The sequence below is a fragment of the Achromobacter sp. EB05 genome (assembly GCF_044232075.1).
GTDB classification, from domain to species: Bacteria; Pseudomonadota; Gammaproteobacteria; order Burkholderiales; family Burkholderiaceae_B; genus Achromobacter; species Achromobacter dolens.
The window spans coordinates 4,479,595-4,533,904 of the sequence record NZ_CP155917.1 but is presented as its reverse complement, the minus strand read 5'-3'; the positions used below and the strand labels follow the sequence as shown (position 1 = coordinate 4,533,904).

Here is a 54,310-nt window from a genome sequence, read left to right as displayed (position 1 = left end):
AACGCCGTCATGCCCGGCGACTGGCTCGAAGCCCACGTCACCATCGACAAGCGCGGCAAGCGCCTGATCTACGCCACTTGCCACCTGAAAGTGGACGAACGCCTGGTGCTCAAGGCCAGCGCCGTCTTCGCCGTGCGCCAGGCTGCGGTGCCCACCTCGGACGGCTGAACGGTCGGCTTGCCCTTGGGCCGATGGGGCCGCCGTGGCTTCGCCCCACGCCGCGGAATCGGCGGCGGCAAGCCGCCGGCGCTGTCACCGGCCTACAGATACGGCGTCGCCAGCCAGATCACCTTGTTGCGCAGCCTCTTGGCGAACGGCGCCTGCTGCAGCTCCTCCAACGTCTGGCGGCGCCCCGCGGCCACCTGCGCGTCGATCCGGGCGCTCACCCAGCGCGCCACGTCCACGTCGTAGATCTCGGTATCCAGCTCGAAATTGAGCCGCAGGCTGCGCGGATCCAGATTCGACGATCCCACGTAGGCCCAGCCGTCGTCCACCGTCATCAGCTTCGAGTGGTCGAACGCTCCTCGCGAGCGCCATACCCGGCACCCCGTGCGCACCACCTGGTCCAGTTGCGCCGTCATGGCGTAATCGACCAGCCGCAGATTGTTCTTGCCCGGAATCACGATATCCACCACCACCCCCCGCCGCGCCGCCGTCGCCAGCGCGCCGATCAGTGGCTGATCGGGCAGGAAATAGGGAGACTGGATCCGCACATGCCGCTGCGCCACCGCCAGCGCACCCAGCAGGATGCTGTGCGCGCTGCCCATGGCGCGGTCCGGCCCCGACGGCACGCAGCGCATCGGCACCGCGCCATGCGGCGGCTGCGCCTGCGGATCGAACCATGGCTGCGCCGGCAGCGACTCATGCGTCGTGAAATTCCAATCGTGCGCGAACACCGACATCAGTTGCGTCACGATCGGCCCTTCCACCCGGAAATGCGTATCGACGTTGGTCGCCGCGCCCGACAGCGCCGTCACGAACGCCGCCCGCACATTCATGCCGCCGGTGAAACCGATGCGCCCATCGACCACCAGCACCTTGCGGTGGCTGCGCAGGTTGGCGTACGGCATGCGCAGCACGCCCAGCGGATTGGTCATGAACCGCGCCACCGGCACCCCGCCACGCGCCAGCATCCGCACGATCGGCGGCCGCGAATACTTGGCGCCGATCGCGTCGATCAGCACCCGCACCTGCACCCCGCGCTCCCGCGCCTCGATCAGCGCCTGCGCCATCTCGCGTCCGATCGCGTCGTTGTCGAAGATGTAGCTTTGCATCGCCACCGCGTGCCGCGCCTCGCGGATCGCCCGCAGCATCGCCGGATAGGCTTCATCGCCGCCGGCCAGCGGCTGCACCGCATTGCCGCCCAGCAACCGGAACCGGCTGACGCGGTCCCCCAGCACCTTCAGCGACGCAAACTGCGGCCCGGAGATCGGCGCCACATCCACGCTCGGGGTCTCCACCAGCGCCGCGTCCACCAGCATCGCCTCGTCGCGCTGCTGCGACAGCCGCGTCTTGCGGATCCGATTGATCCCCGCCACGAAATAGACGGCCGCTCCGAACAACGGCGAAAACAGCGCCAGCCCCACCCAGCCGATGGCCGATCGCACATCCTGCTTGGTCATGGCCGCATGCACCGCCGCGCCCGCGCCCGCCACCACGCTGAGGGTGAACACCATGTGGGGCCAGTAATCGATCAGTAGTTGGTGTATGCGATCCATAGCAACGGCGAAGCGCGGGCCTCCAGGGAATGATCCGAGCGCCAAGGATAGCAAGGCCCGCGCACGAGCGCGGCGGGCCGCGCGCGGATTTGTCACGCGGCGAGGGGAGGAAGGCTCCCGTTGGCCCGCCGAGGTGTCATCCGTTTTACACGCCTCAAAAAAACGTGCTAGAATTCGGCCTCTTTGCAGTTGAGCACGAAACTTGTCGTGTCAACGGCGAAGCAGATCAAGTGGTGGCTGTAGCTCAGTTGGTAGAGTCCCGGATTGTGATTCCGGTTGTCGTGGGTTCGAGTCCCATCAGCCACCCCAAAGAATTCAAATGAAATCAGGCACTCGCGCGAAAAGCGGAGTGCCTTTTTTCTTTTCCGGATGGTGGCAAGATCCGGCCATGGTGGCATGCGTCAGGCGCTGCCCTTGATCTTGACGACGCGCCGGCGGTCGTACACCTGCCTGGTGGTGGCGGGGTTGGCGTGGGTTTCCGGGTTCTCATCCCGGCCCACCAGGACGGTCGCATAGTAGGCGCGCATAGTAGGCGCGCAGAGTAGGCGTGCAGGTCGTGAAAGGCGAACCGCTCGCGCCCCGGCGCCTTGATCCTGTCGGCCATGATCTTCGACCAGAGCGCCTTAAAGCCCTGCTCGGTGTACGGCTGCCCCTCCCGGTTGGTGAACACGAACATCGATTCCGGGATGGCCGACTTGCCGTCCCGCGCTTTCCGGTCCAGGTTCGCAAGCTCGGCGAACAGGTGGCGCAGCGCCGGCGTCCATTCGATCAGCCCGCGGCGGAGGGCGTCGCCCGCCTTGGCCTTGGCGAACCCCACCACAATACCGTCCTGGCCGAGGTCAGTCCTGCGCAGATTCAGGAACTCTGCGCGGCGCCGGCCGGTGAGCGCGACGAACTTGGCCATCAGCCGGCGGTCGGATGGACGAGGTGGCCCGCCGCCTTGCCGGCCTTGGCGTAAGCGGTGACGGCATCGATCAATTCGCTGAATTTGCCGCCCGCCGAGTCCATGATGGGCAGCAGTTCGCCGTCTTCAGTGATCTCGTCGGGCGAGATCAGGCTGTTGGGCGTCAGCCCTGCGCTGACGGATTGAGTAACCACCCTGGTGGCTTCCTAAAAATTACCTGTAGGTAAGTTTTATAGAAATACCTGTAGGTAACCTTGGTGGGAGGCGAAAGTAGGACTCTTCCCCGCGCTAGGCGATAGGACCAGATTTAAGAATCAATCTATTACGATTAATTCATGGCACATCACATCGCCAATGCCAAAGGGGCATGCGGAGCATGCTGGTTCCTATGGGGAGTGGTGCTCGGCCCGTTGGCGCTGTTGGCCACGATTGGGACGCCTAGGCGCTCTTCTTGGTGTTTTCCACGCCAGGTGCGTGCGTGTCGCCGAATGCTTCCACTTGCCTGGCAACCCATTGTTCGATGCCACGGCGTTGTTCGGGAGTAAGCGACTCATACGCCGCTCGGCTGACGCTAGGGAAGGGCCACGCGGTAGTATCGGCGAGCCCGTCAAACCAATACGCGGGAAGGTCCAGGGATGTCTCGAATTCTCGGACGATTTCTTCGCCCAGCTTTTTATTCCCGCTGATGATGCGGGAGACATAGTTGGCTGGCTTGCCTACCGCAGTAGCGATCGCGGCTTGTTTGCCGCCGAACCGGTCTTCCATCAGGGTCCGAAAGCGCTGCAGGCGGACTGCGTGGATATCGTCAATTTTCATGGTGTGAAGTGTTGCCTGAGAGCTACCCGCAGGTAAACAACCTGCGGGTAATTTTTCTTGTCTAAATAATTACCTTTAGGTAATATTCTGGGGTGAGTCAACAATCCCTATCCCGAACAAGAGTGCCTGTGGAGCCTCTGCTTCAGTGTTTGCGGAAGACCCCAAAACTGGAAGCGCAGGTGCGCTGTCGCCCCTTCGCGTATGGGAGGGCGGCATGACGGCACCCCTGACACCACCCGATTGCGATCTGCGGGACTTCCCGTTCATGCCGCTGTATGTCCAGCAACTGCGTGACAGCAAGCTCACTACTGCGGTGAAGCCCGACCGTGCATTTCTCGCCGTGATCCTCTGGTGCGCGTCATGGCACCAGGTGCCCGCCGCGTCATTGCCTGACGATGACACGGAGCTGGCGAAACTGGCCGGCTTTGGTTTCGTCGTGAAGGAATGGAAAAAGTACCGAGAGGGTGCCTTGTACGGCTGGATCAAATGCGACGACGGCCGTCTGTACCACCCCGTGGTTGCTGAAAAGGCGCGCGACGCCTGGGCCGCGAAGAATGCGCAGCGCTACAAGACGGAGTGCGCGCGCATCAAGAAGCACAACCAGCGGCACGGGACAGGCATTCAATTTCCGGCGCTGGAAGAGTTCTTGTCCCCCGAATATGCCGATCCAGTCCCCAAGGACATGAAGCAATCGTCCCGAGGGACAAAAAACGAGTGTCCCCAGGGACGAGATGGTGGTGTCCCTCGGGAAACAGCATCCAAGGGACAGGGAGAGGGATATATAAAAGATAGTGTGGGGAACGCGCGCGCGAGCGGCGACGACTACCTGCCCAACCCAACCCCCCCACGGGACCGTCGCCAAGGCGCTGCGCGCTGCCGGCGTTCAGGTTCTCCCCAGCCAGCTCGACTTCCGCGCCTGGGTGGACAAGGGCCTGACGGCCGACGAAGCCCTGGCGGGCCTCGCCGTGGCGCGCCAGTCCAAGCCCCCGCCAGAAGCCATCCCCTGGGCCTACCTTGCCAAGGTGCTGACGGCTCAGCGCCAAGCCGCGCAGCAAATCCCGGAGAAGGGCGCCCCTCCGCAACGCCCTCCCAGCGCCAACGAACGGCGCGCCGCCTGGAACGCCAAATTGCAAAACGTCATTGCCAACGCTGGCGCACAGCCGTGGCACGAAATCGACATGGGAGTTATCGATGCAACTGGTACACGCGACTGAAGTGCCGCCTCCGGTTCCCGTGGCCTGGGCCGCTCGCGTGATCGAACGCATGCAGGCCTTGTACGGCGCGAAGTTCGCCCAGCAGTGGGAGGGTATCGAGCCTGCCCGCCTTGCCGAGGCCTGGGCGCAGGAAATCGCCGACTACACCGCCGAGGAAATCCAGCGCGGCCTGGCGTCCTGCCGAGGGCGAACCTTCCCGCCCACGCTGCCCGAGTTCCTGGGCCTGTGCCGTCCGACCTTGAACCCCGAGACGGCCTACCACGAAGCCGTGGCAGGCATGTCCGCCCGCTCGCGCGGCGTCATCGGGCAATGGTCACACCCTGGCGTGTTCTGGGCTGCCCGGCGCGTTGGCGCGTACGACCTGCTCAACATGGGCTGGCAGGCCATTCGCGGCCGCTGGGAGTATGCCCTGCGCGACGTGATGGCCCAGGGCAAGTGGGAACCTGTTCCCCACCCGCGCCAGCGCCTGGCCGCGCCTGGCGGCACTGTTTCCACCCGCGAGGAATCCCTGGCATTCCTGCGCGAGATCAAGGAGCGCACCGGCGGCGGTTTGCCGCCGGCCGTCGCGGATCACCGCTCCTGGGCCCATCGCCTCGTTGCCCGGGCCCGGAAGGACGATTCCGTTTCCCTCACCGTGCTGCGCATGGCCCAGCGGGCTATCGCCGCACCCATTGGCGCGAGCAGCGAATGAAGACACCACAAACCCTCACCCAATCCCCGGCGTTGCCTCTCTCCACGCTGTTGCCGCCGGAAGCAGTGCGCGTGTTGCAGCAGGCGGCACGGACGCCCATCACGCGGGCCGATCCGCTGGCGCGGGTCAAGGCCATCGAGAAGGCCTGCGAGCGGGTCAGGCTGGGCAACCCCGATTTTTTCCGGTGAACCCGTGCGCAAGACCGTGGCGGTCAATGAGGCGGGGTTGCGCGTTGGCGAAGACCACCCGCGCGCCAAGTACACCGACGGCGAGATCGCCATGGTGCATGCCTTGCGGGATGCGGGGTGGGGCTATCGGGCCATCGCCAAGAAGCTGGAGATGCCCCGGTCCACGGTGCGCAACATCTGCCGCGGGACGCAGCGCTGCCAGACCGCCGTGCGCGTCAAGGTCATCGCCAGTAAGCAATGCGGGTAGCGCCCATGCCAGGGGGGCCTATACCGGACCGCCTGGGGGCTAGTCTTGCGATGGTTTCTCAGAGGTTCGTACCATGCCTATCCAAAATACCCGCAGGGTCTGCGGGCCATATGCCTGCGATGGCCAGATCACGCAGTTTCCATTCGACTTCAAAGTGTTCGAGGGCGAGCAAGTCGCGGTTCAGGTGGGCGACGCGCTCGACAGGGCCAGGTCGCTGACCTTCGGCGCGGACTATAGCGTCGCACTCAACGATGACCAGGACGCCCATCCCGGCGGAACGGTGACGCTGCACACCGCCTACGCTCAGGAATACCGGGTCGCGATCATCAGCGACGTTCCCAATACCCAGCCCGACACGTTGATCAACCTGGGCGGGTTCGATCCGAAGGTGATCGAACGCGCGCTTGACCGGTTGGAGGCGCAGGTTCAGCAGGTCGATTCGATCGCGCAGCGCTCGGTGCGCGTACCGATTTTCAGCAACACCAAGCCCGATGATCTCTGGCAGGAACTGAAGAACGACACGCGTGAGGCAAAGCTGGCGCGTGAAGAGGCGCAGGGGTGGGCCGATAGCGCCCTTGGGCACGCCCGGTCAGCCGCCTCCAGCCAGCAAGCGGCCGAGGCGAGCTGGAGCAGCGCGGCCTGGCACTCCGCCAGGGCCTGGAAAAGCCAGGAGCAAGCGACGGCATCGGCAGCCGCTGCGCAAGGATCGGCGGACAGAGCTGCTGCGAGCGAGAGCGCTGCCGAACTACATGAACTGGCGGCCAGCAACCACGAAATCAAAGTCAGCGAAGACGCCGCCAACGCGCTCGGCTACGCCAACGAAGCCCGTGTCAGCGCGGCCGCCGCCAAAGAAAGCGAGACAGCGGCCGGGGCCTTCTCGACAGCGGCCAAGAATCACGCCCAAGGATCCCTGGACAGCCAGGTGATGGCGGCCAGCGCCCGCGATGCCGCGCAAACGTCCGCTGCGGCGGCTGCGAAAAGCGAGACAGCCGCGCAAGGATGGGCGAACCAAGCCAAGGCGAGCGCAGCCCTGGCGGATGACTGCATCCCACTCAGTCAAAAGGGGGCCGCCAATGGCGTGGCAGGCCTGGACGACAGCCGGCGAGTCCCCGAACTGAACAGCCGATATCCCGGCGTGCAGACGCTGCTGAACGGGACTGACTTCGACACCTGCCTGACCAGCGACGACTATTACATCAGGACCGCAGGCCCGAACGCCCCGGACGGCTTCCCCGGATTTGGCCTGCTGCGAGTTCGCACGTACGGCGAACTGACGTTGCAGGAACTGGTGCGGTGGAGCAATACCACCCACCGGTGGTGGCGGACGCGGATCAGCCATGACGGAACGTGGGGGCCTTGGCGCAAGGTGGTGGCCGAGGGCGAAGCGATGCGCCGCGTACGCCTGTTCGCCGCAACCGACGCCAACACGCTGATCGAAGACAACGTGAATTATGCCTGGTCCAACTCAGTCGTCATGGGCGTCAATTTCCCTAACATCAGGGGCGCGGGCTATCTGCTGTCCTATCACATGGCAGGCGACCTTTTCGCCCAGGAACTGACGATCCTCAGCACGGGCCGTAAGCCGTATTGCTTCCACCGGTTAGGCAATCCTCAGACCAATATCTGGCAACCCTGGCGGGTGACGGGTGCCTTCAGTAGCCCCAATTCCATGCCCAATTGGGACGCGGGCGACATCTACGTGGACGGCATTGGCTGGCACCGCTGGAATGGAACGAGGTATATGGCCGCTGTGGCCGCTGGCGCCTTGGGGCCGGGGCAAATGCTGACCGATGTGACACATTCCCGTTCGTTAAGTGTCGTCTACACCAATAGCACAGAACAGCCCATTATGGTCTATGTGCGGGTCGTGGCTAGAGGGGCCGGAATCCAGTCATTTCTGGCACTGCAAGTAGGCACCCCAATGGATACGGTTGCTGTCTGCCGCACCACACCGTCCATGGCAACTGGCGAATATATAACAGTCTCGACACTCGTCCCGCCGGGTGAGCAATATATGGCCGCCTTCAGTGACGGAGTGACCCTCGATATGTGGAAGGAGTACCGATAATGCAGACCTTCAAAGACACCGCAACCGGTCAATTCTGGCAATTCGAGGACGACGTGATTGCCGACAATTCGTCCGGCGCGTACCTGTTTTACCAAGCGGTCGCACCGCAGATGCCCGAAGACGGCGCTGACAGTGACAGCAGTGACGCCAGCAGCCCGTCCGCCCCGGCGCGCGGCACGCAGTTGAGCGTGCCGCCAACGCTCGAACCGGCCAATATCGAAGACATGCCCGCGCCCGATCCTGCCGCAAATCCACCGCAGGCTGTCACCCGCTACCAATTGCGCGAAGCGATGCGGCTGACGCCGTGGCCGCGGGACGACCGGCCGGATTGGACGCTGTTCGATGCTTTCGAGGCGATGATGAATGATCCGGCCACGCCAGCGTATTACCGCCGCGCTTGGGACGAGCTGCAAACCGTCGAGCATGGCAGCGCCATGTTCAACGCGGCGGCGGACGTACTGGGAATTGATCAGGACAAGCGGGACGACTTGTTCCGCTTCGCGGCCACGCTGAAAGCATAAAAGCAACTATGAACGAACAACGTGAAACGCAGGTCTGCCAGCAAGCGGCCGACCTTGCCGTGAAGAAGTTCTTCGCCATTCTGGGCGTGGATGTGGACGTGCCGGAACAGGTCGAAGAATTCCGCGCTGATCTGCGCTTTGGCAGAAAACTGCGCAAGGTCGCCGATCAGGGAACCGTTGCATTTATCGGCGTGGCCGCGGCCGCGCTGGCCGCTGCATTGTGGGCCGGCATCGTGTCCAACATCACAGGCGGCAAATGATGAATTTTGATACTGCATTCGATCGTCTGATCGGCCATGAAGGGGGTTACGCGAGCCACCCCGACGATCCGGGCGGCGAAACCAATTGGGGCATCACGCTGCGCACCGCGCGTGAGGCTGGCTACACCGGCTCCATGCGTACCCTGACGCGCGAGCAGGCCAGGGAAATCCACCGGGCTGCCTATTGGCGCCGCGCCAAGGCCGAGCAATACGACGGCGCGATCGCGTTCCAGGTGTTCGACGCTGCCGTCAATCACGGAATCGGCCAGGCCATCCGCTTTTTGCAGCGGGCGGTGGGCGTGGCTGACGATGGGATCGTCGGCCCGGCGACACTGGCGGCGGTGCGCGCTGTGCCCGTCGCGAATGTGCTGGCGCGCTTCAATGCGGAGCGTCTGGATTTCTACACGAAGCTCTCGACCTGGCCGGCCTTCGGCAAGGGCTGGGCGCGGCGTGTGGCGGGCAACCTGAAGTATGCGGCGGAGGATGCGTGATGGACTGGAAGGATTTGGCGGGTGTCGTCAGCAAGGCCGCGCCCGTGCTCGGCGGCATCCTGGGCGGGCCGGCCGGCGTTGCCGTGGGCGGCCTGGTGGCTACGGCGCTGGGCACCGATGCGTCGCCGGATTCCGTGTCGGCGGCCATCCTGCGAGACCCCCAGGCCGCTATAAAACTCAAGGAGCTGGAAACTAATTCTCGGGTGCAGCTTCAGCAGTTGGCGGTGACGGCCGAACAGAACCGGCTCCAGGCGGCGGCAGCGCAGCACGCCTCCCAGGCGGCCGACCGCGGCAGCGCCCGTCGCTTGGCCGCGCAGCAACCCAGGGATTGGGTGCGCCCGGCCGTCACCGTCCTGTTGCTGCTGGGCGCGGCGGGCATCGTCTTCTTCGTGTTCTCCGGCATGGCCGAGGGGCTGCTGCGCGATGCCACCGCCAGCCTGACCATTGGGACCGTGATCGGGTATTGGTTCAATGAACTTAAGCAGGTGCTGGCGTTCTGGTTCGGGACGACCGGGGAGACGCAACGGGCCAACGCCGAAGTGCGCCAGTTCGCCGTGTCGCCGGGCAGTGTCACGTTCCCGGATGACGCCGGGGCCCGCTGAGCGGCATTTGACGAGCATAGCCGCATTTATACGAGGCGCCTCGTTGCGATACCCGAGCCGACGGGTAATGGCATGCTTAGATCTGTGACAAGCCCTGTAGGAAGGAAGAATCACGAATGGAAGGTAGCACCGACTCAAAATTCACTCAAGCGTCCCAGGCGCCGGAGGTTGCCTATCTGCCTACCGCCGACCTGCAGCCAGTGAAGAATGCCGCGCGGCGAGGACGGCTGCCCCGCGGGGTAGCTTCGATCCGTAAACCTGCTGCTGCTGCTGCTGCTGCTGCTGCTGCACCAGCGGAGCGGGTTGCGCAATCAATGACTGATCCTATTGAAGCCGTACGGCAGATGTTGGCCTCGATGCAGGCATCGCTGAATTTCGCGATGGCCGTGATCGCGGAATACGAGAAGGCTCCGCGGCGAGCGGGGTAGGGGTGGTCATCGGAGGCCGGCGCGAGAGTATCAACTCTCCGACGGATGCGCTTGGAAAATGTGCCTGTTTAGATCTAGGCCGCAGACGCATGCAGGCGCAATCCGAGCGCGCGCGCCACCTTCAGGATGGTGGAAAAGTCCGGGGCACGTTCACCAGATAATGCCTTGTATAGGCTCTCGCGCGACAGACCGGCGTCTTTCGCTACCTGGGTCATGCCTTTAGCCCGAGCAATATCGCCAAGCGCCTTTGCAATGAATGCTGCATCACCGTCACTTTCTTCGATGCAGGCGTCCAGGTAGAGCGCCATTTCTTCCGGCGTCCGCAAACGCTCCGCAATGTCGTATTCGCGTGTCTTCAGTTTGATCATGAATTGCTCCGGTCGTTGTTGGAGCGGCCTCGCTTAATGGCTCGATGTCGTCTTGCCGTCAAGCGGCGCATGCTTACAGTTGATCCGCTAATTCATAGGCAACGGCAATATCTCGCTGCTGGGTGGATTTGTCGCCGCCAACAAGCAGGACTACGATTGTTCCGTCCCTTCGTTCCGTGTAATAGACACGGTAGCCAGGTCCTACGTCGATACGCAGCTCGGAGACCCCATGCCTCAAGTTGCGATGATCGCCGGGGTTTCCATGGGCCAGTCGCTGTATGCGTGCTTGAATGCGCGCGCGGCCCGCAAGATCCTTAAGTTTTGCTTCAAAGGCATCGTAGACTTCGGTCGTCAGAATTGTCTTCATGCGATGTGATCATGGTATCTGTCCGCGAAAGCCTAGATACGAGTTTTATTGTAGCCTACCGGCTACAGAATGTTCAAGCTACTTGTGCCGTTTGCCATGCAATCGGTCACTCGTACACCCACAGCCTGGATCAGGCCGGCGATGCCCAGGGGCGGGCCGTCGGCCCGGGTGAACCGGGTAGCGACCGAGGTCTTGCTCCGGTACGCCATGCCACCAGTTTCCAGCGGAGACCCGCATAAAACCTAGAAATTGCGCCGGATTGTGATTCCGGTTGTCGTGGGTTCGAGTCCCATCAGCCACCCCAAAGAATTCAAATGAAATCAGGCACTCGCGCGAAAAGCGGAGTGCCTTTTTTCATTTCCGGATGGTGGCAAGGCTGGCATGGGCTGCGAGGTTCTCGTGCCGCCAGGCCGGTCCCTACGAATGTCGCGGTGTGGCGCAATGGCTGGAGGGCTTCGTCGCTGAGGGCAGTTGACAGAGCCGAGGGGCAACACGGTGCGGGAGATGTTGGGCGCAGGTCGGGTCGACGTGCGCGAACGGGCCCGCCGCCCGGGCCGGGATGTGAAGCGCGTTCACCAGGATGCGCGCGCGCTCGTCGAGCTATCCGCCCGTCGCAGGATCACCCCACATTCCGATCCAGGAACTCCCGGATCACCCCGCCAATCTCCGCCCCATGCGTCTCCAGCGCCAGGTGCCCCGTGTCGTAGAACCGCACGTCCGCGCCCGGGATGTCCCGCTTCCACGCCTCGGCGCCGGCGGGCAGGAAGAACGGATCGTTCCTGCCCCAGACGGCCAGCAGCGGTGGTTGGTACTCGCGAAAATACGCCTGGAACGCCGGGTACTTTGCCACGTTCGACGCGTAGTCCAGCAGCAGGTCCAACTGCACCTCGGCGTTGCCCGGGCGGGACACCAGATAGCTTTCCAGCGCGATCGCATCGGGCGCGACCAGGGTCTTGTCGGGCACGCCTTCGAGATACTGCCATTCGATGGAAGCCGGCGTCGGGAAGTCGCGCAGCGCCTCGCGATTGGCCTGCGACGGCTCCTTCCAGTACCGCTGGATCGGCGCCCAGCCCTGGCCCAATCCTTCCTCGTAGGCGTTGCCGTTCTGCGAAATGATGGCGGTGATGCGGTCGGGATGCGCCGCCGCGAGGCGCCAGCCCACCGGCGCGCCGTAGTCGAACACCTGGATGGCGTAGCGGTCCAACCCGAGCTGCTGGGTGAACTGGTCGATGGTCCGGGCCAGTTGGTCGAACGTGTAGGCGTACTCGCCGCGGGCGGGCGCTTCGGTGAAGCCGAAACCCGGCAGGTCCGGCGCGATGACGTGGTACTTGTCCGCCAGCATCGGAATCAGATTGCGGTACATGAACGAGGACGCGGCATAGCCGTGCAGCAGCAGCACCGTCGGCGCGTCGGGCGCGCCCGCCTCGCGGTAGAACACCTTCACGTCGCCCACCTGCTCGAAGCGGTGGCGGACCTGGAGGCGGGCTGCCTGCGTGTCGCCAGCCTGCGCCAGCGCCGCCAGTCCGGCCGCGCCCATCGATGTCTTCGTGGTCATGACTAATCTCCTTGTAACCGATAAATTTGATTTAAAAGGTTACTCATGATTTTGGTAACTGGTCAATTTATTTTTTATGGGTTACATTGGACGCATGCTGGAAACCGCCAAAAACCCGAAGGCCCCGCTGTTCGTCGGAGACGACCTCGCGCTCGATTTCATCAATAGTGAATTCGGGGTGGGGGCGGCGCATCACGATTGCTTCGTCGACGACGAGGCCGTGCTGGCCTGGCTGAAGCTCGCCGGGGTGCTGCCCGAGGACGTCGGCGCCGCGCCCAAGGGGTTGAAGACGCTGGCCCTGCGGCTGCGCGACAACGCCAGGTCGCTGGTGCATGCCGCCAAGCAGGAAGGGGCCTCGGATGCCAGCGTCGTCAACCAGGTGCTCCAGGCGGGGCGCGCGTCCAAGGAACTGCGGTGGGATGACGCCAGCGCGTCGTTCAAGGTGGTGCGTCAGCGCCGTCGCGACGATGCTGCCAGCTTTCTCGAACCCGTCGCGCAGGCCGTCGTCAGGCTGCTGACCGACACGCAGCTCGAACTGGTGCGGCAATGCGAGGCGCACGACTGCACGCTGATGTTCCACGACAAGACCAAGTCGCACCGGCGCCGCTGGTGCAGCATGGCCCTGTGCGGCAACCGCATGAAAGTGGCGGCGTTCCGCTCGCGCAGGAAAGGGGAATGATCCCCGCGGAGATCTCGCGCCGGGCGCGGGCGCTTCGCCGGACGAGCGCTGCCGCCTCGCGCGTGGGCCCGAAAATCGGTCGGCCCGAACGCCTGTGACGGTATGCGCCGATGGCGACGACAACGGAGAAAAACATGTTTGATCATATCGGTTTTGGTGTCAGCGACATGGTTCGGAGCCGCGAGTTTTTTCTCAAGGCGTTTGCGCCGCTCGGCGTAGGGCTGGCCATGGAGGGGCCGGCAAGCATCGGCCTGGGCAGGCAGGGCAAGCCATCGCTGTGGTTGTATGCGCAATCCCGCGTCAGCGCGCCCTTGCATATCGCCATTGCCGCCGATTCCCGGGAACAGGTGGACTTGTTCTACGCCGCGGCGCTGGCGGCCGGCGGAAAAGACAACGGTCCGCCGGGCCTGCGTCCTCACTATCATTCCAATTACTATGCGGCTTTCGTGATCGGGCCGGATGGGCACAACGTCGAAGCCGTCTGCCATCGGCCCGTGGATTGAATCCGCCGTTGGGGCGGCGATTCGGCGTCCTGCTCAGCCAGCCACGCCGCCTATAGCGGCGTCAACAACGCTTGCCCCGCATACAGCCGCCGCGCATTCTCCAGGAACTTGTCCACCATCCGTTGCATCGCCTCGGGCGACCAGCCAGCGACGTGCGGCGTCACGACCAGGTTGGTGAGGTCGGCAAGCCCGGCGGGCAGCAGCGGCTCGCCTTCATAGACGTCCAGTGCCGCGCCGGCGATGGTCTGGCGGCGCAGCGCGCGTTCCAGGGCGTCGGTGTCGACGACGCTGCCGCGCGCGATGTTGATCAGGTATCCCTTCGGGCCGAGCTGCGCGAGCATGGCGTCGTTGATGAGGTGGCGGGTCGAGTCGCCGCCGGGAACGGCCACGAGCAGCACGTCGGCCCACTGCGCCAGCTCCATCACGGACGCAAAATAGCGATGCGGCGAGCCCGCGCGCGGGCCGCGGTTGTGGTAGCCGACCTGCATCTCGAAGGCCTGCGCCCGCAACGCCACCTTCTCGCCGATCCCCCCCAGGCCGATGATGCCCAGCTTCTTGCCCGACACATTGGGTGGAAGCGGCAGTTGCGTGCGCCAGGCGCCTTGTCGCGTCAGTTGGTCCAGGCGCGGAATGCCGCGGATGATGGCGATCATCATGCCCATGGCGTGGTCGGCGACACAACTGTCGTTGGTGCCCGCGCCGTTGGCGACGGGGATGCCGCGCCGCCGCGCGTGTGCCAGGTCGATTCTCTCGTGGCCGGCGCCCATGGAGTACACCAGCTTCAGGTTGGGCAAGGCGTCCATCTGGTCGGCGGTCAGGCCGATGGCGCCGATGGTCATCACCACCTCGACCCGCGGCGCATGGTCGGCGACGGCTTGGGCGTACTGCTCCGGCGTCGGGGCGAAGACGACCTCGAAATGGCGGGCGATCTGGTCCCGGTCGCCTTGCGTGACCGGATTCATGATGATGAGCAGGGGCTTGGGGCAGGGCATATCGGTGGAGCAATCCATGTCAGATCTCGGTGTGCCGCGCGACCAGGCCGATGCGCACGTTGCAGAGATGCGCCTGCATCGCGGCGCGCGCGGCGTCCGGGTTGCGGTCCAGGATCGCCTGCAGGATGGTCATGTGTTCTTCGCAGCCTGGAATCAGCCGCTCGGGTGCGCCGTTGCGGTCGAAGCACCGCGCCTTGATGCGCAGGTCGTGGATTGCCTGCGCCATCAGCCTGTTGCCGCTGGCCTGGGCGATGCTGTCGTGCAGCAGGTTGTCGATGCGATGGTTCTCTTCGTGGGTGGTCTGCCGCCGCCGCCGGATCTCGCTGACCTGCTCCAGCAGGGCAGCGGCTAGCTCCGGCGGCATGCGGGTGGCCGCCGCCGCCGCGGCGTCGCCTTCCAGCAGCACGCGCATCTGGAATATCTCGAGGTATTGGCGCAGCGTCGGCTCGGGCACGATCAACTGGCCGCGGGCGGTGCGCACGGCGAAGCCGGCGCCGATCAGGCGGCTCATCGCTTCGCGCAGCGGCGTGCGCGATACGCCCAGGGCGCTGGCCAGGTTGCGCTCCTGCAGGGGCTGGTTGATCGGCACCTTGCCGAGCTGGATCATGTCCAGCAGGGTCGAATAGGCCTCGTCGACCAGGTCGCGCGCGTCCTCGGCGGGCGTCGCGGCGGTCGCCAGGGACGGGCTCGATGGGCTTTCCGTGGCGGGAAGGATGGACATGGGGATCATGGATACAGTAAGGGGAAAATGGGAAAGTTCGGATCGGCCCGCAATGCGGTCTCGCGGGCGCTGATCCAATCCGAATAGTCGCGCCAACGCCGCACGGCCTGCGCGGGTTCCAGCGCCTCGAAGCGCAGCGGCTGGCCCGGCCGCATCTGCGCCAGTCGCGGCAGGTCGGCCGAAATGACGGTCGCTATCTTGGGGTAGCCGCCGGTCGTCTGGCGGTCGTTCATGGCGATCAGGGGCTGCCCCGCGCCCGGGATCTGAATGCTGCCTGCCGCAATGGGATCGGTGATGATGTCGGCCCCCCGGGCATGCGCGATGGCGGGACCCGTCAGGCGCAGGCCCATGCGGTCCGACTGCGGGGCCAGGTGATACGTGGCGCCCAGAAACCGCGCGATTTCGCCGGGCGCGAAATGATCCTGCTGCGGACCGAGGACGACGCCGATCGGCCCGTCCCGGTAGAACCACTGGGCCTCTAGGGCCGTCAGCCAGCGCCGCGGCGACCGGCGCCGGCCCGCGCCGGTCGCCAGCAGATCGCCGCGGGCCAGCGCGCGTCCGTCCAGGCCCCCGAGCCGGGCGCGCGTCAGGGTGGAGGCGCTGCCCAGGACCGGCGTGACGGCGATGCCTCCGCCGACAGCCAGATAGCCGCGCACGCCGCGTTCCAGCGGGCCGATGGTCAAGCTGGCGCCCGCGGGCACGCGGTGCGATTGCCAAGGGGCCAGCGCGCGCGCGGGCGAAGTGCCGATCGCGCCCACGTGCAGTGCGGCGCCGCCGGCGAAGGCGATGACGCAGTCCGCGCCCAGCACCCGCAGCCGGCCGCCCAGCAGTGTGAACTCCAGCGCGGCGGCGTCGGGCGCGTTGCCGATGAGCGCGTTGGCAACGCGCAGTGCGCCCGGATCCATGGCGCCGGAAGGGGGCACGCCCATGTGCTCATGGCCGGGGCGGCCGAGGTCCTGCACCGTGGTCAGCATGCCGGGCGCTTCGACGAGCAGTCGCGCGCTCATGGGTCGACTCCGGGACCCGGTTGCGGACGATGGGCGGGATCGTCCTGCCAGGCGGCAAGGCGTTCGAACGTCGCCTCGTCGATGGGCCGGAACACGATCTCGTCGCCAGCCTCGAACAGAAAGGGGTTGGCGTGGCGCAGATCGAAGCTGCGCCACGGCGTGCGGCCGATCAGGTGCCAGCCGCTGGGGCCAGGCACCGAGGCGATGGCGGTCTGCTGGCCGCCGATGTTGATGCTGCCGGCTGGCGTATGCGCGCGCGGCATGGCCCGGCGCGGGGTGTGCAGGACGGGATCCAGGCCGCCCAGATAGGCAAAGCCAGGCAGGAATCCCACCATGTAGACGCGGTAGACCGGCGCCGTGTGGCGCGCGATGAGCTGCGCGGGGTCGAGCTGATGTTGCCGCGCGATGGCCAGCAGATCCTCGCCGTGTTCGCCGCCGTAGCAGACGGGCACCTCCCAGCGGCGCGGGACGGGCGCCGGCGCCAGCGCGCTGGCGTCCAGGCTGCGCGCGATCAGGTCGCGCACCGCGTCATGTTCGATTGCCAGCGGATCGAAGCCCACCGCCAGCGAGCGGTACGCCGGCACCACGCTCGACAGGCCGGCGGTCTTGCGCAGGCGCTGCCGCAGGACGTGCGCCAGCGCCAGCACGCGCGCGTTGGTCTCGGCGTCGATGTGGTCGGCGAATTCGACCAGCAGCGTGCTGTCGCCCGCGGCCACGATGCGTGGCGCGCCCGCGCCGCCGGAAGAAGGCGTGGCGGGCGTCATGCTGCGCTGGCGAATGCCATGGCGTCGGTCGGATGGAAGCCCCAGGTCACCGCCTGGCCAGGCGTGCGCTGGACCGTGTCCAGGTCCAGCGGCGCATAGGCCAGGATCACCTTGTCATAGGCTTCGATGAAGACTTTCCAGTGCGCGCCGCAGAAGGTCGAGGCCACCACCTTGCCGGCATGGCGCTGGTCGCCGCCCGCCAGGCGGTTGCCCAGCCGCAGGTGTTCGGGCCGCACGCCTAGCACGCCGTCGTTGGCCGGCAGAAAATTGCACTCGCCCAGGAAGCCGGCGACGAACGCGCTGGCGGGCTTGCGGTACAGGCTTTCCGGCGAGCCGGCCTCGACGATGCGGCCCTGCTCCAGGATGACGATGCGGTCCGACAGGTTCATCGCCTCTTCCTGGTCATGCGTGACGAAGACCACGGTCAGGCCCAATTCCTGGTGCAACCGGCGCAATTGGAGCTGGATCGACTGGCGCAGGTTCTTGTCCAGCGCGCCGAGCGGTTCGTCCATCAGCAGGATGTCCGGCGTGAACACCAGCGCGCGCGCCAGCGCCACGCGCTGTTGCTGCCCGCCGGAAAGCGCGCCGGGCTTGCGGTCCGCCAGGGGCGCCAGGCTCACCAGGTCCAGCGCCTCTCCCACGCGGCGGCGGATGTCGTCGTCGTTCAGGCGCCGCATGCGCAACGCAAAGGCGACGTTCTCGAATACGCTCATGTGCGGAAACAGGGCGTAGTTCTGGAACACCATGCCGATGTTGCGGTCCGCGATCGGGGTGTGCGTGACGTCGCGTCGCCCGATCGTCACTGTGCCGGCGTCCGGATGCTCGAAGCCGGCGATGATCTTGAGCAGCGTGGTCTTGCCGGAGCCGGACGCGCCCAGCAGCGTGCAGAACTCCCCGCGCGCCACGGTCAGGTCTACCTCGGGCAGGGCGACCGAGTCGCCATAGCGCTTGTGGATGCCCGCGAGCGTCAGTTCCTTGCCCTGGCTTTCCGGCGGGCGTTGCGGGAGGATGTCGTTGGCGATATGCATGTCAGTGTTCCTTCTTCCTGCCGATCAGCAGGTTGGCGAGCAGGATCAGCGCCGTTGCCCCGACCAGCAGGCAGGAGGCGGAGATCACGGTGGGATCGAAGTCGTTGGCCAGTCCTTCGAACATCAGCTTGGGGAGGGTGCGGTTGCGTATGGTGGTCAGGAAGAGCGCCATGACCACGTCGTCGAACGAACTGACGAAGGCAAAGACGGCGCCGCCGATCAGGCTCGGGATCAGCGCCGGAAGCATGACCAGCCGGAACATCGTCGGCCAGGACGCGCCCATGCCCAGCGCGGCCAGCTCCAGACTGGGGTCCAGGCTGCGCAGCGCCGCGCGCATGGTGATGTAGACATAGGGGGCGGCCAGCACCGTGTGGCCCAGGATGACGGCCATGGAATTGGCGACCCAGCCCATGGGCGCGAACAGGTAGTACAGCGCCACCGCCGTGACGATGGCCGGCACCGACATCGGCACGATGAAGAAGGCATCCAGCCAACCCTGGCGACGCTTGGCCAACCGGCTGACCCCCAGCGCGGCGGCGGTGCCCAGCGCCGTGGCAAGCAGCGTCACGACCACGGCGATCCGCGTGCTGGAGGCCAGGGCCGACAGCCATTTGCCGTCGGTGAAGAAGTTCTCGTACCAGCGCAGGCCATAGCTGGGCGGCGGGAAAATCGGGAAATCCGTGGTGCCAAAGCTCATCGGGATGACCACGATGATGGGCAGCAGCAGGAACATGGCGCACGCCACGCCCAGAAGAGCCGACACCCGTCCGCCCGGCGTGCGGCGATATCCCGTGTGGTTGCTGCCCTTGCCGGAACTGGCGCTGATCAGGTTGTTCAGGCCGAACAGCCGGTTGAACAACCACAGCGACAGCAGCACCGTGGCGAGCAGCACGCCCGCCAGGGCCGAGGCCAGCCCCCAGTTGAGTTCTTCGGTGATGTTGTGCGAAATCAGTTCCGCCGCCATGCGCTGGGCCGGCCCGCCCATCAGCGACGGCGTGATGTAGTAGCCCACCGCGTTCATGAAGACGATGATGCCGCCGGCGACCGCGCCGGGGCTGGTCAGCGGCAGGATGACCTTGCTGAAGATACCCGCGGAGCCGGCGCCCAGGCCTTGCGCGGCCTGCACCAGGCTGCCGTCCAGGGACCGGAACGAGGCATACAGCGGCAGCACCACGAAGGGCATCAGCACGTGCGTCATGCCCACCATCACGCCGGTGAAGTTGTAGAGGAACGCCATGGGCTGGTCGAGGATGCCCACCGTCGTCAACAGGGTGTTCAACGGGCCGTTCTTGCCCAGCAGCGCGATCCATGCCGAAGTGCGCACCAGCGCGCTGGACCAGAAGGGCAGCAGCACCGCGAAGAACAGTACGCGCGCCACCGTGGGCGATACGGTCGCCATCAGGTAGGCCAGCGGGTAGCTCAGCACCACGCATGCCAGCGTGACCGCGGCGGCGATCGTGAATGTGTTGACCAGCACGATGCGGTAGATCGGCGTGTCCAGCAGGTGGCGGTAGTGCGCCAGCGTCAGGCCGCCATCTTCGCCCTTGAAGCCGTTGCCGAGCAGCCCCGCGATCGGGCCGGCGAAGAACAGCAGCAGGAACAGCAACAGCGGCAGCGCGGCGAGGGCCGCGACGCGGCCGCGCCGCGATGCCGCGCCAGGGCGGCGTCTGGCGACAGGCAGGGGGAGGGCTTCGGTGCTCGTAGTCATGGCTTCGGGACGCCGGCGCGCGCGCCGGCGTCGGGGTAGGTAAGCAGGAAGATCAGCGGGCGCGGACCTGGTTGTAGCGCTCCGTGATGGCGGGGCCGTTCGCGTCCCAGAACTCCGAATTCAGGAAGGTGCTGTGCTTGAGGCGTTCGGACGTCGACGGCAGGCGCTCCAGGCGCTTGGCGTCGATCAGGGGCAGGGCCTTCTCGGTGGTCGGGCCGTAGGCGATGTATTTGCTGAATTCGGCCTGGTGTTCGGGCTGGATCATGTAGTTCAGCAGTTTGATTGCCGCATCGCGATTGGGCGAACCCTTGACGATGGCGAAGTAGCCGACCTGGGCGATACTGTCGCCCCAGCCCATGGCGATGGGCAGGCCCGAGTCGATGCCGGCCTGGAAGCGGCCGTTCCAGCCCAGCGCCATCACCACTTCGCCGCTCGCCAGCGCGTTCACCGGTTCCGCGCCGTTCTTCCACCAGCGGGCGACATGGGGCTTGATCTCGTCGATCTTCTGGAAGGCGCGGTCCAGGCCCTCGGGCGTCGCCAGCACCTTGTACACGTCGGCAGGCGCGACGCCGTCGGCGATGAGCGCCGCCTCGATCACCGTCGCGGGGTCGTCCTGCAGGGTGCGCTTGCCCGGGAATTTCTTCACGTCCCAGAAGTCGGCGAACGTGCTGGGCTGCGGCTTCCCCGCCGGGAAGGCCTGGGTCGAGAAGCCGACGTTGGTGGCGAAGATCTCCGACGGCACCCCGTAGTCGTTGCGAGCGTTGGGGATCACGTGGTCCTGCTTGACCATGTCCGGCGTGATCTTCTCGAAGACGCCGAGCTTGATGCCGCGAGTCAGGCGGGCGCTGTTCTCGGTCACCACGTCCCACGTGATCGACTTGGTGTCGATCATGGCGCGGATCTTCGCGACCTGCGGATCCGTGTCCTCATGCACCGTGATGCCGGTCTCCTTGGAGAAGGGCTTGAGCCAGGCGTCGCGGATGGCGCCCTGGTAGTTGCCTCCCCAGCTCGCGAAATTGAGTTCGTTCGCCTGGGCCGCGCCCGTTGCCATCACCAGCGCGGCGGCAACGGCGCACGTGGCGTTCTTCCATGTGAAATTCATTGTTGGGACTCCATTCCATAAGAAAAGCGCGTTGGGTCGATCCGCCCGATCCCGGGCATTTCGCCTCGGCAATTCCTTGGCATGCAAATTGCATGCCAACGGTATGCCAAACATTCAAATCCGCTTTTTTCGGGAGTGCTTCAGATGCTCGACGTAGATCTCAATTCCGACCTGGGAGAGAGCTTCGGCCCCTACAGGATCGGCGCCGACGAGGCCATGCTGGACCTCATCACGTCGGCCAACGTGGCCTGCGGTTTTCACGGCGGCGATGCGTCGGTGATGCACCAAACCGCGGCATCCGCCCTGAAACGGGGCATCGACGTGGGCGCCCATCCGGGCTTCAACGACTTGTGGGGATTCGGCCGGCGCAAGATCATCGGCGACAGTCCGCAGACCCTCGGCGACATGCTCGCGTACCAGATCGCCGCGATGCAGGGCATGGCCCGCGTGGCCGGCCATCGGGTGACGCATGTGAAGGTGCACGGCGCCCTTGCCACGCAGGCTTTCGAGGATCGCGCGCTGTCCGAGGCGCTGGCCTGCGCCATGCGCGCGCTGGACCCGGATCTGGTGCTGGTCTGCACGCCCCATAACGAAACCGAGCGCGCCGCGCGCCGCGCGGGCATCCGCGTGGCCTGCGAGGTATTCGCCGATCGCCTTTATGGCGACAACGGCCTGACGCTGCCGCGCAGCGAGCCGGGCGCCGTGATCCACGACCCGGCCGCGGCGGCCGCGCAGGCGCTGCGCATGGTGCGCGAACAGGCAATCCGCACGGTGGGCGGAAAAGTCATCGCGATGCCGGTGCACACGATCTGCGTGCATGGAGACAACCCGCAGGGCGTGGAGATTGCGCGCGCCGTGCGTCTGGCGCTATTGGAAGAGGGCGTGCGGCTGCGGCCCATCTCGCAACTGGATTTTCAGTAGGCGGCGCCTTGCTGCGCCTGCCTGATCAGGGCCTTGATCACCGTGGCAAAGCGCTTGGTGGTGCTGGACAGCGGGCTGCTGGCCGGATGCAGCAGGTGGATGGCGTGGCCCAGCGCCGGTTCGGTGGGCAGCAGGATGAAATCCTTGCGGAAGTTCGGGTGATAGCCGAACGACTCGATCAGCGCCACCCCCACGCCCTGTCGCACCAGCGCCAGCGCTTCGGGCGTGGAGCGGATTTCGATCTGGGGCTGCACGGGCACGGGGCCGGAATGCAGAAAGCGGCTGGCCAGGCGCCCGAATGGCGTGTCCGCGCCATAGCCGATCAGCAGATGGCCTTGCAGGTCTTCGGCGCGCACATGGCTGCGCTTGGTCAGCGGATGGCCGCGCGGCACGGCGCAGCCCAGCCAACCCTGGCCGATTTCCTCGCTGACGATATTGGCGTTGACCGGCGGCGGCATCGAGGCGATGCCGAAGTCGGCCTGTCCGAGGAGCAGGTGCGGCAGCAGCGCGTCGAAGGCCAGCGGCCGATAGCGGATCGGCGTATCGGGATGCCGTTCGCGGAATTTCTGGATCGCGTGGGGGATGAGCCACTCGCTGAAACTGGGGCTCGAGACCAGGCTTACCGCGCCCGCCGCGCCCGCGCCCAGGGCGCCCGCCAGCTCGTTGAAGCGGCTGACGCGGCCGAAGATCTCCTCGGCTTCGGCAAACAGGCGGCGGGCCTCGGGCGTGGGATGCAGCCTTCCCTTGACGCGCTCGAACAGCCGATAGCGCAGGCGGTTTTCGGCCGAGGCCAGCAGCCGGCTCACGGCGGGCTGCGTGACCGACAGCATGCGGCCCGCTTCACTGAGCGAGCCGGTCAGCATCACGGCATGGAAGACCTCGATCTGGCGGAGCGTCAGCGCGCCGGGCGTGGCGGGGAGCGGGCAGGACATAAGGCGGGCGTCGAGGACGGGAATGCGTTGCCCGCCATTTTATTCCCCGGGGAATCCGCGCGGCGCGCGCGCCGCCGATTTCCCATGATGTTTTGCGCGCAGTCCATAACTAAATGCACAGTCCTGTTGGCTTTTCCGATGGCCGGGTGCGTAGGAAAAGATATTTGTTTTCATGGGCTTGCGAGCGCCGTGGCGCGTCGTCGGCGGCGGCGTGGCCAAGCGTGGGCCGTCTTTTCGCGCGGCCGACGCCGCGTCATGCTGCCGGTGAATTCGCAACCTCTCTCTCAGGATTGATTCATGTCCCGCATCGTCACCGTCGCTGCCGCCCAATTGGGCCCGATCCAACGCGCCGAGGGGCGCGATGTGGCGATCGACCGCATGATCCGGCTGTTGGAGCGGGCGCGTCAGCGCGGCGCCCAGGTCGTCGTGTTCCCGGAACTGGCGTTGACCACCTTCTTCCCGCGCTGGTATTGCGAAGACCTGGACGAGGCGGATGGCTGGTTCGAAACCAGTCTGCCTTCGCCCGCCACGCAGCCGCTGTTCGATGCCATCAAGCGCTACGGGCTGATGGTCTACCTCGGCTACGCCGAACTGGCCTGGGAGCCCGATGAGCACGGCGTGGTGCGCAAGCGCCGCTTCAATACCTCGGTCGTCATCGCGCCCAATGGCGAGGTCGTCCTGAAGTACCGCAAGGTGCATCTTCCCGGCCATGCGGAATTCGCCGAGCATCGCCAGGTGCAGCATCTCGAAAAGCGCTATTTCGAAGTCGGCAACCTGGGCTTCCCGGTGGTGCGCGCGCCCGTCGCGCCCGGCGTGGACGCCAATCTGGGCATGCTGATCTGCAATGACCGCCGCTGGCCCGAGGCCTGGCGCGTGCTCGGGTTGCAGCAGGTCGAGCTGGTCATGCTGGGCTACAACACGCCCAGCCGCAACCAGGACAACCGCGGCTTCGAGGCGCACCATCTGCGGGTGCTGCATTCGCATCTCTCCATCCAGGCGGGCTGCTACCAGAACGCCACCTTCGCCGCGGCGGTCGCCAAGGCCGGCACGGAAGACGGCCACGAACTGCTGGGCCATTCCATCATCGTCAATCCGCAAGGCGAAATCATTGCCATGGCCGCCACCTGGGACGATGAGCTGATCGTCGCCGATTGCGACCTGGACTTGTGCGAGCTGGGGCGCAGCACCGTTTTCAACTTCGCCAAGCATCGCCGTCCCGAAGCCTACGGCCGCCTCATCGAACAGACCGGCAGCGTCGCGCCCGCCGTCTGGACTCCCTCGGCGTAACGCGCCTGACTCCCTTCATCCCGCAGGACAGCCCCATGACCGCGATGTCTCTACCCACGACCATCGAGCACGAACTGCTCGGCACCCTGCGTGTGCCGCAATTGCGCGATGTGACCGCCGCCGCCGAGCGGCTGACGCCCTACGTGCGCCGCACCATGCTGCTGCGCTCGCCCGCCCTGGACGAGCGGGCGCAGGCGCCCATCTGGCTGAAGCTGGAAAACCTCCAGGTGACGGGCTCGTTCAAGGCCCGTGGCGCATTCAATGCCCTGTTGAACATGGACCCGGCGCAGCGCGAGCGCGGCGTGGTCGCCTACTCGACCGGCAACCACGGCCAGGCCGTCGCCTGGGCCAGCCGTTGCCTGCGCGTGCCCGCCACCATCGTGATGCCGGTCGATGCGCCGGAGAACAAAGTGGAAAAGGCGCTGCGCCATGGCGCCAGGGTCGTGCGCTATGACCGCACGCGGGAAAGCCGCGAGGAAATCGGCCTGCGCCTGCTGGCCGAGACCGGCGCCACGCTGCTGCCGCCCGGCGATCATCCCGATGTACTGGCCGCCCAGGGCACGCTGGCCCTGGAAGCGTTGCAGGACCTGCCCGCCGCGGCCCGCGCCAACCTGGGCCTGTTCGCCACGCCGTGCGGCGGCGGCGGCATGGCCGCGGGCTGTTCGCTGGTGTTGCGCGAACTGGCGCCGCAGGCGCGGATCGTGGCCGTCGAGCCGCGCGAATTCGATGACACGGTGCGCTCGCTGGCCTCGGGCCGGCGCGAAACCAACCCGCCCGGCGCCAAAACCCTGTGCGATGCGCTGCAGGCCGCGACGCCCGCCGAACTGCCCTACGCGATCAACCGCCGCGCCTTGAGCGCCGCCGTGTCGGTGAGCGACGAGGAAGTCGTCGCCGCCATCCGGTTCGCGCTGGAGGAATTGCGGCTCGTGGTCGAGCCGGGCGGGGCGGTGGCGCTGGCCGCGCTGCTCGCGGGCAAGCTGTCGGCCGAAGGCCGTGATGCGGTCATCGTGCTGTCTGGCGGAAACATCGATCTGCCGCTGTTGCGTCAGATCGCCCTGGACTGAGCGTTCGCGCCGCAGTCCGGAACGGCGGCGCCGCAAGGCCCCGCCGCGCAGTGCCGGCGTCCGTGAGGCGTCCAGCAAGACCCGCGAGGGCCGCAGAGTCCGAGCGGATACACCTATAACAGTCCAAGGAAGAAAACCATGTCCACGTATCAAAGCAGCGCCAAGCGCTGGCTCGCGGCCGCGAGCGCGGTGCTGGCCCTGACCGCGGCATCCGCCGCGCAGGCCGCCTATCCCGAGCATCCCGTCACGATCGTCGTGCCGTTCAACACCGGCACGACGCCCGACCTCGTGTCGCGCCTGCTGGCCGCCGAAATGGCCAAGCAGACCGGCGGCAATTTCGTGGTGCAGAACCGCACCGGCGCCTCCGGCATCATCGGCACGCAGGCCGTGGCCAATGCCGCGCCCGACGGCTACACCATCGGCTTTGCCAACGTGGCCACGCTGGCCATCAACCAGAGCCTCTACGCCAAGCTGTCCTATGACGCCGACAAGCAGCTCGCGCCCGTCGCCCTGACCGGCTCGGTGCAGAACCTGTTGGCCGTGCGCCCGGGCTTGAACGTCAAGAGCGTGGCCGACCTGATCGCCATGGCCAGGAAAGACCCGGGCAAGCTGGTCGTCGCGTCCGGCGGCAACGGCACCACCGGGCACCTGAGCGCGGCTATGTTCAGCGCGATGGCGGGCGTGGAATTCATGCACGTGCCGTACAAGGGCGGCGTCGAGGCGGACCTGGCCGTGTTGCGCGGCGAGGCCGATCTGGTGTTCGACAACATTTCGTCCATTGCCGGATTCGTGGAGCAGGGCAAAGTGGTGCCGCTGGCGGTGACCGACCTGCGGCGCGACCCGACCATGCCCGAGCTGGCGACGCTGGACGAGCAGGGCCTGAAAGGCTATCGCGCGGTGGCCTGGACCGGCTTTGTCGCGCCCGCGGGCACCGATCCCCAGGTGCTGGATTACCTGAACGATGCCTTCAACAAGGCGTTGCAATCGCCGCAGGTGCAGGAAAAGCTCAAGAGCATGGCCTACGTGCCGAACGTGGGACCGCGCCAGCAGCTCTTTGACCGCGCGCATGCCGAGCGTCCCGTCTGGGCGCAAGTGATCAAGCAAGCCAACGTCAGGATCGACTGAACCTCATGGACCTCGAACGCTACGACCTGCTGATCCGCGGCGGCACGGTGATCGATGGAACGGGCGCGGACCGCCTCCGCGCCGATGTGGGCGTGCGCGGCGGCCGCATTGCGGCCGTCGGCGACCTGGGCGACGCCATCGCCGGCCAGGTGCTGGAGGCTGGCGGCCGCGTCGTGGCGCCGGGCTTCATCGATACGCATACCCATGACGACCGCTACCTGTCGATCGATCCCGGCATGCCCGCCAAGCTGAGCCAGGGCGTCACCACCGTCATCACCGGCAATTGCGGCATCAGCCAGGCGCCGTGGCGTTCCGGCTGGCGCAGCGACGTGCCTGCGCCGGTCAACCTGTTGGGCAACGACGTTGGCGACTTTCCCTACGAGACGTTCGGCGCCTACCTGGACAACCTGGACAGGAATCCGCCCGCCGTCAACGCGGCATGCCTGGTGGGCCACACCTCGCTGCGCGCCGCCGCGATGGACGACCTGGACCGGCCCGCGACCGAGGCGGAAATCGAACATATGCAGGCGCTGCTGCGCGAAGCCATGCTGAGCGGCGCCATCGGCCTGTCCTCCGGCACCGCGTATCCCGCCGCCATGCCGGCGACGCTGGACGAACTGGTCGCGGTGGCCAGCGTGCTGCGCGAGCATGGCGGGCTGTATGCCAGCCACATCCGCGACGAAGGCGACCGCATCTTCGCCGCGCTGGATGAGGCCTTCGCCGTGGGGGCCGCGGGCGATGCGCCCGTGCTGATCTCGCACCACAAGCTGATCGGCCCGCGCAACCATGGCCGCTCGGTGCAGACGCTTGCGCACATCGACAAGGCTGGCCAGCGCCAGGAGGTGGCCCTGGACTGCTACCCCTATGTCGCCGGCTCGACCATCCTGCGCAAGGACCGCCTGGCGGTGTCCAGCCGCGTCATCGTGACCAAGTCGGTCCCGTATCCGCAATACGCTGGACGCGACCTGGACGACATCGCCCGCGACATGGGCCTGAGCCCCGAAGCCGCGGTCGATGCGTTGCAGCCGGCCGGCGCCATCTACTTCATCATGGACGAAGCCGACGTCGAGCGCATCCTGGCCTATCCGGGCACCATGATCGGATCCGATGGCATGCCGCACGACCCCGCGCCGCACCCGCGCCTGTGGGGCACGTTCCCGCGCGTGCTCGGCCACTATTGCCGCGACGTCGGGCTGTTCACCCTGGAACAGGCGGTTCACAAGATGACGGGCAAGCCGGCGGCGTACTTCCGGCTGCCCGGCCGCGGGCGCATCGCGCCAGGCTACGCCGCTGACGTGGTCGTCTTCGATGCGGATCGGATCAAGGACGTGGCCACCTGGGCATCCCCGACGAGCCAGGCCGAGGGCATCGATTATGTCCTTGTCAACGGCGAGGTTGCGTGGGCGTTCGGGGCAGGGTCGGGCAGGCGCAGCGGCCAGGTGCTCAGGCGTCGGGACGCCCGCGCGCGGGCGTGACACCCCTGTGCGCGCGCCGGCCGCCAGCCCTAACGGATCGCCGCCAGCTTCACCGCGAACCCCAGCAGGAACACGCCCGCCAGCCGCTCCAGCAGATTCGCCACGCGCGGGTTGGCGCGCATGCGCTCGGCCAGGTGGTGCGTCAGCAGCACCGCCGCCAGGCCGTAGAGAAACGTCAGCGCCGCCACCGTGACCGCCATGAAGGCGAACGTCACCAGGCCCTGATGCCGGACCGGGTCGATGAACAGCGGGAAGAACGCCATGTAGAACATGATCGCCTTGGGGTTCAGCAAGGTGATCATCGCGGTCTGGCGCAGGTAGCGGCCGTTGTCCATGCGGCTCGGACGCGGCGCGGCGCCGGGCTTGCTGCGCATCATCAGCAGGCCCAGCCAGGCGAGATACGCGGCGCCGGCCCACTGCACGATATGGAACGCCGTGGGATAGGCGGCCAGCAGCGCCGAGACGCCGGCCACCGCCAGCCACATCAGCACCTGGTCTCCCAGGATCACGCCGCAGGTCGCCGCCAGGCCCGCCTTGATGCCGCCCTTGCCGGTGGCGGTCAACAGGGCGAAATTGCCCGGGCCGGGGATGATCAGCAGCATGATGAAGGCGAGCACGAATGCGCCATAGTCGGTGACACCGAGCATGGAAAGACTCCCGAAAAGAGAACGGGCATTGTAGATCCGCCCGGCGTGACGCGCGGCCGATCTCGCTGACGACAAAAAGGCCGGCCCCCGCCCGCCGCAACGCGCGACGGAGGGGGCCGGCCCGATGGGCTGGCTGACTACGCGATCAACGCAGCAGCGACAGCACCGTCTGCGGCACCTGGTTGGCCTGGGCCAGGACCGACGTGCCGGCCTGTTGCAGGATCTGGGCGCGCGACATGTTCGACACTTCCGTGGCGTAGTCGGCGTCCAGGATGCGCGAGCGCGCGCCGGACAGGTTGTTGATCACGTTGTTCAGGTTGTTGATCGTCGACTCCAGGCGGTTCTGCACCGCGCCCAGTTGGCCGGACACTTTATTCAGAAGGTTGAAAGCGGAATCTAGCGTTTTCATCGGGTCGCCAGTCTTGTCGCCCTTGCTGGTGCTTTCGAGCGTCAGGCTGCCGGCTTTGCTGCCGGCTCTGGCGACGTACAACTTCTTGCCGTAGTCGTTGACGGCGACGTCTTTGTTGTCGGTGACGTCTGTGCCGATAGCAGCGGCAACCTGATGATGGAACGTGCTGCCGCCCGCGATGGCAGTGATGTTGCCGGTATCCGGATTGAACTCGTAGCGTCGGACAGTTTTGGACACCGTCGTCAGTTGCTGCTTGTCATCCATATACAGCAAATGATCGGCATCGGTGTCGAGTTGGCCAATTTGCGTTACCTGCAGGGTCAGGCTGAACGCGCCCGCTTCAATCTTGACTTCGGCAGGCGTAACGGTAGGCTGGGCTTTGAGGTCCGCCGCCAGCTTCTCCTTGGTGATGGTCGCCTGGAACTTGATGTCTGCCGTCCCGGCGGCCTGGCTCTGGTACGTCGTGCCGTTCACGGTCAGTTTGACGCCTTCAGCAGTGGCGCCGGTACCCATGTAGGTCGTCACGTCGGCTAGCGTTGCCTGAGTAAAAGCAGCGGCACCCGGAGCGGCACCACCCGTCAGGCCGTCATTGACTGACAGATTGCCCGCGGGGTCCCAGTACAGCGCCTTACCGTTGACATCGGTGATGTTGCCGCTAGAGGTGATCAGGATGTCGGCCTGAGCGGTCTTGTTCATGTACGTAGCCGCGATCGGCTTGGCGCCGATCTGGCCCCTGATGGTTGCTTCGACGGCGGTATCCGTATCGGTATCGTCGTAGACGAAGTTGCCAGCGGCGGCGTCATACGTGTAGGTGGTGGTAGGTACTGCACCGCCGCCTGCAGGCGCTGCGCCTGTCGTTTTGATAATGGTACTGCCGTCCGTCATCTGGCTCATCAGGTCAGTGGTCGTGGCGGCGGTGTTCGTTTCCGTGACGTCGTACTGATTGTCCGTGCCCGCCACAAGCTGGATGTTCGGGCCAATCATGTCGCTGACTTGGGCCTTCCTGTTATCGACAATGCCAACGCCGTTGACGTTGAAGCCGTCCAGGCCCAGCGTCTTGACGCTGATTTCGTTCAAGTCCAGCGTGATGGTTTCGTTGTCGTTGGCGCCGACTTGCAGCGTCAGGGGCGTGGCCTTGTCCGACAGTACCTTCACGCCGTTGAAGTCGGTCTGCTCGGAGATGCGGTTGATGTCGGCGAGGCGCTCGTTGATTTCGTCCTGGATGGAGTCGAGCTGCTCTTGCGAGTAGCTGCCGTTGGCGGCTTGCACCGACAGTTCGCGCACCCGTTGCAGGTGGGCGGTGATTTCGGAGGCGGCGCCTTCCGTCGTCTGCGCCAGCGAGATGCCGTCGTTGGCGTTGCGGGCGGCTTGGGTCAGGCCCCGGACGTTGGACGTGAAGCGGTTGGCGATGGCCATGCCGGCGGCGTCGTCCTTGGCGCTGTTGATGCGCAGACCCGAGGACAGGCGCTCGATGGCGGTGCCCAGCGCGGACTGGGATTTGTTGAGATTGTTCTGGGCGACCAACGACAGATAGTTGGTGTTGATGACTGCAGCCATGTGTTAGCTCCTTGGCAGAGTGAGGCTTGATCGAGGCGGGCAGCGGCGCTGCCCGATTGCCAACGTGATGAACCGAGAATCAGCGTTCGGGTTCGTCCGTTGCCAAAACTACGACCCTGCCAAATTGATCTTTAGACGATCGCGGCGCAAACGGCTGTCTTATGATTTTTGATGAGTTTTGCTGGAAATTTTCTGAAACACGAGCTTTTACTCGCACGAAAAAGAAGGCCCCACTCGCGGGTAAGCGGGTGGGGCCTTCGGCCTTGTCTCTCTTGGGGAAAGTTGCAAGACATGTGTAGTGTAGGCGTTTGGGCGCCGCCGAAAACTCATGAATACTCAACGGCGCAGTGGAGCGCGAACGGGGAGGGGGCGCCGCGGCGGGTATCGTCGGGCGCCGGCGGCGCCGCCGCGCGCAAATCAGTCGTGCGTCGCGATGCCGATCCTGCCCTCGCGCAGCACCAGCAAGGACCCTTCGGAATAGATGTTGCGGATCTGCAAGGGGGCATCGCGCAGGGTCGCGAGTTTCTTGCGGACCCGATAGAGCAGCGCGTCGATGCGGTGCTGATCGTAGATGACTGCCGGATAGCCGAGATTCTGCGACATCCGCTTGTGGCTGACGGGGTACTTCGGACTCTGGATCAGCGTCGCCATGACGATGGATTCCTTGGCCGTCAGGCTTAGCTGTTGACCGTCCGACGATCGCAGTTGGCGCGATTGCACGTCCAGGGTCCAGTTGCAGTGCGAGATCGGGCCCGGCGTCGCGGTCACGAGCCGGCGTTCGAGCGCGCTGACGGTGACCGCCAGCAGCGCAAGCTGGATCGGCTTGATCAGGTAATGGTCGGCGCCGTCGCTCAGGCTCTGCAATTGAGCGGGCATGCGCACGTTGTCGGTCAGCACGATGATGCCCATGGCGGGAAACGTGCGGCGCAGCGGCGCGATGTGGCCGAGCATGTCGCCATCGGGCAGCGACGCGGCGGTCACCAGGATGCCGGGCGGGGACTGCCGGATGTGTGCGAGCGCGTCCTGCACGGTGCCGCAGACGTGCACGCCGCGGCCGAGGCCGGCGATATGGTTGGACACGCTTTCGGCCCATTCCGGCGGATCTTCAACGACAAGAACGCGCATACCTGCGATTGATTTCCCGGGCCACGGACTGCGTCGACGACTGGACGGCGGGCCTTCTTCCGCCAGCGCGGCATCGCGGAAGCGACGCCCATCCGATTCTAGATTTGTCCTTGCGGGAAAACGCGGTTTGGCGTCTTAATGCGGTCTGATATCAAGGTCGGCGTCGCGGCAAGATTGTGGGCGGAGACTCGGGCGGCGGGTGCGCGGCCTCGGTGCAAAGGCCCGCGTCTTCAGAAACAATCGCAACAATAGTTTTCTTGCGAGCGCGCCCTGCGCGAGCCTCCCGGCACCGTATCGCCGCGCGTCATCGCGCCGCGGCCCGTGCGAATGCGGGCGTGGCGTCCGCCCCATCGCGCCGGCCGCGCGAAATCCCACCGTGTTGCCCGCGTGGCCCAATGTTTCAGCGTGCCTCGCCGCGCTTGCGCTCCGGCCCAGAGGCAGTAGCATGCGCGCTCAGACCGATTCAGCCTCATTTAAGGACCGATCCATGACCTTGCCGCGCCCGCGCCTTGCCTTGTCCCTCCTGACGCTTACGCTGGCGCTGTCGGGGTGCGTGAACATGCCGTCCTCGAACGGATACGGCACCCGCGACGATCCGCGCTACGGGCAACTGCTGGACCTGATCAACGAGGCGCTCAAATCGGACATGGCCGTGGTGCTGGTGGCCGACCTGATGCCGCACGCGACGCTGAAAGACGCCTTGACCATGACGCAGTGGACTCCGACCGTGATCTGGATGCACGAGAAGGCGCCGCAGGTGACCTTCAGCCGCAAGTTCCAGACCAATGCGCTCAAGCGCGACCCGAAGGAAACCTACCTGTTCCAGGCGTTCGAGGTGCATATCCTGCCGCCCGGCAAATACCTGCTGACCGGCGGCGACGACTACAAGCTGAATGCGCTGCTCGATCAGGTCGGGGCCAAGCGCGGGCCGGAGGGATCGGGCCGCGGCGCCAACGGCACCGCCTATCTTTCGCCGGAACTCTATCGCGAGTTCTACAGGCAGCAGGCGTGGCGCGACGCCACCACCCACAGCGAGACCAGGACGCGCCAGGTCTGCACGGCCGTGCACGTGGCCTCGGGCGCCTGCGTGAGCTGGGGCGAGCAGCAATACACCGAGACCTCGGCGGGGATGCCGGCGGGCTACTACGAGGAAACCGATTCGCGCGATATTCCCGCCATCAAGGTGCAGGCGCGCATCCCGCCCAAGCAGGCGCTGGCCAGCTTCACGCTGCAGGGCGGTCAACTGGTGCTGAGCCAGCGCATGCACCTGAAGACGCCCAGCTACAAGTTCCGCCAGTCGGCCTGCCGCGCGGTCGATCCCAAGATGATCGAGTGCCCGCTGGAGGACCTGACCGTCTACACCCGCCCGGCGCCGATGGAGTTCGCGCAGAAGTACCTGGCGCAGCGGACCCTGAGCGCCGAGCACCAGGCGCTGCTGGCCAAGCTGCAGCCCATGCAGATCACGCCGCTGGGCAAGCAGGGCATGGAAGATCCGATCTGGGGCGTGCCGCTGTCGATGGACAAGGGGCGCTAGGCCGGCGCGCGGCGGGAAAAAAAGAGAAGAGCGCGCAACGCGGCGTTGCGTTTGGCGGGGGTAAACTCCCCCACCGCCCCGTCGCATCGGAGCGCCTGACCGTCGCCATGCAACTGTCCCACCCGGATCGAGGAGTGGACGATGCAACGCCATTTCCTTGTCCTGTTGTTGCTGTCGCTGACCCAGATCGTCGGTTGGGGCGTGGTCGGCGTGCTGCCGGTCATCGCCGCGCCGGTCGCGTCCGACCTGGGCGCCACCTTGCCGTCGATATTCCTGGGCACGTCGGTCATGTATGTCGCGATGGGGCTGGCCGCGCCGCTGACCGCCCGCGCGTTCCGCCGGTTCGGCACGCGCCAGGCGATGGCGGCGGGCGCCGCGCTGATCGGACTGGGCCTGGCCCTGTTGGCGCTGTCTCCGGGCCTAATGGCCTTCTGGGCCGCCTGGGCGCTGATCGGCGTGGCGGGCGCCGCCTTCCTGACGACCGCCGCCTATGCCTACGTCGTGGAATATGCGCGGGAACAGGCGCGCGGCCTCATCGGCACGCTGATGCTGGTGACGGGCCTGGCGGGCAGCGTGTTCCTGCCGGTCACGGCGTTTCTCGACCACCTGATCGGCTGGCGCGATGCGCTGCTCGTGTACGCCGCCGTCATGGCGCTGGCCGCGGGCCCGCTGCTCTGGTTCGGCCTGCCCGCGACCGAAGCGACGGCGGCAGTGGCCGCGCGGCGCGGCGCCGGCTCCCATGGCCGGGTCTTCGTGCTGCTGGTGACCGCGATAGCCTTGAACAGTTTCGTCACCTTCGGCATCCAGGCCGTGGGCGTGCCGCTGCTGCGGGCCATGGGCATGGATCTGGCGCGCGCCGTCGCGGTTGCGTCGCTGCTGGGCGTTTTCAAGGTCGGCGGGCGCTTGCTTGACCTGCTGGGCGGCGGGCGCTGGGACGGGCTGTCCACCGGCATTGCCGCGGGCGTCATGATTCCGCTGGGGCTGGCCGCCATCTGGATCGGCGGCGCGGGCCTGCTGCCGGTCGTCGGCTACCTGCTGCTGTTCGGGGTCGGCAGCGGCGCCTTCGCGGTGGCGCGGGCCACCATGCCGTTGGTGTTCTTCGACAAGGCCGGCTATGCGGCGGCGATGGCCGCCATCGCCTTGCCGATGAATCTGATCAACGCCCTGGCGCCGCCGGCGCTGGCGGTGTCGATGGAGCAGGCCGGCGCGCCGGTCACGTTCGCGCTGCTGGGCGGGCTGAGCGTGCTGGCGCTGGCGGCGCTGCTGGCGCTGAGCCGCTTGCGACCGCCGTAGCGGTCGAAGTCCGCCCAGGCCTCGGACCAGTTGAAGGCGACGCCGACGATGCCGACGCCGCCCAGGCGTTGGTTGACGGCCTGCAGCTTCGCCGCCGCGCGCTTGAAGGTATCGCTGACGTTCGCGTCGGGGGCTCGCGGATCGCTTGGACCTTGTCGCACAGGTTGCTGGCGTCCAGGGAAGGCTAGGCAGCGCTACGTATCACTGGGATTTATAAGGGGCTTAAGCCGTTGCTTGAACCAGCGCGGTGAACAGCCGAGCAAAGTCGTCATTCCTAGGGTTATCCCTAATATCTTCCTCGCCCTACCATGCCGGTCCGGTTCAACAAGGCCCCGGAACAACAACAGGCGATCATCGCGCCACCCGGCCGGGGCGACATAGGAAGCAAGCATGTTTGGCCTATTTTCTGGTCTGCGTATCCGCGCCCGCCTGTCCGGCGCGTTCTTGATGGTGGCGCTGCTGGGCGGCGCGGTCGGCGCCTTCGGCGTGTGGGGGCTGGCCCGTATCAACGACATGAACAGCCAGCTCTACGAGGTCGAATTGCGCGGCCTGTCCGACATGAAAAACGCCAACCTGCAGTTGGTGTATGCCGGCCGCGCCCGCAACAGCTATCTGGCGGCCTCCACCGAGGCCGAACGCGAGGCCAGCCGTAAACAGTTTGACAGCGCCGTGCGGCGGCTGGACGCGCTGCGCGATCGCGCAGCCAGCTACTACCTCGCGCCCGAGGACCGCCAGTTGCTGGCGCGCTTCAGGCAGGCGCAAGACGCCTGGAAGCGCGACGCCGAGGCTTTCTTCACCGCCGCCCGCGAGCTGCCGCTGCGGGCGAAGGATTCGCGCGCCGTCGAGATCGAAAAGCACGTGATTGCGTCCTCGGAGCAACTGGACGGCGTCATGGACCGGCTGGCCGAGTCCAAGGAAGCCAGCACCGCGCGGTCGGTGCAGGCGGGCTCCGACCTCTACGAACGCACGCGCCTCATCATGATCGCGCTGTCGATCGCCGGCGTGGCGCTCGGCATGCTGCTGGGCGGGTTCATGACGCGCGGCATCGTGCAGCCGCTTGGGCAGGCGGTGCAGGCCGCGCGCCGCGTGGCCGCCGGCGATCTGACCGGCGACATCCGCGTCGTCACGCGCGACGAGACGGGCGACCTGATGATCGCCCTGCAAGCCATGAACCACGGCCTGGCCGCTATCGTGCGCGATGTGCGCGATGGCTGCGAAGGCATCGCCTCGGCGGCCTCCGAGATCGCCCAGGGCAACGCCGACCTGTCGCAACGCACCGAGGAACAGGCCGCCTCTTTGGAGCAAACCGCCGCGTCGATGGAGCAACTGACCAGCACCGTGCAGTTGAACGCCAGCCACGCCGGCCAGGCCGAGCAACTCGTCACCCAGGCCTCGGCCGTGGCCGTGCGCGGCGGCAATGAAGTCGATGGCGTGGTGCGCACCATGGACGCCATCTCCGACAGCTCGCGGCGCATCGCCGATATCACGAACGTGATCGACAGCATCGCCTTCCAGACCAACATCCTGGCCCTGAATGCCGCGGTCGAGGCCGCGCGGGCCGGCGAGCAGGGCCGGGGCTTTGCCGTGGTGGCGGGCGAGGTTCGCACCCTGGCGCAGCGCTCGGCCGTGGCCGCCAAGGAGATCAACGCCCTCATCAACGAGTCCGTCAGCCGCGTCGAAGACGGCGCGCGGCAGGCCGGCGCCGCCGGCCGCACCATGCGTGAAGTGGTGGCCAGCGTGGGTCAGGCCGTGACGCTGGTGCGCGAAATCGCTGGCGCCTCGGCCGAACAGTCCACCGGCATCGGCCAGGTCAATCAGGCCGTGGCGCAGATGGACGGCGTCACCCAGCAGAACGCCGCGCTGGTGGAAGAGGCCGCCGCCGCGGCCGCGAGCATGCGCGAGCAGGCCGGACGGCTGACGCAACTGGTCCGGCGCTTCCAGGTCGATGCGGTCACCGGCGCACGCGTGCTGGCGGCGCGACCCCTGCCCGCGCTGTCCGCGTCCGAATGAGAGAGGATCGTCTCATTATTGCGAACAACGGAATATGCCGTTTCGGTCGCGGATATTTGGCAGAATGGATTCGGGTAAAACGTTTCGCCGATCGCGGCGAGGGCTGGCGCGCGGCGGCCGCCGGCCCTCGCGAGTGCGTCGCTTAGAAGTAGGCCAACGCGTAGGTGACGTTTGCCTGGACCGAGCCCGTGCTCGACGTGACCGCTCCGGGTCCGCCCACAACGGACATGCGGGCCCAGTAGCGCAGCTCGTTGCCGCCGCCGGTCAGTTGCTTCGCGTTCGCGGCGCTGGGGGTGGCGGCAAGATTGACGGGCGTGGTGCCATCGCTCTCGAGCAACTGCACGGCGACGGCGGTGGCGGTTCCGGTACTGGAGATCTTGCCCAGCTGGGTGTTCGTGAAGGTGCCGAGGAACTGGACCGCCACCTTGGACAATTTGCCGTTCGGGTTGGGGGTGGTCCCCGTATCCTCGTCGAACGAGCAGCCCGTCAGGTGGATGACGACGGGCACCGAGTCGGAGAATTTCCCGGGGCCATTCAGCATGCGCTGGGAGACCTGACCCAGGTCGATCGTCATGTTGCTGTCGGCGGCGGAGATGGAGCAAGGCCCTTCGATGACCGTCGCCGAAAAGGTGATGGTGCCGGAGCCGCTGGTGCCCGCCGCAAATCCCGGCGCTGAATTGAACGCGACAGCGGCGGCGAGGGCGAGAGTGGATTTCTTGATCATGGGTGACTCCTGTGTTTCCTCTGTGGAAAGTGCATGAATGGTCGCGGACCGTATCTGGCGGTCCGCAACCGTGAAAAAGCGTGCGCGGGTCGCGTCCCTATTCCTTGACCCGTTCCTTGAATACGCAAACCCCCGCCGCACAGTGGTAGCGGCTGACGCGCATGCCGCCGTAGTCGTCGACATTGCCCATCATCAACTGCTTGGCGTCCGCGGGTAACTGGGCCTTGACCGCTTGCTCGGACAGCGGCGCGAGCATGATCGGCGTGTCGAAGCCGGGCAGCAGTTGCTTGCTGTCCGTGCCCAGCCACATCACCGTGAGGTAATAGGGCGACGTGTTCTTGAGCGTCAGGGTGCGGCCATCGGTGCGCGCCTGCAGGGCCTGTTCCGGCGCCGCCTCGCCGCGCTCGCCCAGCTTGGGCGGCCGTATGAACAGCTTGAGCTGGCTCTGCGTGGTCAGTTGCAGGAGGCTGGCGTCCTTGTCCTTTGGCGCCGGCGGGATTTCGCGCACGTTGAAATAGAACAGAGTCTCGCGGTCCTGCGGCAGGCGGGCCTTGGCCGCGGCGCTCATCTGCATGATCCGCACCTGCGCCTTCTTGCCCGCGTCAATGCGTTGCAGCGGGGGCAGCGCCAGCAGGTCGTCGGTCATCTTGCCGTCCTGGTCCTCGACCCAGGCCTGCGCCAGGTAGGGGGTATCGGTGCTTTCGTTGGTCAGCACCACCGAGACCGACTTCTGTTCGGTGCCCAGGATGATGCGGGTGCGATCCACATTGACCGCGCCCTGGCAGAGGGCGGGCAAGGCGAGCCAGGCGCAGAGCAGCGGTCCGGTGATATGTCTGAGTTTCATGTTTTCGCTTTCAAAATGAACGTCATGGGATGCGGGATATCAGGTCTCATTGGCAGGGCAGCGGCTGCGGGCCCTGGGCCAGCGCCGCGGGCGCGGGCAGGGTCAGGTGGCATTCCTTTTCGCCAGCCCAGGTCACGGTGAGCGCGTCGCGGTCTTCCGCGGTCACGCCGCTCAGATAGACCAGCCCCTCGTCGCCCACCATGCCGGCCGTCATGCCGGAACGGGAGGACAGCACCAGGGCGCCCAGCGGCGGGGCGTTGCCGTCGCTCAACCGGACATGGCCCAGCACCTGCTCGCCCTGGCTGGCGCGGATGCGGGAGTAGCCGATGGCGCCCTCGGTCAACACCTGGCTGATGATCGAGTCGGCCACGTCGACGTCGTCGGGCAGGGCGTTCACGTCCACCGCGACGTTGCTTTCGCGGTAGCTCGACACGTTGTTGACCACGGCGATGCCAAAGCGATTGGTAACGCCGTTGCCGTAGTCCACCGGCACGCCAGTGATCCCGTCGGTGTCGACCACCAGGCGCGGTTCGTTGCCGGAGGCCGGCTGGCCGAATGCCGCGCCCGCGGCCGTGGCCGTCATCGAGCCATACCAGCTCAGGCCGACGTTGCGGTATTGGCCGGGCTGCACGGTGAAGTCGGCGCTGGCTCGGCCATAGGGCGTGCGGCTCTGGATGCTGCCGCTCATGCTCTGGCGCCGCGAGTCGTAGTAGCGTTCGTCGCTCGCGTTCAGGTTCCAGGTGGTGTTCGGATGGCTGAAGTCGGTGTAGCCGACCGTGTGCTGCATCAGGCTGTCGCCGCTGCGCTGGTAGCCATAGCTGAACTGGCGGTTGTCGCCTATCGGGATGCTGATCGTGGCGTAGATCTGGTTCTCGGCCTGGCCATAGAAGCTCTGGGTACGGGCCAGCGACAGTGACATGTTGATGTTGCGCAGCGGCCCGATGTTGGCGTTCTTGCTGAGCGTGATCATGTAGTGGTTGTTGGTCGCCGAGTCGTTCCAGTAGTTCAGCCGGCTCAGCGACAGCGACACGCTCATGTCCAGCGGCTGGATGTGCTGGCTGTATGCCACCGTGTAGCTCTGCTTCTCGTCGCGGAAGAATTCGTCGCGCAGCACCGAGCGCATGACGTATTCGGGTAGCGACAGGAAGTGCCGGCCGGAGAATCGGTAGCCCATGAAGGCGATGGTGCTGCCCAGGCCATCGAAGGTCTTGGCGTAGTTGACCCGGTAGCTGTAGCCGGTGCGGCGCGGGGCATGGGCGAACGGCAGCCGGGCGTCCGAGCGCGTCACGTCCGCCGACAGGGCGCCCAGCCGGCCCAAGTTCTGGCCGGCGCCCAGCGCCAGCGCCCGGTATCCGTCCTGGGTGGCAACGAAGCCGCCATACAGCGAGGTATCGTTGAACGCGCCCCAGGTGGCTTCGGCCGTCATGAAGCCGGGCCTGACCACGTGGTTGTTGGCGCGGCCGCCGAACAGCGGCCGTCCGGCCGAAACCTGGTAGCGCAGGTTGCCCTTGCGCGTCATGAACGGCACGCTCGCCGTCGTGATCTGCCACGTACGGGTGCTGCCGTCGCTCTCCGTCAAGGTGACGTCCAGATTGCCGCTGATGTTCTGGTTCAGCGCCGGCAGGACGAAGGGGCCGGGCGACACTCGGGTCTGGTAGAGCAGGCGGCCGCTCTGGCTGACGGTCACTTGCGCGTTGCTGTTGGCAATGCCGGTCACCTGCGGCGCATAGCCCTGCAGCGATGGCGGCAGCATGCGCTCGTCGCTGGCCAGGGTGACGCCGGCGAAGCGGATCGGGTCGAACAGGGAGGACGACAGGTAGGTCTGGCCCAGCGTCAGCTTCGATTCCCATTGCGGCAGCGGCCGGAACAGGTAGGTCTGCGGCAGGATGGCGTTGGTTTGCGACTTGCCGTGGCTGTCGTGGCGGCTGTACTGGTAGTCGCTGCGCAGGCGCCAAGCGCCCAGGTTCAGGCCGGCGGTGCCGTACAGGGTGTAGCTGGACGAGTTGCTGCCCTGCTGCGCCATATAGCGGTTGGCCAGCAGGTTGTAGTCGAGGATCACGCCGTTCACGCCCGTGCTCCAGCGCGCCGGCGGCACCCAGTCCGGGTCCTGGTAGCGCAACCAGGCCTGCGGCACCGTCACGGTCAGCGACTGGCTGTCCGGGCTGTAGGCGACCTTGCTGTCAGGGGTGTCGAGGTCGACGCAGGGGCCGGCGTCGGTGTTGACATTGGCGAGCCGCGCCGCGGCGTCGTCCTTGAGGGCCAGCATCTCGAGCATTGCCGGAGTGACACAGAACACCGTGCCGTCGTCTATCACCGGCACCGCCTTGACCTGGTACTGGGCCTGGAGCAGGCGCTGGTTCAGGTAGAAGTCGACCAGGTAGGTGCCTGGCGCCACGTAGCCGTCGCGGCTGAAGGTGGACAGGTCGACGTTGCGCTTGTCCTTGGTGTTCAGAAAGCCACTGCTGAACTCCGTGGCGTGCGCCGACAGCACATAGGTACTGATTGCCATGATGGATGCCAAGCGGGCCAGGGTCATGATGTTTTTTGCCATATTCCGGCGTGAGAGACTGCCGGAAAACCTCGGCGTCGATGTGGCGCCGCATCGCGGCCACCTCGGTACGGAAAGCGCGCGTTGGAAATCCCCGCCGCCATGGCGGCGGGGTTCCGTACGCACGGAATGGCGGCGTCTGGCCGCTTAGAAATACGTCAGCGTGTAGGTGACCGAGCTGCTCACCGTACCGGCCGTGACGCCGGTGGCGGCGGTCGATGCCAGCCGGGCGAAGAAGTTCAGCACGTTGGTGTTGCCCGCCGTGAGTTGTTGGGCCGTGGCCGCCGTAGGGGCGGTGTTGAAGTTGACCGCGGTGGCGTTGTCCTTGCCCAGGATCTGGACCGCGACGTTGGCGGCGTTGCCCGTGTTCGTGAGCATGCCCTTGGCCGCGTCGGACGTGGTGCCGGCGAAAGACACGCCGACCTTGGAAAGCTTGCCGTTCGCGTTGGCGCCTGCGCCGGTATCCGCTTCGAACGAGCAACCCGTCAGGTGGATGGTGATCGGCACCGAAGCGGAGAACTTGCCAGTTCCGACCAGGTCCTTGCGGGAGATCTGGCCCAGGTCGATGTTCAGGGCGGAGTCGGCGGCCGAGATGCTGCACGGCGCTTCGATGATCGAGCCGGTGAAAGTGATGGTGCCTTGACCGAATTCACCGGCGGCGAATGCCGCGACCGGACCCAGCAGGGCGGCGGTGGTTGCAGTGGCGAGGAGCGTCTTCTTAAGCATGGATAGTCCTTATTGATATCCGAGGGAGCTAGCCTGCGCGGTTGGCCGCGCAGAGGTTGAAAAAACGGATAGGCCGGGCTCGGAAAATGATGGGTCGGCGTGGCGCCGTTTTTTCATCAGCCCGAATGAGAAGCTATTGCGTTCGCATGAGATGTCGAGGCGTTGGTTCAAGAGGCCTGGCCGCGCTGAGGCGCCAGGCGTGCGGAGGAATATGTGATGTTCCCGTCATGGACGGAATCTTGCATAGCGCGGATTATCTGAGCATTAACTCGCGTCAGATATCGAGAGGGGGCGTCGGAGCGCCCCGGTGGGCGTCCGTCAGGACGCCCTCGGAGGACGCCCATGAGGGGCGTCCGGCAGGATCGGCGGGAAGGAAAGGCGGGAAGGAAAGGCCGAAAGGAGGAGCGGCTCAGGCGCGCCAGGCGAGCACGGCGGCGACCGCCACGCAGACCGCCGCGAATACCCGCTGCAGCACCGCTTGCGGCACGCGCGGCGCCAGCGCGCGGCCGGCCGTCATGCCGGCGATGGCCGCGGCCACGAAGGTCCATTGCGCGGTCGACAGCGTCAGTCCGTGCAGCAGGGCGGAACTGACCGTGGCGGCCGATACCAGCGCGATCACCATGAGCGAGGTCGAGACGATGCTGATCATGCGCGCGTCGCTGAAGTGCGTCAGCGCCGGAACGATGATGAAGCCGCCGCCGACCCCGAGCATGCCGGTGCACAGGCCGGATACGGCGCCGATGCCGCCCAGCGTGACGGCGGTCAGGCGGTTCCAGACGAAGCGGCCGGTTTCGGGCGAGAGCCGGCAGGCCTTGCGCGGGGCGTCGGCCGCGCCCGGGGCCGGCGCGCGGCGGCGCGATTGCTGCACCATGCGGGCGGCCACCAGCAGCATCACCGCTGCAAAAGTCAGACTAAGCCAATGCGCCGGCAAGCGCCGCGCCAGCGACAATCCCAGCGGTGCGGTCAGTGCGCCCACCGCGGCCATCAACATGGCGGCCTTGTAGCGCACCAGCCCGCGCATCAGGCCCTGCAGGGCGCCGACCGCCGACGCGATGCCCACGGCGATCAGCGCCACCGGCGCCGCCTGCGTCAGCGTCAGGCCCAGGCCGAACATCAGTGCGGGCACGGCCAGAATGCCGCCGCCGGCGCCGGTCAGGCCGAGGGAGACGCCGATGCACAGCCCGAGCAGGGTCGCGGTCACCATCATTAATTACTTTTAGAAATTAACTTATTACTTCAAATAAGTATAACGTGCCGGGATGGGGTTTCTGCCATGCGGATTTTGTTGGTCGAGGATGACGCCTCCATCGCGCTGGCCATCCAGGCGGGCCTGGGGTTGCAAGGGTTCGTGGTGGACGTGGTCGGCAACCTGCGGCAGGCCGACCTGGCGGTGCAGACGTCGCATTTCGGCGCCTGCGTGCTGGATCTCGGGCTGCCCGATGGCGACGGCATGGGGCTGCTGGCGCGATGGCGCGCGCGCCGCCTGAACCTGCCGGTGCTGGTGCTGACGGCCCGCTCGGCGGTGCCGCAGCGGGTCGACGCGCTGCGCGCCGGCGCCGACGACTACGTCCTCAAGCCGTTCGACCTGGACGAACTGGGCGCGCGCCTGCAGGCGCTGATGCGGCGGACCGCCGGGCACACCACCGATCGCATCGAGCACGGCCGCCTGACGCTGTTCGTGTCGCGCGGCGAAGTGCTGCTGGACGGCAAGCGCATCGCGTTGCAGCGGCGCGAGCTGACGCTGCTCAGTACGCTGTTGCAGCATCCCGGGCAGATCCTCACCATGGATCAGTTGCGCGACAGCCTGTACGGCTTCGATGACCGGGTCGAGAGCAATGCCGTCAACGTCCACATCCACAAGCTGCGCCGCAAGCTCGGCGCCGACCTGATCGAGACCGTGCGCGGCTGGGGCTACCGGCTGGGGATGCCGTCGCCGTGAGTCTGCGCACGCGCCTGTCGATGTTGCTCGGCGTCGTCTGGCTGGTGGTCGGCGGCGCCGTCACGCTGTGGATGTTCGAGCACGCCAGCGCCCAACTGGACGCGGCGCTGGACTCCCGGCTGGCGGCGTCGGCGGCGATGGTGACGCGGCTGGTGACGCAATGGCCGCGCGACGCGGCGGTCGGCCTGCCGGACATGGCCGCCGCCAGCGGCGCGCCGGCGCGCGGCGGCATCGCGTGCGAGGTCGGCGCCTTCGGCGCTGGCGCGACCCCGGCGTTCACGGTGGCGCGGGCGCGCGCCTCGCTGGCGCTGCAGGCGGCGCCGCTGGGGTTCGGCTCGTTCAGCCGGGCGGGCGCCACCTGGCGCACCTATGCCGTCGAGGCCGAGGGCATGCGCGTCGCCACGGCCTGCCGCACGGACATCCGGGCCGAGCTGCGCCGAGAGATGGCCTGGACCGCGCTGCTGCCCGGCGTGGCCGGTCTGCTGGTGGGTTTTGCGCTGCTGTGGTTCGGCGTCGGCCGCGGCCTGGCGCTGGTCGAAGGGCTGCGCCGCCGGCTGGCGTGCGAAGCGCCGTGGCCGGCGCACGACCTGCCCGGCGACAAGGTGCCGCGCGAACTCATGCCTTTCACGCAGACGCTGACACACCTGTCGCAGCGCATGGAGGACATGCTGCTGCGCGAACGGCATTTCTCGGACCACGCGGCGCACGAGATGCGCTCGCCGGTCACGGCCATCAAGGCGCACCTGCAGGTGCTGGAACGCCTGCCGGCGATGGCCGGCGATGCGGCCAGCCGCCAGGCGGTCGCGCATGCGCTGCAGGGCACCGCGCGCCTCGAACGCCTGATCGAGCAATTGCTGATGCTGGCGCGCGCCGACGGCGATGATGCCGACGCGGCCTGCGATGCGCTGGCGGTGCTGGCGCGGGTGGCCAGCCGCAAGCCGGCGCGGGTGCGCTGGCATCTGCCCGCCAGCCGGCCCTGGGCGGCGTTGCCGGATGCGCTGCTCGATTGCGCGGTGCGCAACCTGGTGGACAACGCGCTCAAGTACTCACCGGCGCACGCCGATGTCCAGGTCCACGTCTCGATCGCGGCGGCCGATCTGGTGGTGACGGTGCGCGACCGCGGGCCGGGGCTCACCCCGGCGCAATGCGCGCGGGCGGTCGAGCCGTTCTGGCGCGGCGGGCGCCAGGGCGAGGGCGCGGGCCTGGGACTGTCGATCGTGGCCGCCATCGCACGGCGCCACGGCGGCGCGCTGGCGTTGGAGTCGACGCCGGGCGCGGGCCTGCGCTGCCGCCTGAGCGTGCCGCTGGCCCTCGCGGCCGGGCTCAGTCCCAGGAGCGCGAATAGCGGTGATCGAGAAACAGTTCCGGCAGGCCCGACACCTGCTTGAAGCGCAGGACCTCATCTTCGTCCATGCCGAGCTGACGGGCAATGTCGGCGTCGCTCCAGCCGGCCTTGAGCAGGCGCACGACGATATCGGTCATGGGCATCACGCCGTGCACGCCGCGCGCGCGGTTGTGGCGGATGGTGGCGGCGATGCGGTCGGCGGCGCCGGCGCGGCCGTGGCGGATGACCACGATAGGCAGGTAGCCCTGCAGGCGCTGGCGGATGGGGCCCTTCTTCTTGCCCACGCGCTGGCGGTGAAAGCCGTCCACCACGACGTAGCGGGCGGGGCCCGCCTGGTGCGCGACGATGGGCTGGGTGTAGCCATCGGCGGCGATCGACAGCTCCAGCAACCGCATTTCGGGCGGCGCGACGCTGTTGGGGTTGTAGTCGTTGGCCTCGATCCGCTCGCCGGGGACCCATTGCACGCAATCGACCGGCTCGGCGGCGAAGGGACTGTGCTCATGCAGGCACAGGCGGATCCGGTTGATGGCTTCGATCCGCTGGCGGATCGGCAGGCTGTCCAGTTCGTTGAACAGCATCCTGGCCCGGCTCTCCAGGCTGTCGAGAAGTGGCATGGGCATTCCTTTTCAAGGTGATCCAGTTGCCTCGGCTGGTGTGGGGCTGGAAGCCGTAGGGTTGCAGCAGCTCGGCGCTGAGCCATGGCACGCGCAGGGTGCAGGGCTGGTCCAGACCGTCGATGTAGTCGAGCACGCGCTGGCGCAGCGCCCGGAACAGGCCCAACTGGCGCGCTTCGGGGCGGATGTAGCCGTCGCGGATGCGCACCGTGTCGCTCAGCAGTTCGATGCTGACGAAGCCGAGCACGCGGGCGTGGCTTTTCCGCCTGACGATGAACCAGCGGTGCCGCGGACTGTCGTTCAAGGGATAACCGCCGCAGTCGCGACGCACGGTGGCGCTGGCGAAGAAGCGGCCCATCTGCGCGAAGAAGGCGCGTTCGTCGTCGTACGAGCGCAGCAGCAGGAAATCGTAGTGTTTCAGGGGATGCGTCATGGTGCGGCGCGCGCAGGCACGGGAAGCAGGCTGTCGATGTCGCAGCGCGCCGGGCCGAACGACAGCGATCGCGCCATGTCCTGCTTGAGCAGCGACAGACCGATGCGGCGCCAGGAGGGCTGCGCCTTGCGATTTTCGAGGTCGGGGATGCCGGCGTCGGGCCACATCGCCAGCGGATGGCCGCGTTGTTCCCACCAGGCGATGAAGACGTCGATGCGCCGGGCGTACACCTGGCGCAGCGCGACCGGCATGCTGTCGAGCAGGAACTGGCTGTACTGGCGCCAGGTATCGAAAGTGGGCGGCAGGCCCAGCCCGCCGCGATAGCCGAGGAAGCGTTGGCGGCAATAGCGCGCCGCGTAGTTGGCGCCCTGCACGCGCTTGACGGCGCGAAACCAGGTCTCGGGCTCGAGCTTGTGGAACAGGTCCAGCCCCTTGCGCTGGTCGTCGCCGTAAGGTTGGCAGATGCGCATCTGCGAATACGGCACGCCGGCGCGCAGCATCTGGTCATAGAGGCGGTTGTAGGCGTGGCCGTTTTCGCCGGTGTAGCGCCACAGGTCTTCGAACTTCCAGTCGTAGATCGGGAAGAAGGTGACGGCGTTGTCGCGCTGCTTGTCGCGCGTGCTCCAGGGCAGCGGCTTGTGCGCGCCGGGCGGCGTCCAGGCGCATTTCTTGGTGCGGCGCTTGATGGCGAGATAGCGGTTGAGCGACTCGTCGGAGCGGATGCCGACCAGGAACGCGGTGGCCTTGTCGCGCGCCAGCCATTGGTTGAATTCGGGCACGAATTCCTCGAATTCCATGCGGTGGCGGTAAAACGGAAAATAGCCGGGATCGCTGATGACGGACGGATGCCGCGGCAGCGGCCGGATCCAGTCGGCCTCGCGGCCGGGCTCCCAGGTGCACCAGTAGGGTTCGCGCAGGCTCGACGCGTTGCGCAGGTTGATGGGCAGGCAGATCCACCAGGGGCGGACGTCGGCGCGGTCGAACATGTGCGCGACGTGGGCGATGGTGGCCTGGTATTGCCCTTCGAGGTCGATGAAGACCGCGTGCACCGGGCCGCGGCCCATTTCGCGCGCGACCTCGAGCGCCAGGTGCAGGGTGACGGAGCTGTCCTTGCCGCCGGAGAAGGCGACGCAGACCTGCTCGAAGTGCTGGAACACCAGCCGGATGCGGGCCTTCGCGGCTTCGTGGACGTCGAGGTCGCGGTAGTGTTTCAAGGCCATGGGTCGTGCATCCTGTTCGCGTCGTGCCCGGCCCGTCGCGCGGGCGGGCGTCGCGGCGCGCGGAACCGGCCGGACAGGGGCGGGTCATGCGTATGCGTCGCAACAAGCGTGTGAGGATAGCCCGATCCCAAGGCGTGAACGGGGTCATTCCGTCCGCTATTTTCTGGAGATCGGCGCGCCCGCCCTGTGCGTGGCGGGCATTCGTCTTACCCGTGGCCCGGAGCGCCCAGCGTGTCGACGCAGGCGCTTGCGGACCGAATTTCCAGGTTCAGGTCAGCCGGGCGCCGTTGGGCACGTCTAGCTCGGGCGTCACCAGTACGGTCTGGTCGGCGGCATCGGCCAGGCCCAGCACCAGCACCTCGGAGCGCACCGGGCCAACCTGGCGCGGCGGGAAATTGACGATGCCGAGCACGCGCTTGCCCGGCAGTTGCTCCAGCGTGTAGCGGCCGGTGATCTGCGCCGAGCTTTTCTTGACGCCGACCCCGGCGCCGAAATCGATGGTCAGCTTGTACGCCGGCTTGCGCGCCTCGGGGAAGGGATCGGCGGCGATGATGGTGCCGACGCGGATGTCGACCTTCATGAAGTCGTCGAAGCTGACGGTGGGGGCGGGCGGGGTGGCGGGGTCCTGGGTGTAGTGCATGGGCGTGGATGATCGGTACAGGGGAAGCGGGCGGCGGCGCCCGCGATGGCCCCATCATGCCAGATCGATGCGGCCGCGGGTCGCGCGCAGGGTGCGCAGGGTGGCCAGGTCGACCAGCGCAATGCGGCCGTCGAGGGTGCCGACGGCCAGCCTGCCGCCGTGCGCGGCAAGCGCATAGAGCACGGTGGCGATGCCGCCGATGCGGACCCGGGAGGCCAGCAGCAGGTCGCCGCTTGCGGCGTCGATCAGCATCAGGGTGCCGTCGAGGAAGGCCGCCAGCACCAGGCCGTCGGCCACCACGATGGCGCTGGCCGAGGCCGGGGTGGCATGGCGCCAGCGTTCCTGGCCGCGCGCCAGCGATTTGCGGTAGATGAAGCCGCGATATTTGTTGCCGACCGTGGGCGAGTAGTGTTTGCCGGCGATCACCACGCCCGCGCCGAGCGCGTCGTCGATGTAGGCGCCGCGGCATTCCATGGCGTGGCTGGCGGACGTGCCATCCGGCTTGAGCAATGGCCAGAGGCGCTCGATGCGGCCATCGGCGTGGACCCGGCACAGGTGCTTGCCTTCGTGCGAATCGGGCGGCGTGCCCTGCAGCGCGAACAGATCGGGCGCGCCGTTGATGCCGATGTAGTGGTTGAAGCAGTCGTAGTGGCCGAGATCGAGGCGCCGTGCTTCGGTCAGGGTGGCATCGAGCAGGACGTCGCCAGCGGCGCGGCGGCGCGCATCGACGCGGTCGCGGCGGCCCAGCAGGCGGTCGTCGGCGCTGGCGCAGAAGGTGTACTGGCCATCTTCGTCGCGCACCGTCGTCAGCTCGCCGTCGCGCAGCGCGTACAACCGCGAGTCGCGGCGGAAGCGGGCGGCGGGATCGGGCGGGGCGATCGCGTGCACGACGAGCGGCGTGGTGGGCAGGATCTCGGCGCCGCGGCCGCCGCCGTCGTGGCGCGCGAGCAGCGCGCCGTCCACGCGGTAGCGGTCGAGCAGGCAGTTGTCGTGGACCGCGGCGAGCGTGTCGGCGTCGAGCCAGGCGAGATCCCAGATGGCGCCGCGCAGGCCCAGGTCGGGCAGGCCCAGCCAGTCGGCCAGGCGCCGGGCGGCGTCGTCGGCATCAGGCGGCGTGGCGCGGTCGAGGGTGGCGGTGGCGGGGTCGAGTTCAGGCGTGGCCACGCCTGCGGCGGTCTCGACGCGCAGCAGCGTTTCGAACGCCGCGGGGGCATCGTCGTCCTGTTCGTCCCACGCTTCGTCCCAGGGGCGGACCCAGGCCTGGATGCGGCCGTCCTCCAGGTAGCGGCACCGCACCACTTCCGGCACGTTGAGGAAGGGGCGATGGCAGGCGCCGCTGTCCCAGTTCCAGGCGATCAGCTCGCCTTCGAACATATAGCCGCCGTCGTAGCTGCCCGCGCCGATGGCGATGACGGGTTGGTCCGGATGGAAGGCGATGTCGTTGACGGGCAGGCGCGACGCGTCGCAGGCCGCGAACGGCGCGGGGTCGCCGCGGCGATAGAGGCCGACGCGATAGCGCAGCGCGGCGCCGCCATAGGCGGCGCGCGCGGGCGGGTTGATCAGCAGGGGAAAGGCCGAGGCCACGGCGACGATGTCGCCGGCCGGGTGGAAGAACACGCCGGTGATCCGGCCGGCGCCTTGCAGCGCCGGATTCATGAATGCGTTCACGATTCTTGCAGCCGCCGCGCTTGCGCGCGAGGCGGCTTCAGGCTTCGCGGGCCACGGATCGGGCGCGTGAAGGCGGCGGGGCGCGGCGCGGCGGCGGGCGGGCGCATGGGCGGACGACCGTCAATGACGCGTCATGATTTGGCGGCGGCGGCCGTGGTGGCGCTTTTCTTGCCGCGCGGCTTGGCCGCGGGCGTTTCGTTCACCGGCGGCGTGTCGAACTCCTGTTTGTTTCGTTCGCCCCGCGGGGTGTTTTCCGGATGGGGTTTGGGAAAGGCCCAGGGTTTCGTTTTCTGATCCATTGCTTGTACTCCTTGCACAGGCGGAACAGTAGCATTTGCCGTGGCCGTGAGTAAGTGAGGGTTGACGTCAATATTCATCACATCGTGATATGAGGAAGCGGTTGGGGCGGCGACGCGGGCGCGGTGCGGCGGGCGGTGGCGCGGCGGGCCGGCTACCGTACGACCGCCGCGGCGTCGCAGCGTTCATTTCTGGAGGCTTGGTGTCTGGATTTCACCGCATGAGCGCATTGCTTTAATGGCCCGTGCGGGCCGCGGCGTCATGGCGGCGCTGGCGGGAGGCCGCGTCGGCGGCATCCTTGCAAGGGACCGCCGCGGCGCCTGCCGCGAGGCCTGTCCCGATTGCATCCGAACATTTTACCTTGGCCGCGCTGCGCGGCGCGGCGCGGCGCGCTGGCGCGGCGGGCCGGGAGCGCGCCGCACGCGGCGGGAAGTCGCCATCCGGCGCCGGCTCGGACTCATCCATTTGCGTCGCTGAAAGCAGTAGTCGCCGCCGCCCCGGGCGGGACTACGATGGGGCCGTGCACATAGGGAGGGAACTATGGACACGACCAAGGAATGGTACGCCGCCGTCAAGGAATGGCAGCGCGCGCGCGACGAATTGACCGCGGCCGTCGCCGCGATCAAATGGCCCGATCCGACGCCGGCCTGCCTGGCCACCTACGACCGCGCCTACGCCCATGAAACCGCCGCGCGCGAGCGCATGAACCAGGCCTACGAACGCGTCCGACGATAGCGTGCGCGCGGGTTGCTACACTGCCGCGCATGACGCAATCCCAGACTCTCCTGACGATCCGGCAAGCGCGCCCCGGCGATGTGGCGGCGCTCGAGGACATATTGACGCAAACCTACGCGGGCACCTGGCGGCCGCAGATGACGCCGCAGAAATACCAGTACTTCCTGGACAGCGGCAAGATCCCACGATACGTCGCCGAGCGCGGCGCGCGGTTCCACGTTTGCGAGGCCGACGGCCGCGTGGCGGGCATGGTGGATTGGGAAAAGAACTTCATCTGGGCCCTGCACGTGCATCCGGCGCTGCAGCGGCGCGGCGTCGGCGCGGCGCTGCTGGCGCTGGCCGAGGACGGCATGCGCGCCGCCGGCTTCGGCGACGCGCGGCTGGAGACCGACACTTTCAATATGCAGAGCCGCGCGTTCTACGCCAAGCATGGCTATGCCGAGGTCGACACTTATCCCGACGAGGAGTGGGACAGCGGCTTCACCACGGTGCTGCTGGTCAAAGCGCTGGCGTGATCCCGTGGGCGGGCGCGGCGGCGCGGGAAGCCGTTGATGTGATCCGTTGATGTGATCCGCTGCCGGCGGCGCTGTTGCCGGGGAGCCACGCGCATTGTGGCTCCATGAATTAAGGGTTATATGGCTCTCGCAATGGAGCCAGCGCGGCGCTATGGTGTGTTTTTCCTTTCCACTGCCCATTCCGCCATGTACCTGCCGTCCGCCTTCCGTGAAGATTCCATCGAGGTCCAGCACGATTTCATCCGCGCGCACCCCCTGGGGGTGCTGATGACCAGCGGGAAGGGCGGGCTGATGGCCAATCACATTCCCTGTCTGCTCTATCCGGAAGGGCCGCAAGGCGTGCTGCGCCTGCACATGGCGCGCGCCAATCCGCAATGGCAGGAACTGGCCGCCGGCGGCGAATGCCTGGTGGTGTTCCATGGCGCGCAGGCCTACATCACGCCGTCCTGGTACGCCACCAAGGCGGAGACGCACAAAGTCGTGCCGACCTGGAACTTCGTCGCCGTGCATGTTTGGGGCCACGCGCGCATCCATGACGATCCGGCCTGGGTGCGCGCGCAGATCGGCGCCCTGACCGAGGCGCGGGAAAAGGCGCGGGCGCAGCCGTGGCGCGTCGAGGACGCGCCCGAGGATTTCATCGCGGCGCAGATGCGCGCCATCGTCGGCGTCGAAATCGCGATCACGCGCATCGAAGGCAAATGGAAAGTCAGCCAGAACCGCACCGTGGCCGATCGTCAGGGCGTGGCGGCGGGCCTGGCCAATGAGCAGGGCGATGCGGTGATGGCGGGTCTGGTGGCCCGCCGCGGCGGGCTGGCGTGACCGCCGGGCGTTGAATCGCGGCGCCGCGGCCCCATACCAGGCAGGCGATGGCCGCGGCCTGCAGCGCCGCCGCCGCCGCCAGGAACCAGAACAGCGGGTGCGGCCCCTGGCCGGCCAGCGTGCGCAGCAGGCCGAACACGGCGGGCGCGAAGGCATAGGCGCCCTGCGACATGGCCACGATCAGCGGCACCACGCGCGCAGCGTCCTCGCGCGCGAATTCGGTCTGCGCGATCAGCGGCGGCAGCGAGGTGGCATTGCCGATGCCGGCCCCGAACAGCAGCACGCCCGTCCACACCGCCCAGGTATGCTCCATCGCCAGCATCAGCACCAGCGAGCCGGCGATCTGCGCGCCATAGGACAGGCAGGCGACCAGGCGGCGGTCGGCCGAGTCTGGCATCAGCCAGCCCACCAGGCTGCGGCCGGCGATGGCGCTGGCGGTGGCCAGTCCCATCGCGATGCCGGCGGTCTGCGCACCCAGCAGCGGCGCCAGCAACGACAGCAGGTGCGCGATCAGGCCGATCTGCGCGAACAGGCCCAGCGCCATGCCCGCGCCCAGCGACAGGAAGGCGCGGTCGCGCCATAGCCGCGGCACGCGCGCCAGCGCGGCGGCGGCAGCCTGCGCCGGCGCGTCCGGCGGCACGCCGTCGGGATGCTGGCCGAGTTGTTGCGGCGTGACGGAGAACACCTTGCGCGCCAGCACCGCGATCACCAGCACCATCGCCAGGCCGACCCACCAGGCCGCCTGCGCGAAGCCATGGCCCGCGATCAGGAACACCCACAGCGGCGAGAACACCACGCCGCCGACGCTGGCGCCGTTGTAGGCCATGCCCAGCGCGGCCGGCCGGCGCTTGACGAACCATGGCGAGATCAGCGCGTTGACCGCCGCCGCGCCGAGCGTGACCCAGCCCATGCCGGAGAACAGCGCGGCCGCGTACAACTGCCACGGCGCGGTCGCGCGGGCCCAGCCCGACACGCCCAGCGCCAGCGCGATGGCCCCCGCCAGGGTCACGGCGGACACGCCCCAGCGCCGGTACAGGCGCGGCAGGTTGGCCACGACCAGCGTGCCGCACAGGAAGTGCAGCGTGACGGCGGCCGACACCAGCGCCACGCTCCAGCCGGTGCGCTGTACCACCGCGTGCAGGAACACCGGCGGGCCGTAGAAGCCGACGCCCCAGCCGAAGACGGCCAGCACGAAGGTGGCATAAAGGACTTTCCGACCGAAAAACAAAGGCTGTGGGGTGCGCATGGCGGGTGGCGGCGAGGGCGCCGGCTGTCTTGTTGGGATGACTCGCAGTATGCTTGGCCCTGTAGACAACACTTTGGCCAGGACCGAATCATGGAATCCGAGTTCGCCGATATCAACCTGTCGGCCGTCGCAGGCGCGATCGCCGATCCGGCGCGGGCGCGCATGCTGTGCGTGCTGCTCGATGGCCGGGCCCGCACCGCCACCGAGCTGGCGGCGGCCGCCGAGATCGGCGCCTCCACCGCCAGCAGCCATTTCCAGCGCCTGCGCGAGCAGGGGCTGGTGGAGCAGGCGGCGCAGGGCAAGCATCGTTATTACCGGCTGGCCAATGCCGAAGTGGCGCGCGCGCTGGAGGCGCTGCTGGTGGTGGCGGGCGCCGAGCGCGCGCCGTTCAAGCCCAACACGCCCTCGGCGTTGCGCGAGGCGCGCACCTGCTACGACCATATGGCCGGCACGCTGGCCGTGCGCATCCATGACGCGATGCTGGCGCGCCAGTGGCTGGCGGCCGATGGCCGCGATTACGCGCTGACGCCGCTGGGCGAGGCCTCGCTGGCGCAGGTCGGCGTGGACGCGGCGCAGGCGCGCCAGCGCCGCCGCCGCTTCGCCTGCCCCTGCCTGGACTGGAGCGAGCGCCGCTCGCACCTGGGCGGCGCGCTCGGCGCCGCGCTGCTGGACGCATTGCTCGCGCGCGGCTGGATCGACAAGGACCTGGATTCGCGCGCGCTGTCGGTCACGCGCAAGGGCGCGCGCCAGTTTCCCGCGTTTTTCGGCATGCCCGACGAGGCGTCCGGCGATAGCGCGGACTGGCGCCGCGCCGGCGGCCATGCCGCGGCCTAGGGCCGGTGCGAGGCGCCTTGTAGCGCGGACAGGCCCTGGCCCGTCATGACATCGCCTTGCCGCGGGCGAGAGGCCGCGGCGGTTTTCGCACACCCCCATCGACATCGCGCGTCGCCCCTTGGCCGGCAGGCCGGGGCGGCGCACCCATCGCTTTTTTCATCGGGCATTTGCCCTGTACAGGAGGTGGCCTTGCCTACGCTGGCCCTGCACGCTTTCCGCCGCATTCTGCCAATCGCGACGGAACTGCGCATCGACGTCAACCATGCTCCGCATGAAGTGGAGACGGAGCTCGATGCCATCCACGACCGCATGAATCGTCCCTCGGACCGCTTGTATGGATTGCCGGAGGTTCAAACCGACATCCCTGGCATGGTGCTTCGCTACCGCGAAGCCGATGGCGAGTATTACGTGTATGTGGTGGACGCGCGGCGCGGGCGGCTGGCGGGCTACACGGTGTTCAACCGGCTGATCGAGGTGGGGCGGCGCGCCGATCCCTACGTGCGCGCGCCGCACTCGAAATACGCCGCGCCCTACCAGGGCATGGGGCTGGCCACGGCGGTCTATCGCTGGGGGCTGGATGCCGGCCTGTGCATCATGAGCGGCGCGCGCCAGTCGACCGGCGCCCACCGCCTGTGGCTGGCGCTGGCCCGCGACTACGAGCTGGGCTACGTCGACCTGCGGCGCAAGCGCCTGACCTACCTGGGCGCCTCGGTGACGCCGACGGTGCTGGGCGACCTGCATACCCGGATGTTCCTGCTGGGACGGGGCTGGACCCGATCCGACTACCTGCGGGCGACCGGCATGCACGCGCCTGAAAGTGCGCTTTCGCAACAGTCATAGGG

Annotated in this window: 58 protein-coding genes, 1 tRNA gene and 1 pseudogene (1 of these 60 cut by a window edge); 30 read left to right on the top strand and 30 right to left on the bottom strand. The window is 67.1% G+C overall.

The features are described 5' to 3' along the window. On the top strand, positions 1–168 hold the final stretch of the coding sequence (locus AAID08_RS20600; RefSeq protein ID WP_054503166.1) for a PaaI family thioesterase. 261 nt of this gene lie to the left of the window's left edge; only the last 168 of its 429 coding nucleotides appear in the window; the start codon falls outside the window, past its left edge; its stop codon occupies positions 166–168. A gap of 92 nt (positions 169–260) precedes the next feature. Here AAID08_RS20600 and AAID08_RS20595 read toward each other — a convergent pair whose 3' ends face one another. Beyond that, the gene (locus tag AAID08_RS20595; protein ID WP_054503165.1) at positions 261–1,718 is read right to left on the bottom strand and encodes a phosphatidylserine/phosphatidylglycerophosphate/cardiolipin synthase family protein; all 1,458 of its coding nucleotides are present in this window, start codon (positions 1,716–1,718) and stop codon (positions 261–263) included. 233 nt (positions 1,719–1,951) lie between these two features. On the opposite strand from AAID08_RS20595, the gene AAID08_RS20590 reads away from it, so the two are divergent. Beyond that, positions 1,952–2,027, top strand: a tRNA-His gene (locus AAID08_RS20590). A gap of 16 nt (positions 2,028–2,043) precedes the next feature. Here the strand turns inward: AAID08_RS20590 and AAID08_RS20585 are convergent. From AAID08_RS20585 to AAID08_RS20575, 3 genes are all read right to left on the bottom strand, one after another. Next, the gene (locus AAID08_RS20585) at positions 2,044–2,622 is read right to left on the bottom strand and encodes a hypothetical protein (protein ID WP_244976802.1); all 579 of its coding nucleotides are present in this window, start codon (positions 2,620–2,622) and stop codon (positions 2,044–2,046) included. Next, the gene (locus tag AAID08_RS20580; protein ID WP_175166579.1) at positions 2,622–2,816 is read right to left on the bottom strand and encodes a hypothetical protein; all 195 of its coding nucleotides are present in this window, start codon (positions 2,814–2,816) and stop codon (positions 2,622–2,624) included. Before AAID08_RS20580 ends, AAID08_RS20585 begins: the two co-directional genes overlap by 1 nt. Positions 2,817–3,060: 244 nt before the next feature. Further along, positions 3,061–3,438: a helix-turn-helix transcriptional regulator gene (locus tag AAID08_RS20575; protein ID WP_175166580.1), complete on the bottom strand. Its 378-nt coding sequence runs from the start codon at positions 3,436–3,438 to the stop codon at positions 3,061–3,063. A gap of 214 nt (positions 3,439–3,652) precedes the next feature. On the opposite strand from AAID08_RS20575, the pseudogene AAID08_RS20570 reads away from it, so the two are divergent. From AAID08_RS20570 to AAID08_RS20520, 11 genes and pseudogenes are all read left to right on the top strand, one after another. Continuing rightward, a pseudogene (locus AAID08_RS20570) lies at positions 3,653–3,907 on the top strand (DUF1376 domain-containing protein); the annotation flags it as partial. Between the two features lie 451 nt (positions 3,908–4,358). Next, positions 4,359–4,652 (top strand): hypothetical protein, encoded by a 294-nt coding sequence (locus AAID08_RS20565; RefSeq protein WP_395757850.1) that lies wholly within the window; start codon positions 4,359–4,361, stop codon positions 4,650–4,652. Beyond that, entirely contained in the window at positions 4,630–5,343 is a 714-nt protein-coding gene (locus AAID08_RS20560; protein ID WP_175166582.1) for a hypothetical protein, read from the top strand. Before AAID08_RS20565 ends, AAID08_RS20560 begins: the two co-directional genes overlap by 23 nt. Continuing rightward, positions 5,340–5,531 (top strand): hypothetical protein, encoded by a 192-nt coding sequence (locus AAID08_RS20555; RefSeq protein WP_116791981.1) that lies wholly within the window; start codon positions 5,340–5,342, stop codon positions 5,529–5,531. Before AAID08_RS20560 ends, AAID08_RS20555 begins: the two co-directional genes overlap by 4 nt. A 4-nt stretch (positions 5,532–5,535) precedes the next feature. Then, positions 5,536–5,778, top strand: a complete 243-nt coding sequence (locus tag AAID08_RS20550; RefSeq protein WP_144654629.1) for a helix-turn-helix domain-containing protein — start codon at positions 5,536–5,538, stop codon at positions 5,776–5,778. A 73-nt stretch (positions 5,779–5,851) separates the two neighbouring features. Continuing rightward, positions 5,852–7,846 carry a hypothetical protein gene (locus tag AAID08_RS20545; RefSeq protein WP_395756845.1) on the top strand — a complete coding sequence of 665 codons (1,995 nt, stop codon included), beginning with the start codon at positions 5,852–5,854 and terminating at the stop codon, positions 7,844–7,846. Next, positions 7,846–8,367 (top strand): hypothetical protein, encoded by a 522-nt coding sequence (locus tag AAID08_RS20540; protein WP_175166584.1) that lies wholly within the window; start codon positions 7,846–7,848, stop codon positions 8,365–8,367. Before AAID08_RS20545 ends, AAID08_RS20540 begins: the two co-directional genes overlap by 1 nt. 8 nt (positions 8,368–8,375) lie before the next feature. Continuing rightward, on the top strand, positions 8,376–8,627 hold the full coding sequence (locus AAID08_RS20535; protein WP_144654632.1) for a hypothetical protein: 252 nt from the start codon (positions 8,376–8,378) through the stop codon (positions 8,625–8,627). Continuing rightward, complete coding sequence (locus AAID08_RS20530; protein WP_338077835.1) at positions 8,624–9,118, top strand: glycoside hydrolase family 108 protein; 495 nt, start codon at positions 8,624–8,626, stop codon at positions 9,116–9,118. The genes AAID08_RS20535 and AAID08_RS20530 overlap by 4 nt, the downstream gene beginning before the upstream one ends. After that, complete coding sequence (locus AAID08_RS20525; protein ID WP_162876633.1) at positions 9,118–9,720, top strand: hypothetical protein; 603 nt, start codon at positions 9,118–9,120, stop codon at positions 9,718–9,720. The genes AAID08_RS20530 and AAID08_RS20525 overlap by 1 nt, the downstream gene beginning before the upstream one ends. Before the next feature lie 116 nt (positions 9,721–9,836). Then, complete coding sequence (locus AAID08_RS20520; RefSeq protein WP_144654633.1) at positions 9,837–10,148, top strand: hypothetical protein; 312 nt, start codon at positions 9,837–9,839, stop codon at positions 10,146–10,148. A 74-nt stretch (positions 10,149–10,222) separates the two neighbouring features. Here AAID08_RS20520 and AAID08_RS20515 read toward each other — a convergent pair whose 3' ends face one another. From AAID08_RS20515 to AAID08_RS20505, 3 genes are all read right to left on the bottom strand, one after another. Further along, positions 10,223–10,516 (bottom strand): addiction module antidote protein, encoded by a 294-nt coding sequence (locus AAID08_RS20515; protein ID WP_116791987.1) that lies wholly within the window; start codon positions 10,514–10,516, stop codon positions 10,223–10,225. A 73-nt stretch (positions 10,517–10,589) separates the two neighbouring features. Then, entirely contained in the window at positions 10,590–10,883 is a 294-nt protein-coding gene (locus AAID08_RS20510; RefSeq protein ID WP_116791988.1) for a type II toxin-antitoxin system RelE/ParE family toxin, read from the bottom strand. A gap of 619 nt (positions 10,884–11,502) precedes the next feature. After that, entirely contained in the window at positions 11,503–12,420 is a 918-nt protein-coding gene (locus tag AAID08_RS20505; protein WP_395757835.1) for an alpha/beta fold hydrolase, read from the bottom strand. A gap of 112 nt (positions 12,421–12,532) precedes the next feature. Between AAID08_RS20505 and AAID08_RS20500 the strand changes: the two genes are divergently transcribed. Continuing rightward, positions 12,533–13,117: a CGNR zinc finger domain-containing protein gene (locus tag AAID08_RS20500; protein WP_054503308.1), complete on the top strand. Its 585-nt coding sequence runs from the start codon at positions 12,533–12,535 to the stop codon at positions 13,115–13,117. A 134-nt stretch (positions 13,118–13,251) separates the two neighbouring features. After that, complete coding sequence (locus AAID08_RS20495; protein ID WP_395756844.1) at positions 13,252–13,620, top strand: VOC family protein; 369 nt, start codon at positions 13,252–13,254, stop codon at positions 13,618–13,620. A 50-nt stretch (positions 13,621–13,670) separates the two neighbouring features. Here AAID08_RS20495 and AAID08_RS20490 read toward each other — a convergent pair whose 3' ends face one another. The 7 genes from AAID08_RS20490 to AAID08_RS20460 are packed head-to-tail and all read right to left on the bottom strand — an operon-like array spanning position 13,671 to position 20,942. Next, complete coding sequence (locus AAID08_RS20490) at positions 13,671–14,630, bottom strand: 2-hydroxyacid dehydrogenase (RefSeq protein WP_254607660.1); 960 nt, start codon at positions 14,628–14,630, stop codon at positions 13,671–13,673. 1 nt (position 14,631) lies between these two features. Continuing rightward, positions 14,632–15,333, bottom strand: a complete 702-nt coding sequence (locus tag AAID08_RS20485) for a GntR family transcriptional regulator (RefSeq protein WP_231132984.1) — start codon at positions 15,331–15,333, stop codon at positions 14,632–14,634. A gap of 5 nt (positions 15,334–15,338) precedes the next feature. After that, entirely contained in the window at positions 15,339–16,340 is a 1,002-nt protein-coding gene (locus tag AAID08_RS20480; protein ID WP_116791990.1) for a biotin-dependent carboxyltransferase family protein, read from the bottom strand. Beyond that, positions 16,337–17,104 carry a 5-oxoprolinase subunit PxpB gene (pxpB, locus tag AAID08_RS20475; protein WP_064526104.1) on the bottom strand — a complete coding sequence of 256 codons (768 nt, stop codon included), beginning with the start codon at positions 17,102–17,104 and terminating at the stop codon, positions 16,337–16,339. Before pxpB ends, AAID08_RS20480 begins: the two co-directional genes overlap by 4 nt. Next, positions 17,101–18,132, bottom strand: a complete 1,032-nt coding sequence (locus tag AAID08_RS20470; protein ID WP_064526107.1) for an ABC transporter ATP-binding protein — start codon at positions 18,130–18,132, stop codon at positions 17,101–17,103. The genes pxpB and AAID08_RS20470 overlap by 4 nt, the downstream gene beginning before the upstream one ends. Before the next feature lies 1 nt (position 18,133). Beyond that, positions 18,134–19,840, bottom strand: a complete 1,707-nt coding sequence (locus AAID08_RS20465) for an ABC transporter permease subunit (RefSeq protein ID WP_082401953.1) — start codon at positions 19,838–19,840, stop codon at positions 18,134–18,136. 52 nt (positions 19,841–19,892) lie between these two features. Beyond that, the gene (locus AAID08_RS20460; protein WP_175190088.1) at positions 19,893–20,942 is read right to left on the bottom strand and encodes an ABC transporter substrate-binding protein; all 1,050 of its coding nucleotides are present in this window, start codon (positions 20,940–20,942) and stop codon (positions 19,893–19,895) included. Between the two features lie 144 nt (positions 20,943–21,086). Here AAID08_RS20460 and AAID08_RS20455 point away from each other — a divergent pair, with 144 nt between their 5' ends. Further along, positions 21,087–21,863, top strand: a complete 777-nt coding sequence (locus AAID08_RS20455; protein ID WP_054503157.1) for a LamB/YcsF family protein — start codon at positions 21,087–21,089, stop codon at positions 21,861–21,863. Here AAID08_RS20455 and AAID08_RS20450 read toward each other — a convergent pair. After that, positions 21,857–22,795 (bottom strand): LysR family transcriptional regulator, encoded by a 939-nt coding sequence (locus AAID08_RS20450; RefSeq protein ID WP_054503156.1) that lies wholly within the window; start codon positions 22,793–22,795, stop codon positions 21,857–21,859. The genes AAID08_RS20455 and AAID08_RS20450 overlap by 7 nt on opposite strands. Before the next feature lie 297 nt (positions 22,796–23,092). Between AAID08_RS20450 and AAID08_RS20445 the strand changes: the two genes are divergently transcribed. From AAID08_RS20445 to AAID08_RS20430, 4 genes are all read left to right on the top strand, one after another. After that, positions 23,093–24,082 (top strand): N-carbamoyl-D-amino-acid hydrolase, encoded by a 990-nt coding sequence (locus tag AAID08_RS20445; RefSeq protein ID WP_054503155.1) that lies wholly within the window; start codon positions 23,093–23,095, stop codon positions 24,080–24,082. Positions 24,083–24,117: 35 nt separating this feature from the next. Further along, complete coding sequence (locus AAID08_RS20440) at positions 24,118–25,146, top strand: threonine/serine dehydratase (protein WP_175143290.1); 1,029 nt, start codon at positions 24,118–24,120, stop codon at positions 25,144–25,146. 138 nt (positions 25,147–25,284) lie between these two features. After that, on the top strand, positions 25,285–26,271 hold the full coding sequence (locus AAID08_RS20435; protein ID WP_054503154.1) for a tripartite tricarboxylate transporter substrate binding protein: 987 nt from the start codon (positions 25,285–25,287) through the stop codon (positions 26,269–26,271). Between the two features lie 5 nt (positions 26,272–26,276). After that, complete coding sequence (locus AAID08_RS20430; RefSeq protein ID WP_175143288.1) at positions 26,277–27,746, top strand: amidohydrolase family protein; 1,470 nt, start codon at positions 26,277–26,279, stop codon at positions 27,744–27,746. A 29-nt stretch (positions 27,747–27,775) separates the two neighbouring features. On the opposite strand, the gene AAID08_RS20425 is transcribed toward AAID08_RS20430, so the two are convergent. From AAID08_RS20425 to AAID08_RS20415, 3 genes are all read right to left on the bottom strand, one after another. Beyond that, positions 27,776–28,393: a LysE family transporter gene (locus tag AAID08_RS20425; RefSeq protein ID WP_116791994.1), complete on the bottom strand. Its 618-nt coding sequence runs from the start codon at positions 28,391–28,393 to the stop codon at positions 27,776–27,778. A gap of 145 nt (positions 28,394–28,538) precedes the next feature. Continuing rightward, complete coding sequence (locus AAID08_RS20420; RefSeq protein ID WP_395756843.1) at positions 28,539–30,359, bottom strand: flagellin; 1,821 nt, start codon at positions 30,357–30,359, stop codon at positions 28,539–28,541. A 417-nt stretch (positions 30,360–30,776) separates the two neighbouring features. Further along, positions 30,777–31,484 carry a response regulator transcription factor gene (locus tag AAID08_RS20415; RefSeq protein ID WP_054503150.1) on the bottom strand — a complete coding sequence of 236 codons (708 nt, stop codon included), beginning with the start codon at positions 31,482–31,484 and terminating at the stop codon, positions 30,777–30,779. A gap of 487 nt (positions 31,485–31,971) precedes the next feature. Between AAID08_RS20415 and AAID08_RS20410 the strand changes: the two genes are divergently transcribed. From AAID08_RS20410 to AAID08_RS20400, 3 genes are all read left to right on the top strand, one after another. After that, positions 31,972–33,018: a hypothetical protein gene (locus AAID08_RS20410; protein ID WP_395756842.1), complete on the top strand. Its 1,047-nt coding sequence runs from the start codon at positions 31,972–31,974 to the stop codon at positions 33,016–33,018. A gap of 141 nt (positions 33,019–33,159) precedes the next feature. Then, positions 33,160–34,311, top strand: coding sequence for an MFS transporter (locus AAID08_RS20405; protein ID WP_395756841.1), 1,152 nt, complete (start codon positions 33,160–33,162; stop codon positions 34,309–34,311). Positions 34,312–34,701: 390 nt separating this feature from the next. Beyond that, the gene (locus AAID08_RS20400; RefSeq protein WP_175166593.1) at positions 34,702–36,321 is read left to right on the top strand and encodes a methyl-accepting chemotaxis protein; all 1,620 of its coding nucleotides are present in this window, start codon (positions 34,702–34,704) and stop codon (positions 36,319–36,321) included. Between the two features lie 142 nt (positions 36,322–36,463). On the opposite strand, the gene AAID08_RS20395 is transcribed toward AAID08_RS20400, so the two are convergent. The 5 genes from AAID08_RS20395 to AAID08_RS20375 all read right to left on the bottom strand — a co-directional run bounded on the left by AAID08_RS20395 (position 36,464) and on the right by AAID08_RS20375 (position 42,370). Beyond that, positions 36,464–37,045, bottom strand: a complete 582-nt coding sequence (locus AAID08_RS20395; RefSeq protein ID WP_116791999.1) for a fimbrial protein — start codon at positions 37,043–37,045, stop codon at positions 36,464–36,466. A gap of 97 nt (positions 37,046–37,142) precedes the next feature. Further along, positions 37,143–37,889, bottom strand: a complete 747-nt coding sequence (locus AAID08_RS20390) for a fimbria/pilus periplasmic chaperone (RefSeq protein ID WP_175166595.1) — start codon at positions 37,887–37,889, stop codon at positions 37,143–37,145. A gap of 46 nt (positions 37,890–37,935) precedes the next feature. Then, the gene (locus tag AAID08_RS20385) at positions 37,936–40,398 is read right to left on the bottom strand and encodes a fimbria/pilus outer membrane usher protein (protein WP_244976805.1); all 2,463 of its coding nucleotides are present in this window, start codon (positions 40,396–40,398) and stop codon (positions 37,936–37,938) included. A gap of 186 nt (positions 40,399–40,584) precedes the next feature. Beyond that, the gene (locus AAID08_RS20380) at positions 40,585–41,163 is read right to left on the bottom strand and encodes a fimbrial protein (RefSeq protein ID WP_064526124.1); all 579 of its coding nucleotides are present in this window, start codon (positions 41,161–41,163) and stop codon (positions 40,585–40,587) included. Between the two features lie 409 nt (positions 41,164–41,572). Then, entirely contained in the window at positions 41,573–42,370 is a 798-nt protein-coding gene (locus tag AAID08_RS20375) for a sulfite exporter TauE/SafE family protein (protein WP_175166597.1), read from the bottom strand. A gap of 66 nt (positions 42,371–42,436) precedes the next feature. On the opposite strand from AAID08_RS20375, the gene AAID08_RS20370 reads away from it, so the two are divergent. Together AAID08_RS20370 and AAID08_RS20365 are read left to right on the top strand one after the other, a co-directional pair. Then, complete coding sequence (locus AAID08_RS20370; RefSeq protein ID WP_269873033.1) at positions 42,437–43,102, top strand: response regulator; 666 nt, start codon at positions 42,437–42,439, stop codon at positions 43,100–43,102. Next, a complete protein-coding gene (locus AAID08_RS20365) occupies positions 43,099–44,490 on the top strand; it encodes a HAMP domain-containing sensor histidine kinase (RefSeq protein WP_144654647.1) in 1,392 nt (463 codons plus the stop codon). Before AAID08_RS20370 ends, AAID08_RS20365 begins: the two co-directional genes overlap by 4 nt. Here AAID08_RS20365 and AAID08_RS20360 read toward each other — a convergent pair. From AAID08_RS20360 to AAID08_RS20335, 6 genes are all read right to left on the bottom strand, one after another. Beyond that, complete coding sequence (locus AAID08_RS20360) at positions 44,426–45,061, bottom strand: ParB/RepB/Spo0J family partition protein (protein WP_054503139.1); 636 nt, start codon at positions 45,059–45,061, stop codon at positions 44,426–44,428. The genes AAID08_RS20365 and AAID08_RS20360 overlap by 65 nt on opposite strands. Continuing rightward, a complete protein-coding gene (locus AAID08_RS20355; RefSeq protein WP_116792002.1) occupies positions 44,946–45,494 on the bottom strand; it encodes an N-acetyltransferase in 549 nt (182 codons plus the stop codon). Before AAID08_RS20355 ends, AAID08_RS20360 begins: the two co-directional genes overlap by 116 nt. Next, on the bottom strand, positions 45,491–46,714 hold the full coding sequence (locus AAID08_RS20350; protein ID WP_395756840.1) for a phosphoadenosine phosphosulfate reductase: 1,224 nt from the start codon (positions 46,712–46,714) through the stop codon (positions 45,491–45,493). Before AAID08_RS20350 ends, AAID08_RS20355 begins: the two co-directional genes overlap by 4 nt. Before the next feature lie 268 nt (positions 46,715–46,982). Continuing rightward, complete coding sequence (locus AAID08_RS20345) at positions 46,983–47,354, bottom strand: tRNA-binding protein (RefSeq protein ID WP_054431565.1); 372 nt, start codon at positions 47,352–47,354, stop codon at positions 46,983–46,985. A gap of 54 nt (positions 47,355–47,408) precedes the next feature. Continuing rightward, the gene (locus AAID08_RS20340; protein ID WP_395756839.1) at positions 47,409–49,022 is read right to left on the bottom strand and encodes a PQQ-binding-like beta-propeller repeat protein; all 1,614 of its coding nucleotides are present in this window, start codon (positions 49,020–49,022) and stop codon (positions 47,409–47,411) included. Positions 49,023–49,153: 131 nt separating this feature from the next. Further along, positions 49,154–49,399 carry a hypothetical protein gene (locus AAID08_RS20335; protein WP_155755497.1) on the bottom strand — a complete coding sequence of 82 codons (246 nt, stop codon included), beginning with the start codon at positions 49,397–49,399 and terminating at the stop codon, positions 49,154–49,156. 460 nt (positions 49,400–49,859) lie between these two features. Here AAID08_RS20335 and AAID08_RS20330 point away from each other — a divergent pair, with 460 nt between their 5' ends. From AAID08_RS20330 to AAID08_RS20320, 3 genes are all read left to right on the top strand, one after another. Beyond that, positions 49,860–50,054, top strand: a complete 195-nt coding sequence (locus tag AAID08_RS20330) for a hypothetical protein (protein WP_054503136.1) — start codon at positions 49,860–49,862, stop codon at positions 50,052–50,054. Between the two features lie 29 nt (positions 50,055–50,083). After that, a complete protein-coding gene (locus AAID08_RS20325; RefSeq protein WP_054503135.1) occupies positions 50,084–50,569 on the top strand; it encodes a GNAT family N-acetyltransferase in 486 nt (161 codons plus the stop codon). A gap of 186 nt (positions 50,570–50,755) precedes the next feature. Further along, entirely contained in the window at positions 50,756–51,388 is a 633-nt protein-coding gene (locus AAID08_RS20320) for an FMN-binding negative transcriptional regulator (protein ID WP_395756838.1), read from the top strand. Here the strand turns inward: AAID08_RS20320 and AAID08_RS20315 are convergent. Beyond that, a complete protein-coding gene (locus AAID08_RS20315) occupies positions 51,276–52,634 on the bottom strand; it encodes an MFS transporter (protein ID WP_395756837.1) in 1,359 nt (452 codons plus the stop codon). The two genes, AAID08_RS20320 and AAID08_RS20315, sit on opposite strands and share 113 nt — an antisense overlap. Positions 52,635–52,724: 90 nt before the next feature. Here AAID08_RS20315 and AAID08_RS20310 point away from each other — a divergent pair, with 90 nt between their 5' ends. Together AAID08_RS20310 and AAID08_RS20305 are read left to right on the top strand one after the other, a co-directional pair. Further along, positions 52,725–53,468 carry a helix-turn-helix transcriptional regulator gene (locus tag AAID08_RS20310; protein ID WP_064524193.1) on the top strand — a complete coding sequence of 248 codons (744 nt, stop codon included), beginning with the start codon at positions 52,725–52,727 and terminating at the stop codon, positions 53,466–53,468. A gap of 189 nt (positions 53,469–53,657) precedes the next feature. Beyond that, positions 53,658–54,308, top strand: a complete 651-nt coding sequence (locus AAID08_RS20305; protein ID WP_054503132.1) for a hypothetical protein — start codon at positions 53,658–53,660, stop codon at positions 54,306–54,308. The last annotated feature ends 2 nt before the right edge of the window (positions 54,309–54,310 follow it).

Excerpts from the sequence above, each read along its gene's own strand:
- AAID08_RS20435 (WP_054503154.1), top strand. The coding sequence starts at position 25,285 with ATGTCCACGTATCAAAGCAGCGCCAAGCGCTGGCTCGCGGCCGCGAGC.
- AAID08_RS20375 (WP_175166597.1), bottom strand. The coding sequence starts at position 42,370 with ATGATGGTGACCGCGACCCTGCTCGGGCTGTGCATCGGCGTCTCCCTC.
- AAID08_RS20405 (WP_395756841.1), top strand. The coding sequence starts at position 33,160 with ATGCAACGCCATTTCCTTGTCCTGTTGTTGCTGTCGCTGACCCAGATC.
- AAID08_RS20560 (WP_175166582.1), top strand. The coding sequence starts at position 4,630 with ATGCAACTGGTACACGCGACTGAAGTGCCGCCTCCGGTTCCCGTGGCC.
- AAID08_RS20325 (WP_054503135.1), top strand. The coding sequence starts at position 50,084 with ATGACGCAATCCCAGACTCTCCTGACGATCCGGCAAGCGCGCCCCGGC.
- AAID08_RS20335 (WP_155755497.1), bottom strand. The coding sequence starts at position 49,399 with ATGAATATTGACGTCAACCCTCACTTACTCACGGCCACGGCAAATGCT.
- AAID08_RS20330 (WP_054503136.1), top strand. The coding sequence starts at position 49,860 with ATGGACACGACCAAGGAATGGTACGCCGCCGTCAAGGAATGGCAGCGC.
- AAID08_RS20450 (WP_054503156.1), bottom strand. The coding sequence starts at position 22,795 with ATGTCCTGCCCGCTCCCCGCCACGCCCGGCGCGCTGACGCTCCGCCAG.
- AAID08_RS20355 (WP_116792002.1), bottom strand. The coding sequence starts at position 45,494 with ATGACGCATCCCCTGAAACACTACGATTTCCTGCTGCTGCGCTCGTAC.
- AAID08_RS20320 (WP_395756838.1), top strand. The coding sequence starts at position 50,756 with ATGTACCTGCCGTCCGCCTTCCGTGAAGATTCCATCGAGGTCCAGCAC.
- AAID08_RS20445 (WP_054503155.1), top strand. The coding sequence starts at position 23,093 with ATGTCCCGCATCGTCACCGTCGCTGCCGCCCAATTGGGCCCGATCCAA.
- AAID08_RS20490 (WP_254607660.1), bottom strand. The coding sequence starts at position 14,630 with ATGGATTGCTCCACCGATATGCCCTGCCCCAAGCCCCTGCTCATCATC.
- AAID08_RS20415 (WP_054503150.1), bottom strand. The coding sequence starts at position 31,484 with ATGCGCGTTCTTGTCGTTGAAGATCCGCCGGAATGGGCCGAAAGCGTG.
- pxpB (WP_064526104.1), bottom strand. The coding sequence starts at position 17,104 with ATGACGCCCGCCACGCCTTCTTCCGGCGGCGCGGGCGCGCCACGCATC.
- AAID08_RS20315 (WP_395756837.1), bottom strand. The coding sequence starts at position 52,634 with ATGCGCACCCCACAGCCTTTGTTTTTCGGTCGGAAAGTCCTTTATGCC.
- AAID08_RS20545 (WP_395756845.1), top strand. The coding sequence starts at position 5,852 with ATGCCTATCCAAAATACCCGCAGGGTCTGCGGGCCATATGCCTGCGAT.
- AAID08_RS20370 (WP_269873033.1), top strand. The coding sequence starts at position 42,437 with ATGCGGATTTTGTTGGTCGAGGATGACGCCTCCATCGCGCTGGCCATC.
- AAID08_RS20520 (WP_144654633.1), top strand. The coding sequence starts at position 9,837 with ATGGAAGGTAGCACCGACTCAAAATTCACTCAAGCGTCCCAGGCGCCG.
- AAID08_RS20595 (WP_054503165.1), bottom strand. The coding sequence starts at position 1,718 with ATGGATCGCATACACCAACTACTGATCGATTACTGGCCCCACATGGTG.
- AAID08_RS20575 (WP_175166580.1), bottom strand. The coding sequence starts at position 3,438 with ATGAAAATTGACGATATCCACGCAGTCCGCCTGCAGCGCTTTCGGACC.
- AAID08_RS20555 (WP_116791981.1), top strand. The coding sequence starts at position 5,340 with ATGAAGACACCACAAACCCTCACCCAATCCCCGGCGTTGCCTCTCTCC.
- AAID08_RS20470 (WP_064526107.1), bottom strand. The coding sequence starts at position 18,132 with ATGCATATCGCCAACGACATCCTCCCGCAACGCCCGCCGGAAAGCCAG.
- AAID08_RS20530 (WP_338077835.1), top strand. The coding sequence starts at position 8,624 with ATGATGAATTTTGATACTGCATTCGATCGTCTGATCGGCCATGAAGGG.
- AAID08_RS20420 (WP_395756843.1), bottom strand. The coding sequence starts at position 30,359 with ATGGCTGCAGTCATCAACACCAACTATCTGTCGTTGGTCGCCCAGAAC.
- AAID08_RS20390 (WP_175166595.1), bottom strand. The coding sequence starts at position 37,889 with ATGAAACTCAGACATATCACCGGACCGCTGCTCTGCGCCTGGCTCGCC.
- AAID08_RS20385 (WP_244976805.1), bottom strand. The coding sequence starts at position 40,398 with ATGGCAATCAGTACCTATGTGCTGTCGGCGCACGCCACGGAGTTCAGC.
- AAID08_RS20310 (WP_064524193.1), top strand. The coding sequence starts at position 52,725 with ATGGAATCCGAGTTCGCCGATATCAACCTGTCGGCCGTCGCAGGCGCG.
- AAID08_RS20410 (WP_395756842.1), top strand. The coding sequence starts at position 31,972 with ATGACCTTGCCGCGCCCGCGCCTTGCCTTGTCCCTCCTGACGCTTACG.
- AAID08_RS20430 (WP_175143288.1), top strand. The coding sequence starts at position 26,277 with ATGGACCTCGAACGCTACGACCTGCTGATCCGCGGCGGCACGGTGATC.
- AAID08_RS20425 (WP_116791994.1), bottom strand. The coding sequence starts at position 28,393 with ATGCTCGGTGTCACCGACTATGGCGCATTCGTGCTCGCCTTCATCATG.
- AAID08_RS20505 (WP_395757835.1), bottom strand. The coding sequence starts at position 12,420 with ATGGGCGCGGCCGGACTGGCGGCGCTGGCGCAGGCTGGCGACACGCAG.
- AAID08_RS20585 (WP_244976802.1), bottom strand. The coding sequence starts at position 2,622 with ATGGCCAAGTTCGTCGCGCTCACCGGCCGGCGCCGCGCAGAGTTCCTG.
- AAID08_RS20480 (WP_116791990.1), bottom strand. The coding sequence starts at position 16,340 with ATGAGCGCGCGACTGCTCGTCGAAGCGCCCGGCATGCTGACCACGGTG.
- AAID08_RS20535 (WP_144654632.1), top strand. The coding sequence starts at position 8,376 with ATGAACGAACAACGTGAAACGCAGGTCTGCCAGCAAGCGGCCGACCTT.
- AAID08_RS20350 (WP_395756840.1), bottom strand. The coding sequence starts at position 46,714 with ATGGCCTTGAAACACTACCGCGACCTCGACGTCCACGAAGCCGCGAAG.
- AAID08_RS20540 (WP_175166584.1), top strand. The coding sequence starts at position 7,846 with ATGCAGACCTTCAAAGACACCGCAACCGGTCAATTCTGGCAATTCGAG.
- AAID08_RS20395 (WP_116791999.1), bottom strand. The coding sequence starts at position 37,045 with ATGATCAAGAAATCCACTCTCGCCCTCGCCGCCGCTGTCGCGTTCAAT.
- AAID08_RS20345 (WP_054431565.1), bottom strand. The coding sequence starts at position 47,354 with ATGCACTACACCCAGGACCCCGCCACCCCGCCCGCCCCCACCGTCAGC.
- AAID08_RS20400 (WP_175166593.1), top strand. The coding sequence starts at position 34,702 with ATGTTTGGCCTATTTTCTGGTCTGCGTATCCGCGCCCGCCTGTCCGGC.
- AAID08_RS20500 (WP_054503308.1), top strand. The coding sequence starts at position 12,533 with ATGCTGGAAACCGCCAAAAACCCGAAGGCCCCGCTGTTCGTCGGAGAC.
- AAID08_RS20495 (WP_395756844.1), top strand. The coding sequence starts at position 13,252 with ATGTTTGATCATATCGGTTTTGGTGTCAGCGACATGGTTCGGAGCCGC.
- AAID08_RS20455 (WP_054503157.1), top strand. The coding sequence starts at position 21,087 with ATGCTCGACGTAGATCTCAATTCCGACCTGGGAGAGAGCTTCGGCCCC.
- AAID08_RS20380 (WP_064526124.1), bottom strand. The coding sequence starts at position 41,163 with ATGCTTAAGAAGACGCTCCTCGCCACTGCAACCACCGCCGCCCTGCTG.
- AAID08_RS20465 (WP_082401953.1), bottom strand. The coding sequence starts at position 19,840 with ATGACTACGAGCACCGAAGCCCTCCCCCTGCCTGTCGCCAGACGCCGC.
- AAID08_RS20360 (WP_054503139.1), bottom strand. The coding sequence starts at position 45,061 with ATGCCACTTCTCGACAGCCTGGAGAGCCGGGCCAGGATGCTGTTCAAC.
- AAID08_RS20510 (WP_116791988.1), bottom strand. The coding sequence starts at position 10,883 with ATGAAGACAATTCTGACGACCGAAGTCTACGATGCCTTTGAAGCAAAA.
- AAID08_RS20460 (WP_175190088.1), bottom strand. The coding sequence starts at position 20,942 with ATGAATTTCACATGGAAGAACGCCACGTGCGCCGTTGCCGCCGCGCTG.
- AAID08_RS20525 (WP_162876633.1), top strand. The coding sequence starts at position 9,118 with ATGGACTGGAAGGATTTGGCGGGTGTCGTCAGCAAGGCCGCGCCCGTG.
- AAID08_RS20485 (WP_231132984.1), bottom strand. The coding sequence starts at position 15,333 with ATGTCCATCCTTCCCGCCACGGAAAGCCCATCGAGCCCGTCCCTGGCG.
- AAID08_RS20515 (WP_116791987.1), bottom strand. The coding sequence starts at position 10,516 with ATGATCAAACTGAAGACACGCGAATACGACATTGCGGAGCGTTTGCGG.
- AAID08_RS20440 (WP_175143290.1), top strand. The coding sequence starts at position 24,118 with ATGACCGCGATGTCTCTACCCACGACCATCGAGCACGAACTGCTCGGC.